Source organism: Methanoregula sp., assembly GCF_049686655.1.
Classification (GTDB): Archaea; Halobacteriota; Methanomicrobia; order Methanomicrobiales; family Methanospirillaceae; genus Methanoregula.
The window spans coordinates 57,203-113,570 of the sequence record NZ_JBAVIG010000045.1 but is presented as its reverse complement, the minus strand read 5'-3'; the positions used below and the strand labels follow the sequence as shown (position 1 = coordinate 113,570).

General features: G+C 55.7%; 56 protein-coding genes and 3 tRNA genes (2 of these 59 cut by a window edge). 30 read left to right on the top strand and 29 right to left on the bottom strand.

The window, feature by feature from the left end; genetic code table 11:
* Nucleotides 1-124: the 3' portion of a hypothetical protein gene (locus WBL42_RS05500; RefSeq protein ID WP_424720262.1), read on the top strand. It extends 5 nt beyond the left edge of the window; only the last 124 of its 129 coding nucleotides appear in the window; its start codon lies off the left edge, out of view; it ends in the stop codon at nucleotides 122-124.
* Nucleotides 125-604: 480 nt separating this feature from the next.
* Here the strand turns inward: WBL42_RS05500 and WBL42_RS05495 are convergent, their stop codons facing one another.
* The 4 genes from WBL42_RS05495 to WBL42_RS05480 form a co-directional block, all read right to left on the bottom strand.
* Nucleotides 605-979: a hypothetical protein gene (locus tag WBL42_RS05495; protein WP_424720261.1), complete on the bottom strand. Its 375-nt coding sequence runs from the start codon at nucleotides 977-979 to the stop codon at nucleotides 605-607.
* Nucleotides 980-1,712: 733 nt separating this feature from the next.
* Complete coding sequence (locus WBL42_RS05490; RefSeq protein WP_424720260.1) at nucleotides 1,713-2,765, bottom strand: radical SAM/SPASM domain-containing protein; 1,053 nt, start codon at nucleotides 2,763-2,765, stop codon at nucleotides 1,713-1,715.
* Nucleotides 2,766-2,808: 43 nt separating this feature from the next.
* Nucleotides 2,809-3,057, bottom strand: coding sequence for a hypothetical protein (locus WBL42_RS05485; RefSeq protein ID WP_424720259.1), 249 nt, complete (start codon nucleotides 3,055-3,057; stop codon nucleotides 2,809-2,811).
* Between the two features lie 201 nt (nucleotides 3,058-3,258).
* Entirely contained in the window at nucleotides 3,259-4,443 is a 1,185-nt protein-coding gene (locus tag WBL42_RS05480) for a bifunctional 5,6,7,8-tetrahydromethanopterin hydro-lyase/3-hexulose-6-phosphate synthase (RefSeq protein WP_424720258.1), read from the bottom strand.
* Nucleotides 4,444-4,890: 447 nt separating this feature from the next.
* Between WBL42_RS05480 and WBL42_RS05475 the strand changes: the two genes are divergently transcribed.
* Nucleotides 4,891-5,223 (top strand): carboxymuconolactone decarboxylase family protein, encoded by a 333-nt coding sequence (locus WBL42_RS05475; RefSeq protein ID WP_424720257.1) that lies wholly within the window; start codon nucleotides 4,891-4,893, stop codon nucleotides 5,221-5,223.
* Nucleotides 5,224-5,226: 3 nt separating this feature from the next.
* Here WBL42_RS05475 and WBL42_RS05470 read toward each other — a convergent pair whose 3' ends face one another.
* The 3 genes from WBL42_RS05470 to WBL42_RS05460 all read right to left on the bottom strand — a co-directional run bounded on the left by WBL42_RS05470 (nucleotide 5,227) and on the right by WBL42_RS05460 (nucleotide 6,980).
* Complete coding sequence (locus WBL42_RS05470) at nucleotides 5,227-5,661, bottom strand: carboxymuconolactone decarboxylase family protein (protein ID WP_424720256.1); 435 nt, start codon at nucleotides 5,659-5,661, stop codon at nucleotides 5,227-5,229.
* Nucleotides 5,662-5,702: 41 nt separating this feature from the next.
* On the bottom strand, nucleotides 5,703-6,494 hold the full coding sequence (locus WBL42_RS05465) for a PhzF family phenazine biosynthesis protein (RefSeq protein WP_424720255.1): 792 nt from the start codon (nucleotides 6,492-6,494) through the stop codon (nucleotides 5,703-5,705).
* 316 nt (nucleotides 6,495-6,810) lie between these two features.
* Nucleotides 6,811-6,980 (bottom strand) — tRNA-Trp (locus tag WBL42_RS05460).
* A gap of 156 nt (nucleotides 6,981-7,136) precedes the next feature.
* On the opposite strand from WBL42_RS05460, the gene WBL42_RS05455 reads away from it, so the two are divergent.
* Nucleotides 7,137-8,837 carry an AMP-binding protein gene (locus WBL42_RS05455; protein WP_424720254.1) on the top strand — a complete coding sequence of 567 codons (1,701 nt, stop codon included), beginning with the start codon at nucleotides 7,137-7,139 and terminating at the stop codon, nucleotides 8,835-8,837.
* Nucleotides 8,838-8,930: 93 nt separating this feature from the next.
* On the opposite strand, the gene WBL42_RS05450 is transcribed toward WBL42_RS05455, so the two are convergent.
* The 7 genes from WBL42_RS05450 to WBL42_RS05420 form a co-directional block, all read right to left on the bottom strand.
* Nucleotides 8,931-9,632, bottom strand: a complete 702-nt coding sequence (locus WBL42_RS05450; protein WP_424720253.1) for a DUF1003 domain-containing protein — start codon at nucleotides 9,630-9,632, stop codon at nucleotides 8,931-8,933.
* A 252-nt stretch (nucleotides 9,633-9,884) separates the two neighbouring features.
* Nucleotides 9,885-10,646 carry an ABC transporter permease gene (locus WBL42_RS05445; RefSeq protein ID WP_424720252.1) on the bottom strand — a complete coding sequence of 254 codons (762 nt, stop codon included), beginning with the start codon at nucleotides 10,644-10,646 and terminating at the stop codon, nucleotides 9,885-9,887.
* Nucleotides 10,639-11,595: an ATP-binding cassette domain-containing protein gene (locus WBL42_RS05440; RefSeq protein WP_424720251.1), complete on the bottom strand. Its 957-nt coding sequence runs from the start codon at nucleotides 11,593-11,595 to the stop codon at nucleotides 10,639-10,641. The genes WBL42_RS05445 and WBL42_RS05440 overlap by 8 nt, the downstream gene beginning before the upstream one ends.
* 122 nt (nucleotides 11,596-11,717) lie before the next feature.
* On the bottom strand, nucleotides 11,718-11,924 hold the full coding sequence (locus WBL42_RS05435) for a hypothetical protein (RefSeq protein WP_424720250.1): 207 nt from the start codon (nucleotides 11,922-11,924) through the stop codon (nucleotides 11,718-11,720).
* Between the two features lie 101 nt (nucleotides 11,925-12,025).
* Nucleotides 12,026-13,366 carry an ATP-binding protein gene (locus WBL42_RS05430; protein WP_424720249.1) on the bottom strand — a complete coding sequence of 447 codons (1,341 nt, stop codon included), beginning with the start codon at nucleotides 13,364-13,366 and terminating at the stop codon, nucleotides 12,026-12,028.
* 251 nt (nucleotides 13,367-13,617) lie between these two features.
* Complete coding sequence (locus WBL42_RS05425; RefSeq protein ID WP_424720248.1) at nucleotides 13,618-14,943, bottom strand: amidohydrolase; 1,326 nt, start codon at nucleotides 14,941-14,943, stop codon at nucleotides 13,618-13,620.
* Nucleotides 14,944-14,956: 13 nt separating this feature from the next.
* Complete coding sequence (locus WBL42_RS05420) at nucleotides 14,957-15,631, bottom strand: MTAP family purine nucleoside phosphorylase (RefSeq protein ID WP_424720247.1); 675 nt, start codon at nucleotides 15,629-15,631, stop codon at nucleotides 14,957-14,959.
* A gap of 271 nt (nucleotides 15,632-15,902) precedes the next feature.
* Between WBL42_RS05420 and WBL42_RS05415 the strand changes: the two genes are divergently transcribed.
* Nucleotides 15,903-15,974 (top strand) — tRNA-Ala (locus WBL42_RS05415).
* A gap of 330 nt (nucleotides 15,975-16,304) precedes the next feature.
* On the opposite strand, the gene WBL42_RS05410 is transcribed toward WBL42_RS05415, so the two are convergent.
* Nucleotides 16,305-17,285 carry an amidohydrolase family protein gene (locus WBL42_RS05410; protein ID WP_424720246.1) on the bottom strand — a complete coding sequence of 327 codons (981 nt, stop codon included), beginning with the start codon at nucleotides 17,283-17,285 and terminating at the stop codon, nucleotides 16,305-16,307.
* 271 nt (nucleotides 17,286-17,556) lie between these two features.
* Here WBL42_RS05410 and WBL42_RS05405 point away from each other — a divergent pair, with 271 nt between their 5' ends.
* The 4 genes from WBL42_RS05405 to WBL42_RS05390 all read left to right on the top strand — a co-directional run bounded on the left by WBL42_RS05405 (nucleotide 17,557) and on the right by WBL42_RS05390 (nucleotide 21,389).
* Nucleotides 17,557-18,186 (top strand): DUF47 domain-containing protein, encoded by a 630-nt coding sequence (locus WBL42_RS05405; protein ID WP_424720245.1) that lies wholly within the window; start codon nucleotides 17,557-17,559, stop codon nucleotides 18,184-18,186.
* Nucleotides 18,187-18,330: 144 nt separating this feature from the next.
* Nucleotides 18,331-18,960, top strand: coding sequence for a DUF47 domain-containing protein (locus WBL42_RS05400; RefSeq protein WP_424720244.1), 630 nt, complete (start codon nucleotides 18,331-18,333; stop codon nucleotides 18,958-18,960).
* A gap of 30 nt (nucleotides 18,961-18,990) precedes the next feature.
* Entirely contained in the window at nucleotides 18,991-20,022 is a 1,032-nt protein-coding gene (locus tag WBL42_RS05395) for an anion permease (RefSeq protein WP_424720243.1), read from the top strand.
* Between the two features lie 176 nt (nucleotides 20,023-20,198).
* The gene (locus WBL42_RS05390) at nucleotides 20,199-21,389 is read left to right on the top strand and encodes an anion permease (RefSeq protein ID WP_424720242.1); all 1,191 of its coding nucleotides are present in this window, start codon (nucleotides 20,199-20,201) and stop codon (nucleotides 21,387-21,389) included.
* A gap of 690 nt (nucleotides 21,390-22,079) precedes the next feature.
* On the opposite strand, the gene WBL42_RS05385 is transcribed toward WBL42_RS05390, so the two are convergent.
* The 3 genes from WBL42_RS05385 to pyrH form a co-directional block, all read right to left on the bottom strand.
* Nucleotides 22,080-22,727, bottom strand: a complete 648-nt coding sequence (locus tag WBL42_RS05385) for an endonuclease III domain-containing protein (RefSeq protein WP_424720241.1) — start codon at nucleotides 22,725-22,727, stop codon at nucleotides 22,080-22,082.
* A gap of 7 nt (nucleotides 22,728-22,734) precedes the next feature.
* Nucleotides 22,735-22,809, bottom strand: a tRNA-Pro gene (locus WBL42_RS05380).
* 72 nt (nucleotides 22,810-22,881) lie between these two features.
* The gene (gene pyrH, locus WBL42_RS05375; RefSeq protein WP_424720240.1) at nucleotides 22,882-23,586 is read right to left on the bottom strand and encodes a UMP kinase; all 705 of its coding nucleotides are present in this window, start codon (nucleotides 23,584-23,586) and stop codon (nucleotides 22,882-22,884) included.
* A gap of 43 nt (nucleotides 23,587-23,629) precedes the next feature.
* Between pyrH and WBL42_RS05370 the strand changes: the two genes are divergently transcribed.
* From WBL42_RS05370 to WBL42_RS05360, 3 genes are read left to right on the top strand one after another with little or no spacing between them, the layout of a single operon-like run.
* Nucleotides 23,630-23,788 (top strand): hypothetical protein, encoded by a 159-nt coding sequence (locus tag WBL42_RS05370; RefSeq protein ID WP_424720239.1) that lies wholly within the window; start codon nucleotides 23,630-23,632, stop codon nucleotides 23,786-23,788.
* A 33-nt stretch (nucleotides 23,789-23,821) separates the two neighbouring features.
* Nucleotides 23,822-24,835 carry an AmmeMemoRadiSam system radical SAM enzyme gene (amrS, locus tag WBL42_RS05365; protein WP_424720238.1) on the top strand — a complete coding sequence of 338 codons (1,014 nt, stop codon included), beginning with the start codon at nucleotides 23,822-23,824 and terminating at the stop codon, nucleotides 24,833-24,835.
* A complete protein-coding gene (locus tag WBL42_RS05360) occupies nucleotides 24,825-25,337 on the top strand; it encodes a Mut7-C RNAse domain-containing protein (protein WP_424720237.1) in 513 nt (170 codons plus the stop codon). Before amrS ends, WBL42_RS05360 begins: the two co-directional genes overlap by 11 nt.
* A gap of 19 nt (nucleotides 25,338-25,356) precedes the next feature.
* Here the strand turns inward: WBL42_RS05360 and WBL42_RS05355 are convergent, their stop codons facing one another.
* Both WBL42_RS05355 and WBL42_RS05350 read right to left on the bottom strand, forming a co-directional pair.
* The gene (locus WBL42_RS05355; protein ID WP_424720236.1) at nucleotides 25,357-25,758 is read right to left on the bottom strand and encodes a PIN domain-containing protein; all 402 of its coding nucleotides are present in this window, start codon (nucleotides 25,756-25,758) and stop codon (nucleotides 25,357-25,359) included.
* Complete coding sequence (locus WBL42_RS05350) at nucleotides 25,730-25,972, bottom strand: AbrB/MazE/SpoVT family DNA-binding domain-containing protein (RefSeq protein ID WP_424720235.1); 243 nt, start codon at nucleotides 25,970-25,972, stop codon at nucleotides 25,730-25,732. The genes WBL42_RS05355 and WBL42_RS05350 overlap by 29 nt, the downstream gene beginning before the upstream one ends.
* Nucleotides 25,973-26,293: 321 nt before the next feature.
* Between WBL42_RS05350 and WBL42_RS05345 the strand changes: the two genes are divergently transcribed.
* The 13 genes from WBL42_RS05345 to WBL42_RS05285 all read left to right on the top strand — a co-directional run bounded on the left by WBL42_RS05345 (nucleotide 26,294) and on the right by WBL42_RS05285 (nucleotide 41,956).
* Nucleotides 26,294-26,857, top strand: a complete 564-nt coding sequence (locus WBL42_RS05345; RefSeq protein ID WP_424720233.1) for a cytochrome b561 domain-containing protein — start codon at nucleotides 26,294-26,296, stop codon at nucleotides 26,855-26,857.
* Between the two features lie 803 nt (nucleotides 26,858-27,660).
* Entirely contained in the window at nucleotides 27,661-29,001 is a 1,341-nt protein-coding gene (gene purB, locus WBL42_RS05340; protein ID WP_424720232.1) for an adenylosuccinate lyase, read from the top strand.
* A 113-nt stretch (nucleotides 29,002-29,114) separates the two neighbouring features.
* The gene (locus WBL42_RS05335) at nucleotides 29,115-30,908 is read left to right on the top strand and encodes a PAS domain S-box protein (RefSeq protein ID WP_424720231.1); all 1,794 of its coding nucleotides are present in this window, start codon (nucleotides 29,115-29,117) and stop codon (nucleotides 30,906-30,908) included.
* Nucleotides 30,905-31,279, top strand: a complete 375-nt coding sequence (locus tag WBL42_RS05330) for a response regulator (protein WP_424720230.1) — start codon at nucleotides 30,905-30,907, stop codon at nucleotides 31,277-31,279. Before WBL42_RS05335 ends, WBL42_RS05330 begins: the two co-directional genes overlap by 4 nt.
* A gap of 96 nt (nucleotides 31,280-31,375) precedes the next feature.
* Nucleotides 31,376-35,929: a PAS domain S-box protein gene (locus tag WBL42_RS05325; protein ID WP_424720229.1), complete on the top strand. Its 4,554-nt coding sequence runs from the start codon at nucleotides 31,376-31,378 to the stop codon at nucleotides 35,927-35,929.
* A gap of 93 nt (nucleotides 35,930-36,022) precedes the next feature.
* Nucleotides 36,023-37,057, top strand: coding sequence for a response regulator (locus WBL42_RS05320; RefSeq protein WP_424720228.1), 1,035 nt, complete (start codon nucleotides 36,023-36,025; stop codon nucleotides 37,055-37,057).
* Between the two features lie 284 nt (nucleotides 37,058-37,341).
* Entirely contained in the window at nucleotides 37,342-37,779 is a 438-nt protein-coding gene (locus WBL42_RS05315) for an ester cyclase (RefSeq protein ID WP_424720227.1), read from the top strand.
* 75 nt (nucleotides 37,780-37,854) lie between these two features.
* The gene (locus tag WBL42_RS05310; protein ID WP_424720226.1) at nucleotides 37,855-38,247 is read left to right on the top strand and encodes a Rieske (2Fe-2S) protein; all 393 of its coding nucleotides are present in this window, start codon (nucleotides 37,855-37,857) and stop codon (nucleotides 38,245-38,247) included.
* A gap of 576 nt (nucleotides 38,248-38,823) precedes the next feature.
* Nucleotides 38,824-39,048, top strand: a complete 225-nt coding sequence (locus tag WBL42_RS05305; RefSeq protein ID WP_424720225.1) for a KTSC domain-containing protein — start codon at nucleotides 38,824-38,826, stop codon at nucleotides 39,046-39,048.
* 422 nt (nucleotides 39,049-39,470) lie between these two features.
* On the top strand, nucleotides 39,471-40,025 hold the full coding sequence (locus tag WBL42_RS05300) for a TATA-box-binding protein (protein ID WP_424720224.1): 555 nt from the start codon (nucleotides 39,471-39,473) through the stop codon (nucleotides 40,023-40,025).
* Nucleotides 40,026-40,356: 331 nt separating this feature from the next.
* On the top strand, nucleotides 40,357-40,806 hold the full coding sequence (locus WBL42_RS05295; RefSeq protein WP_424720223.1) for an Hsp20 family protein: 450 nt from the start codon (nucleotides 40,357-40,359) through the stop codon (nucleotides 40,804-40,806).
* A gap of 105 nt (nucleotides 40,807-40,911) precedes the next feature.
* A complete protein-coding gene (locus WBL42_RS05290; RefSeq protein ID WP_424720222.1) occupies nucleotides 40,912-41,253 on the top strand; it encodes a hypothetical protein in 342 nt (113 codons plus the stop codon).
* Between the two features lie 127 nt (nucleotides 41,254-41,380).
* On the top strand, nucleotides 41,381-41,956 hold the full coding sequence (locus WBL42_RS05285; RefSeq protein WP_424720221.1) for a hypothetical protein: 576 nt from the start codon (nucleotides 41,381-41,383) through the stop codon (nucleotides 41,954-41,956).
* 433 nt (nucleotides 41,957-42,389) lie between these two features.
* Here the strand turns inward: WBL42_RS05285 and WBL42_RS05280 are convergent, their stop codons facing one another.
* Entirely contained in the window at nucleotides 42,390-44,561 is a 2,172-nt protein-coding gene (locus WBL42_RS05280; protein WP_424720220.1) for a PAS domain S-box protein, read from the bottom strand.
* Between the two features lie 608 nt (nucleotides 44,562-45,169).
* Nucleotides 45,170-45,337: a hypothetical protein gene (locus WBL42_RS05275; protein WP_424720219.1), complete on the bottom strand. Its 168-nt coding sequence runs from the start codon at nucleotides 45,335-45,337 to the stop codon at nucleotides 45,170-45,172.
* 267 nt (nucleotides 45,338-45,604) lie between these two features.
* On the opposite strand from WBL42_RS05275, the gene WBL42_RS05270 reads away from it, so the two are divergent.
* Together WBL42_RS05270 and WBL42_RS05265 are read left to right on the top strand one after the other, a co-directional pair.
* Nucleotides 45,605-45,904 carry a hypothetical protein gene (locus WBL42_RS05270; RefSeq protein WP_424720218.1) on the top strand — a complete coding sequence of 100 codons (300 nt, stop codon included), beginning with the start codon at nucleotides 45,605-45,607 and terminating at the stop codon, nucleotides 45,902-45,904.
* 103 nt (nucleotides 45,905-46,007) lie between these two features.
* Entirely contained in the window at nucleotides 46,008-46,172 is a 165-nt protein-coding gene (locus WBL42_RS05265; RefSeq protein WP_424720217.1) for a hypothetical protein, read from the top strand.
* A gap of 209 nt (nucleotides 46,173-46,381) precedes the next feature.
* Here WBL42_RS05265 and WBL42_RS05260 read toward each other — a convergent pair whose 3' ends face one another.
* Complete coding sequence (locus tag WBL42_RS05260) at nucleotides 46,382-47,464, bottom strand: response regulator (protein WP_424720216.1); 1,083 nt, start codon at nucleotides 47,462-47,464, stop codon at nucleotides 46,382-46,384.
* Between the two features lie 413 nt (nucleotides 47,465-47,877).
* Here WBL42_RS05260 and WBL42_RS05255 point away from each other — a divergent pair, with 413 nt between their 5' ends.
* Entirely contained in the window at nucleotides 47,878-48,027 is a 150-nt protein-coding gene (locus WBL42_RS05255) for a heavy metal-binding domain-containing protein (protein WP_424720215.1), read from the top strand.
* 15 nt (nucleotides 48,028-48,042) lie between these two features.
* Here WBL42_RS05255 and WBL42_RS05250 read toward each other — a convergent pair whose 3' ends face one another.
* The gene (locus WBL42_RS05250) at nucleotides 48,043-48,333 is read right to left on the bottom strand and encodes a hypothetical protein (RefSeq protein WP_424720214.1); all 291 of its coding nucleotides are present in this window, start codon (nucleotides 48,331-48,333) and stop codon (nucleotides 48,043-48,045) included.
* A 46-nt stretch (nucleotides 48,334-48,379) separates the two neighbouring features.
* Nucleotides 48,380-50,023, bottom strand: coding sequence for a thermosome subunit alpha (gene thsA, locus WBL42_RS05245; protein WP_424720213.1), 1,644 nt, complete (start codon nucleotides 50,021-50,023; stop codon nucleotides 48,380-48,382).
* 504 nt (nucleotides 50,024-50,527) lie between these two features.
* Between thsA and eif1A the strand changes: the two genes are divergently transcribed.
* Nucleotides 50,528-50,869 (top strand): translation initiation factor eIF-1A, encoded by a 342-nt coding sequence (gene eif1A, locus WBL42_RS05240; protein ID WP_424720212.1) that lies wholly within the window; start codon nucleotides 50,528-50,530, stop codon nucleotides 50,867-50,869.
* 10 nt (nucleotides 50,870-50,879) lie between these two features.
* On the opposite strand, the gene WBL42_RS05235 is transcribed toward eif1A, so the two are convergent.
* Complete coding sequence (locus WBL42_RS05235) at nucleotides 50,880-51,101, bottom strand: hypothetical protein (protein WP_424720211.1); 222 nt, start codon at nucleotides 51,099-51,101, stop codon at nucleotides 50,880-50,882.
* Between the two features lie 246 nt (nucleotides 51,102-51,347).
* Between WBL42_RS05235 and WBL42_RS05230 the strand changes: the two genes are divergently transcribed.
* Nucleotides 51,348-52,049, top strand: a complete 702-nt coding sequence (locus WBL42_RS05230) for a DUF1003 domain-containing protein (protein ID WP_424720210.1) — start codon at nucleotides 51,348-51,350, stop codon at nucleotides 52,047-52,049.
* 177 nt (nucleotides 52,050-52,226) lie between these two features.
* On the opposite strand, the gene dnaJ is transcribed toward WBL42_RS05230, so the two are convergent.
* From dnaJ to WBL42_RS05215, 3 genes are read right to left on the bottom strand one after another with little or no spacing between them, the layout of a single operon-like run.
* Complete coding sequence (gene dnaJ / locus WBL42_RS05225; RefSeq protein WP_424720209.1) at nucleotides 52,227-53,291, bottom strand: molecular chaperone DnaJ; 1,065 nt, start codon at nucleotides 53,289-53,291, stop codon at nucleotides 52,227-52,229.
* Between the two features lie 18 nt (nucleotides 53,292-53,309).
* A complete protein-coding gene (gene dnaK, locus WBL42_RS05220; protein WP_424720208.1) occupies nucleotides 53,310-55,181 on the bottom strand; it encodes a molecular chaperone DnaK in 1,872 nt (623 codons plus the stop codon).
* The gene (locus tag WBL42_RS05215) at nucleotides 55,174-55,701 is read right to left on the bottom strand and encodes a nucleotide exchange factor GrpE (RefSeq protein WP_424720207.1); all 528 of its coding nucleotides are present in this window, start codon (nucleotides 55,699-55,701) and stop codon (nucleotides 55,174-55,176) included. The genes dnaK and WBL42_RS05215 overlap by 8 nt, the downstream gene beginning before the upstream one ends.
* Nucleotides 55,702-55,947: 246 nt before the next feature.
* On the opposite strand from WBL42_RS05215, the gene WBL42_RS05210 reads away from it, so the two are divergent.
* Nucleotides 55,948-56,368, top strand: the beginning of a protein-coding gene (locus tag WBL42_RS05210) for a hypothetical protein (RefSeq protein WP_424720206.1). 440 nt of this gene lie beyond the right edge of the window; 421 of the gene's 861 nt are visible here — the first part of the coding sequence; the start codon lies at nucleotides 55,948-55,950; its stop codon lies beyond the right edge, outside the window.

Genomic DNA, 56,368 nt, shown 5'->3' with positions numbered 1-56,368 from the left:
GACGAACATACAGTCGGTATCGACCGGGCTCCTGGCAAGCATGAACATTATCACGAACCGGTTTACCGGCCCGGGACGGATTGCGATCCAGTCGATGTATTTGCATTTCCCTGACGGGGTTTAGGGGGAGGTGCCGGGGAGATGGTATTTCAGCATACGGCCTGGTATTCCCGCTGGAAAGGGCCGGCAAAAACCATACCCCCCAACCCGGATATCCTCCGGAACCGGACCGGGAACACCAGAATGGGCAATTCCCAGTATATCCAGGGAAAAACCGGTTTTTTTAATTCCCGACGGGAACCCCTTTATTTTTCGCCGATATCGGCCTTCCGGCAGCCTCTCCATGACCGGGCAGCCTGTGGATCATCCATTTTTTTGCGTATTTTCAACGCCCGCTAAAGTGCACGGTTTTTTCTGCGTTAAAACAGGTATTTTCAGGAAATGCCGGTTTTGAAAAGGATTTTTGCCGGGCGTTGGCACCATTTCCACTGCCGAATTTTTTTTGGATTCCGGCCGTAAAATTCTCCGTCGAAGAAGGGATCATGAGGACTTACAGTCCAGGACCCACGGATTAAGGAGGTGAACCCCGCCACAGTATGGCACTTCACCGGGCATACGGGTTCGTGTAATCGTCCGGTCCCCACCACCCGATCTCGCCGACCGAGAGCTCATGGATGAGGAGCCGGCGCCAGGCCCGCTCGTGCTGGGTGCGGAGCCAGATCTCGCGGGGGATCCAGTCCGGGAACGGAAGCCCCCGGACCTCGCGGAGATCGTCCGGTATGAGATTTTCATAGATTGTATCCGGGTTGATCCGGTACCGGGTCAGCCTGACTTTTATAATCCGGAGGGACCCGGGCTTGAAGATGATAAGGTCGTACTCAAGGTCCGGGTTCGTATTCTCCTGCCACCAGTAGCCCATCCGCTCTGCGAATTTTTTTGCTTCTTCGATTGCGGCGACCGGTTTTTTTCCGCGGGTCATTATTATATTTCTGGAATTTGGGGGTTATGGGGATTGTGGTCGGGAGGATCGAAAAAATCCGGAATCCCAGGAGTGGGGGGTTGCACATTCACTCGCCCGACACCTTCCGGGATGCAACCTCCCGGGAGTGGTTTTTCGACATGGCCTCAACAAAAGCCATTTTCGCCTCCGATTCCCTCCTTCGGGGACCCGGACAGCGGTGTTTCGGCAAAAAACAGCGGAGTAGTTTTCGGATCCGTCCGTTTCAGCCTCATATTGACCTGAAGATGCCTTTCCCATTGGCTAAAATCACGGGTGGTAGCGCTATTCCAGCGGGCGATCGGCAGGTAAAACGTGCTGAAGATAGGGTGTGGGGGAGGCGAAAAAGGGCGCGGCGATCCGGGAATTAAGCCGGGATCTACCCAATGGATATTTTTGAGAGCCCGCCTCGGGAAAGCGAGACCTTACGCGCAAAACGCCTCGTCGGGTTTTGCGCTACGCATGAGAATGTCGGGGTGCCGGATGGATAGTAAAGGGGACTGATAGGAAGGAGGCTGGCCAAATATTCTCCTGAATGTCTGGGAGCTCAGGAAAAAATTCTGCTGAGGGGTGAGGGGGCTTAGCACATTATTTACCTGAGAGGTCGTGTGGTTACGAAAGGTTTCGCCGGGGGACCGGGCGGGGGATATCGCGGTGAAACAACACAAGGAAAACTTCCGCCAAAGTGCCGGTCCGGCCGTGTGAAACCGGGATCTTAATACCTGCCGACTTCCAGCATGCCGGTCTCTTCCAGGTGGAACAGCCGGCCATACGCCACTTTCCGCCGGAACTCCGTATCCTGTTCCAGGGTATGCAGCCATTCCCGGACCGCGGGATCCGAGAGCATGGCATGGCAGGTCTGGCAGATGTCACCGGATACGAACGCGGTGGGCAGGTGATCGCCCACGCCGGCCTCACGCAGCCAGGAAAGGACCCGGGCCGGCCCCCAGAGCCTGAGCGCGTGCAGGATGGGATTCGTTTCCGCTGCGTCGAATATCTCCGCTACCGGATGCTCCTTCAGGCTCCCCAGGTACAGCGGCTGGTGTTCGTGCAGATCGATCAGCGGGCCGATACAGCCGTAGACCCGGCCATCGGGGAAGATACAGGGCGAACTCGATGCCTGGCAGACTTCCGGGCACGGCTCGCTGCACAGGCTGTAGTTCATGTCGCCCCTCATCTCGGCGGCCCGCCCGACCGGGAAGATGATCCCCGTGCGGATCTGTTCCGGGTCCTCGACGAGCTCCATGATTTCCTGGTACACACGCTGGTAGTCAGGATCCTCCTTGTTGTCGGTGACGAGGGAGACGTAAAAGGGAATGCCGCATTCCCGGGCCGCCCGGATCGCATTTTTCACGCGATCGAACGGGATGAATTTCTGGTGGTACAGGTCGGTGCTGATCGAGATGAAGCAGATCCCGGGCAGGCTTTGCAGGAGTCGTTTTGCCTTCCCCTGGCTGGTAGCCCAGAACCCGTTCGTTACCACCGAGATCAACAGCTTGTTCTCGGCGGCGATCTTCATCACGGCCCGGAGCAGTTTCAGGTTCGAGAAAGGTTCGCCGCCCGTGAGGGACAGGACATAGATGTAGCCGTCCCGGTACGCAGCGATCTGTTCGATCCAGTCGCGGGCATCCTCGAGGCTCACTTCTTCGTGCCGGTCCGGCCCGGCATGGATGATGCAGTGGGCGCAGGACGCCTGGCAGTGATAGGTCAGCAGGAGTCCTACGTTCCGCATGAACGGCGGATCTTTAACGCTCTGCCCGGGATCCATCGGGAAAAATGATCGGGTGTTCTCCATTCTGCCGGGCTTTTAGTTACTGCTGCATGATGACGAGTTCGCCACCGGCCCTGCCCAGGGCTTCGAGCTGCGTCGCCATAGTCTTTCGCTCGTCGATGTTGCTGCTGCGCAGGGCGGCGATCAGCATGGCCCGGTCGAACATGATGTAGCCCCGGGTCCCGGGATTTACCGGAAGGAACCGGATGTCGGTCTTGAATGATCTCAGCAGGTCAGCGGGTATGGCAAGCTCTTTTGGAGCCCGCGTTACAGTCTTTTTCGTTGGCATCGTTCATCTCCAAAATGAGAGTTACGGAAAGTAACCCTAAATGTACAATAATAATTTTACCTGTATAAATAATATCTGATGCCGGTTTCACGCATACCGGCAGGATGCCGTGACGTACCAGGATACGTGAAACAGGAGCGGGACACTCCCGAAGACCTGAAAGGATATTCGAATCGGTTAAAAAAGATATAAGATGTGGTATTAAAAGTCAGTCATGACCCTGAACTGGTCGATCTCTTCCCGGTTGAGCTGGTCGAGGAACTCGTCCGCTGCATGCCCGATGTCCTTCGATGCGGTGATCGCACGGCCGACTACGAGGATATCGGCGCCTGCCTTCAGGGCGTCCTTCACTACGTCAACACGGATGCCGCCGGCGGTGGCAACGAGCAGCTTCTGGGGGGCAGCTGCCTTCTTGATTGCCGGGATGTCTCCCCAGGCATGGGCGCTCTCTTCTACATCGATCGCACGGTGGAGTTCTACGATGTCGGGCTTGACCTTGAGGCTGGCGATCAATTTCGCGGGGCTCTGCACGTTCAGCATGTCCACGATGGAGTAGATACCCACCTTGCGGGCTTCCGAGATTGCCTTCTCGATGGTCGAGGTCGGGGCAAGGCCGGAGACGACGACCGCATCGGCAGTTGCATCGGCTGCCATGCGGGCCTCGAGGTTGCCGGTGTCGAGGATCTTCATGTCCGCGATGATGAACGCGTTCGGGCGCAGCTTGCGGATTTCGCCGATGACGGACAGACCGAACTTCTTGATCAGCGGGGTGCCTGCCTCGATGATCACGTGGTCGTTGTCAGGCACGCAGTTTAAGACCTGGGCGACCTTGTTCATGTCCACGAGGTCCATGGCGACCTGGAGGTAGGGCGCGTCCCAGAGGCGCTGCACCTTGAAGCCCATGATGCCGTGGGCCGCACGGTCTTTCTCATATATGAGCGTCTTCGTGTCCGGGAACTTTTCGAGCGCACGGTGGAGGGCAAGCTTTGTCGCGCCGTAGTTGTACCGGTAGATCCGGTTGTAGTCCTTTGCATCCGGGTGGACGAATGCGGACACGAGGATCACGCATGACTCGACATCGATCCCGGCAAACGCGTTCTCTTCCAGGCAGTCTGCAACGGCCTTTGCAACCGCGGCCTGCACGGGGCCGAACATCTCGTTGACCTGGGACATATCCTTCAGGGTCACCTTCGGGATAACGACCGTCACCGGCTTTGTCAGCAGGTTCGGGCGTACCACGGCAAGGAGGGGGGTATGTCCCTGCGACAGCTGCGAAACGGCATTTGCAAACGCTGCACCGACGGGACCTTCCTTATCTCCCATCAGCAGGTCGATATGCGCCAGTTCCGCGCCATCGCCAATAAGTGCTTCTCCGACTAAATACATGGAACTCTCCGTATTGTGATATTATGTGCCCGCATTGTATGATAAAGTTATCAAGTGCCGGCCGGGGCGGGCGGATATATCAAAAATGACCCGGAACCGGTGCGGTGCAACTCCCGGCCTCTTGAATTTTTTGTGGGTCTCATTTTTTTGTGATTCTCATCGTTTGCGATCCACAGTCAGTTCTTACGGACTCCCCTGCAACAAAGGGGTGCCTGCCTGTGGCGGCACCCCGACATGTGGGGGTTGGGGAGTCGGACTCGTTCCGGATTATCGGGTAACTGAATATCATTGGCGGGGGGACAGGCAGCTGCCAGCCTACCGGACGGATGTAATGCACCTCGTTGAAAATCTGACCGGAGTTTTATTATTTTATTACCAGGTTTCCCAGAAGCAAATTTTTAAAATGCGGGGAATCATCCACTAACTACAGGAGTTGCGAAAAACACCATGGAAAAGAACCCCTTCGAACTGTTCCAGCAGGAGTGCCCTGAGCTTGCCGCACGGTTCAACAGCCTGGTCGAAGTGCAGAAGTCCCTGGCCGGCCTCGATCCCAAGACAAAGCAGCTGATCAATATCGCAATACAAACTGCAACCCGGAACCCTCGCGGGGTCAGGTTGCATGCAATCATGGCCCATACGCTCGGTGCCACGCGGGATGAGATCATCGGCGCGGTTGTGATGAACCTGCACATCACGGGGCTCGTCACCGTACTCGAAAGCCTCCCGGCCGCCCTTGAGGGGCTCGAAGAGGCAAAACACACACAAAAGAACAGGGACTAAACATCAGGACTGCCCCTTCCGGTCCCGCTCGGCAAAGACCTCTTTTGCCGCAGCCATGCCGTTGAGTGCTGCCGGGAACCCGGCATAAACGGCCATCATGATGATAATCTCCACTACTTCCCTGCGGGTGACCCCGACGTTGAGGGCCCCGTGGATATGCACCTTCAGCTGGGGAGCGGCATTCCCAAGCGCCGTCAGCGCTGAGACCACCGCAATCTCGCGAGACCGCAGGTCGAGACCGGGCCTGCTGTAGATGTCGCCGAACGGGAACTCAATCGTGTACTGCCCGAGGTCCGGGGCGATATCCTTTAAGCTCTCGATCACCTTTTCTCCGGCTTCGCCGTCAACTTCCTTTAGTTTCTCCCAGCCCCGTTTGTAGCGTTCGCTCGTCATGGTTCTCCAGACCTGTGGTACGCTCCGGGAGATGAAAAACTTCACGAAACGAGGGATGCACCAGCGTTTGCACCTGCGGGTGCCCCTCATACCAGCAGACTGCCGGAGAATATGTGGATGGCATGACCCCCGAGGAGGACCCGGTCGCCAAGCAGGGTGACCCGCACGGTCCCGCCCCGCGCCGAGCACTGGAACCCGTACAGCTCGATCTTCCTGAGTTTCTCTCCCCAGTACGGCCCGAGGCAGCAGTGGGCCGAGCCGGTGACCGGGTCTTCCGGTACGCCAACGGCAGGCGCGAAGAACCGGGATACGAAATCGAAATGCGGGAGATCGGAGGCCGCGGTGACAATGATCCCCCTCGCCGGGATCGCGGCAAGTGCAGCCATATCAGGTTCCAAGGTACAGACGTCTGCAGCTGTCGGGAGTTCGGCAAGAAGATCGAACCGGTTCCGGCCCGTAAAGAGCGGGGTGACACCCAGCGCCCGGTCAAGCCCGGGGACTGATGCTGTGGACGTGACCGGCTCTGCAGGGAAATTCAGGGTAATCAAGTCCCCGTCCTTATTGGCAGTCAGCGTCCCCGATTTCGTCTCGAACGCGATCGCAGATCCCGGTTTCGCGTGGCCGGCGATCCACAGGACGAAAGCAGCGGCAAGCGTTGCATGGCCGCAGAGGTCCACCTCGCTTTCCGGCGTAAACCAGCGCAGGTTCCATCCGTCCTTACCGGGATGCAGGAACGCTGTCTCGGAGTGCTTCATCTCGGCGGCCACCTGCTGCATCCATGCAGGCTCGGCCGGCCCGTCCGTGATGCAGACTGCGGCAACGTTCCCGCGGAACGGGGCACCGGTAAAGGCATCAACCAGGTGCATCTCATGACTCATGAAAGGAAGATTGCCGGCAGGAAGCATAAAAGATCGGGCGGGAGCAGTCGTCAGGAACAATTCAGTACGGTAATATGATCGTCTCCCTTGCGCCAACCCTGCCCCCCTGGGGGCGGGGGGGGCTTACGATGCCCCGGTATTACCTGTTCAGAAAATTTTTCACTGGTGCGTACGGGTAATACGGCACCATTGCAACCAGGGGATGCCCATGCGGCGGGGGCAAAGCCCAAAAGAGCGTCAGAACAGACATTTTCTCTAAAATTTCCCGGCGCAAAAACCTGCACGGTCTAAGCGGAAAAGTTATTGGGAGAAAACGTGGGGTTGGTGAGATTTGAACTCACGATCGACGGGTCTCTCCGACATGCATCAGTGCTCCAACGGGTCATCATCCAATTTAGTCAGTAGACCCATTGTTCATCATCTGCGAGCACAAAGAACGCAAAGACCGCTGGAGCCCGTCGCCATACCGGGCTAGGCCACAACCCCGTGCTGCCAACCGGGACGATCTCCCGGGCTGACTTTAGTAAAATCGCAGTGCGTAAACTTAAGAGTTTTGTCCGGTTATCCTGTATAGGGAACAGGTGCACCACTCCGGGTGCAAATCATCATGAATATAATATTTCCTGACACATTGGTTGTGTAATGGTTGAGGGCAGCTACACGTGCGGGACATCAGCAGTACCCCTGCTGGGAATGACTATCAGCGAGATGGTCGACAGTATCGCGACAAAATACCCGGACACCGAGGCCATCGTGTCCGTGCACCAGGATATCCGGTGGACGTACCGGGAATTCGCCGGGAAGGTGAACCTGGTAGCCCGCGCCCTGATGGGCCTTGGCGTAGAGAAGGGCGACCGGGTCGGCATCTGGGCCATGAACCATGCCGAATGGGTGGTCGTCCAGTTCGCGACCTCAAAGATCGGCGCAATCATGGTGAACATCAACCCGGCGTACCGCACGTACGAGCTCGAGTACGTACTCAAGCAGGCCGAGATCTCGACCCTGATCGTGCAGGGCCGGTTCAAGACTTCGGACTACGTTGGGATGTTCTACGAGGCCTGCCCCGAGGCCTACGAGGCCAAGCCCGGCAGGATATCGTGCGAGAAGTTCCCGTTCCTCAAGAATGCAGTCTTCCTTGGGGACATCCCGTACAACGGCATGTACACGTGGGGGGAGTTCCTGGAAAAGGCAGACGATATCACGATGGACGAAGTCATCGAGCGGGGCGAAGGGCTCTCGTTCGACGACCCGATCAATATACAGTACACGAGCGGCACTACGGGGTTCCCCAAGGGGGTTGTCCTGACCCACCACAGCGTCCTCAACAACGGCTACATCATTGGCGAGGGCATGGGATTTACGGAGAAGGACCGGCTCTGCATTCCCGTCCCGTTCTACCACTGCTTCGGCATGGTCCTCAGTAACCTTGCCTGCGTCACCCACGGTTCGACCATGGTGCTGCCAGCCCCGACCTTCGATGCCGGGGAAGTACTGAAAACTGTCGAAAAAGAGCGCTGCACGGCACTCCACGGCGTCCCGACCATGTTCATTGCCGAGCTCACGCACCCGGACTTCGCGAAGTACGACCTGCGGACCCTCCGCACGGGGATCATGGCCGGTTCCCCCTGCCCAATCGAGGTCATGAAGGAAGTCAATACCCGGATGCACATGAGCGAGATCGTGATCGTCTACGGCCAGACCGAGACGAGCCCCGGCGTCACGATGACGACAACCAGAGACCCGCTCGAGCGCCGGGTCACCACGGTCGGCCGGGCCTTCCCGCACACCGAGCTCAAGCTTGTCGATTCCAAGACCGGCAAAATCGTCCCGTTTGGCGAGATCGGCGAGATCTGCGCCCGCGGCTACTGCGTCATGAAATGCTATTACAACAATCCCTCGGCCACCCATGCCACCCTCGACAAGGACCGCTGGAACCACACGGGGGACCTCGGCACCATGGACGAGGAGGGCTACTTCAAGATCGTAGGCCGGCTCAAGGACATGGTGATCCGTGGCGGGGAGAACATCTACCCACGCGAGATCGAGGAGTTCCTCCACCACCATGAGAAGATCTCGGATGTCTATGTTGTCGGGGTTCCGGATGTGAAGTACGGCGAGGAACTCTGCGCATGGGTGAAGATGAAGCCCGGCCAGACTATGACCGAGCAGGACACAAAAGACTTCTGCAAAGGGAAGATCGCCCACTTCAAGATCCCGCGGTATGTCATGTTCGTGAACGACTTCCCGATCAACATCTCCGGCAAGATCATGAAGTTCAAGATGCGGGAAGAGTCGATAAAAGTGCTCGGGCTCCAGGAAGCCGATAAGATCCAGACCGCGTAACCTTTTTTAAACCTCCTCTGCCAGAAAATGACGCCGTTGGAGCGCACCGGCTGCCGCGGCCTGCTGCCCCCATGAGAAGTGAGGGGAGCCTGCCTACGGTATTTTACGAGCGAGCTCTTCCATCAGTTCAAGCTGTATATTCTGGATTTCCAGGAGTTTCTGTCCCTGGTTTGTCATGAGATGATCAATTTTGCTGTGGAGCCGGTGAATTTCGCGGTCCGTATGGATGCTCACCTGGTAATCGCGGTCTGCATGGAGCCGGTCTCTCATCTCCTGCCGGTTCTGGCTCATGATGATCACGGGGGCCTGGACTGCGGCAAGTATTGAAAGGGCAAGATTGAGCAGGATATACGGATACGGATCGAACGGCCTTGACAACAGGATGAAAGTATTCAGCGCGACCCACAGGATAATTATACCGGCAAACACCCCGAGGAATGTCCAGCTGCCGGCAAAACCGGCTATGGCGTCCGCAAGATGTTCGCCAAAGTTCAGTTCATTCTCGTATTCGATATTGTCATTTCTGGGGAGATGGTCTTCCACGTTCATGCTGTCGCTGACGGTTCCTTCGAGCGAGGCACACTCATCTCTCTCCTTCTCCTCTTCATCCCGGAAATACCGTATCCTGAACCGGTTGAGATCCTCCGGGCAGATGTACCCTTCGGGTGACCACGCCGGATACTCCTTTGTAATGAGATCAACGATCGGCGCATGAACCAATTCAGCCTGTACGAGCCCGGTTTTTCTCTGGTGTTTCCCGCAGATCTGGCAGGGGTATGTTTCCTGATCAGCCATTCCTGTTTCCTCTTCCGGTTCTATGATCTACGATCGCTATATAGGATATCGGAACAGGAGGGAACGGAGACCGGAGTTGTATATCGATACGGACGTACCTCCTGTCGTTCGTCACGTCCGGCAATGGTTATCTTACCGGGTTATCGGGCGATACAAAAACAACGGGACGATACCAGGCCAGAAAAAGAGGAATTGCCGGGTTGTTTTCCCGGAGATTACACCGAGGCATACGGATCGAACCCTGTTCATCTCTCATTCATTGAATTTCCTGTAGAGCAGGTTTGCCGCGAACTGGAAGACCAGGATGAAGATGAGGAGCATCGCGATATCGACAAGCGGGCTGAAGCTGGTCGTGCCTGCATAAGCGGCCTGGATCAGGTCGTTGCCGTATGTAAGGGGGGAGAGATAGGTGATGAACCTGCCGACGGCGGGGATCTGGTTGAGCGGGATGAACACCCCGGAGACAAAGATCAGGGGCAGGCGCACGAGGTTCAGCATCGACATGATGTCCCCCGGGCTCTCGGTCGGGTACGCGGCAAAGAGGGTCCCCATTGTCGCAAAGCAAAACGAAGTGAGGATGAGACCGAGCACAAGAGGTGCAATGTGAAGGATCGGCGTCCCGAACAGGACTATACCGGCGATCAGCGGGACAAACGCAATGCCAAGACTGTAGAGGAACCCGCTCATGCTCTCGCCAAAGACCACGGCATGCAGCGAGATCGGGGCCGAGATGAGCCGGTCAAAGGTCTTCATCCTGCGTTCGATTGGTATGGAGACGGGTTCGATCGACGAGGCGGAGAAGAGGATCGTAATGGCGATGAGCCCGGGGATCATCACTGACGGCGCTTCCGGCCGTCCCACCGCGAACGCCAGGAACATGAAAAGCGGGAAGAGTGCCCCCGAGACAATGATGTTGGGCTTGAGGTAATAGATGAGGATGTCCTTTTTTGCGATCGCCCACGCGGCGCTCAGTTCCACCGGGATCTGTCGAAGAGTTTCGGCAAGGTCAGTCAACGGTCTTCACCCCTTTGGTCCGTATGTCAAGACCGGTGAGCCGGATGAACACGTCCTCGAGGCTCGGGCCGAGCGTGGTGATACTGATCACCCGTGCCCTGCGGGCAGCAGCAAATGCCATGACCCCGTCGATCACCGTGGGGGGGTCCTCGGTGATCAGCCGGAACTTGTCGCCCTGCTTGATCACCTCGCTTACGGTGGGGATCTGTTCCAGCTCCTCCACCAGCACCGGCTGCGGGGCATCGAATGCCACTTCCACCGACTGGACGCTCTGGATCGTCTTTTTCAGCCGCTCGGGGGAATCGATCGCGGCGATCCTGCCACGGTTAATGATGGCGACCCGGTCGCAGGCAAGGTTCGCTTCCTCAATATTGTGGGTGGTGAGGAAGACGGTCACGCCGTTATCATTGAGGTCCCGGATCACGTCCCGTATGATCAGGTTGCTCTGCACATCAAGCCCTGAGGTCGGTTCATCGAGAAAGAGGAGACGTGGGTTGTTGATGAGGCCCATAGCAAGGGTGAGCCTGCGTTTCATCCCCTTCGAGAACCCTTTCGTATGGTCGTCCCGCCTTTCTGAAAGGCCGAACAGCTCGAGAAGTTCCGTGCCCCGCTTCTCGCGCTCCGCTTTGCCGACATGGTAGAGTTCCGCTGTGAACATCAGGTTCTGCCAGGCAGTCAGGTCTGTATAAATATTGGAGGTCTCGTGCACGATCCCTATCTGCTTCCGTGCCGCGATCGTCTCCCGCACGATGTCCTTCCCGAAGATCCGGGCAGTCCCTTCCGTGGGTGTGGTGATCCCGGTCAGGATCCGGATTGTGGTCGTCTTTCCTGCCCCGTTCGGGCCGAGGAACCCGAAGGTCTCCCCTTCGGATACGGTAAAATCCACATGTGAGAGGGCCTGGAGATGGCCAAACTGTTTCGAGAGGGAGAGGGCTTCAATGGCAAACATACGGTTCCATCCATACTGCTTTTGGAGATGTGGCGATGTGCACAAGGAGTATCCCGCAGGGCTCAGGAGACCCCGTCAGGCACATCCGTGCGATTCCGATATCTCATCCCGGGGGAGTACGATCAGAATACGCCGAACCACGCTACGTAGGAGATCGCTACCATCACGACGACCAGGACGATGAGGATCTTGTACCCGCATTTCTCGCAGATCCCGAAACGGGAGGGGTGCTGTTCGTGCGAATAAGAAGAGGTACAGACCCTGCAGGTTTTCGATCCTTCCGGGTGTTCATGGAGTTCGTGGTGTTCGGTTACCTCGTTGTCGGACATGGTATTCAAATCTCATCGGCTGCGAGGAAAAACATATCGGAACATGACGTGCTGCCGGGTCAGATTCAGCACCAGGCGACTGAGCTGCCGGGAGGTGCCGGCTATACCCGGGGCAGGATGAACCGGATCGCCGCACCCAGGGTGGGATCGCCCGGGACACGGTCTTCTGCCCGTATACTGCCGCCATACCGCTCGATCAGGGTCCGGCAGATGAACAGTCCCAGCCCCCGGCCGCTTACCGTAGTATCTCCCCTCTGGAACCGTTCGAATATAAGGGGCTTGAGCGGGTCGGGAATGCCATGCCCATAATCCTCAATCGAGACCACCACGTCCCTGTCCCGCGTGGTAACCCTGATGGAAATACGCGGATCCGGACCCCCGTACTTGATGCCGTTCCCGATAAGGTTGGAAAAGACGGAGGAGAGCATATCATCTGCTATAACAACAGCATCCCCGCCATCGTATTCGATCCGGGCATCAGGGTATCCTGAAACTTCCTTCCGGATGATATCGGCGAGGTGGAACCGCGTTTGTTTCACCGGGGATTCCCGCATTTTCCGAAGCGTCGAGACATTGCGGATGATCTCATCGCTTTTTTCGAGGCTATGGATCAGGTTACGGGAGATTTTTTCTGTCTCTTCACCAGGTCTTTCCCGGAGAAGCCGGCCGTAATTAAGGCTGGCGGTATTGATGTTGTTGATATCGTGCGTGAGGATATCCAGGTAGAGGTTCGCATCGTCATTATGCTCTTGGAGCTGGTGCTCCATCTGCCGCCGTTCTGTGATATCGATGAACGTCAGGACTGCAAGATCTGCTGCAATTTTCCGTGCGGCAACCACCGCAACCCATTCCGAACCGTTACTCAGCCGCATTATGATCTCCACAGCCGGGGTGCTGCAGTGCGAGTTCAGGTGGGCAATAAGCTGTATCAGTGGTGCCGGGTCCGCGATAAACTTCTCCAGTTCACGGCCTTCAGCCTCCCTGCCGGTGAGAGCCAAGGCAATGGCAAACCGCTGGTTCATCTCCACGATGCGGTGATCCGTGAGATTGATGAGCAGCACGCCGTTTTCCGTGTTGTCAAAGATCGCATGGTATTTCCGCTTCTCCCGGATCAGGTAGGCCGTCAGGTAGGAGACGATCAGGGCGATGGCAATGAGCAGCGCAGAACTGATGACAGCAGAAAACAAGCCATTGCCCGACGGATACCGGAACAGGATGACTGCTCCAAGGAAGAACATGGAGAGGAGGTAGACGAGCAGGACACCTTTGCGCCGGTAAAAATACGCAAAGAGGATCGCAGGAATGATGTAGAGGGAACCCAGTGTATCCGGCCGGGCGCCAGCCCTCAGGGAGACGACGGTCACACCCAACAGCAGGACGGTAAAAAGGATCAGTACTGCCTTCCAGTAACTCTCGCGGATGCCAAATGGTACTTCCGGCACGGAAATACCATTCCTGTAGTGTTCCCGCATCGGCAGATCAGGGTAAGAACCGGTCTCCTTCAAAACGCTCTATGAGTTTATGCTGGCAATGAGATGAAAAATGTTGTGTGAACCGGGAAAACGGGTGTTATGCCGTCCTGATGGACCGGGGATGCCGGTACACCCGGCAGCCGCGATATCTGAACGGACGACGATGCAGGCAATGGCACCTGCCCGGAATACGGGGATGGACGCAGGCGATCCGGTCCCGGTTATGCCGTTTGTGCCCGTTTCACCAGATCGCTGGCTGCCGCTGCCGCGCCGGCCAGCACGGCATCTTCCCCCGGGATCTCGCGGTTGAGCATCAGCACGCGCCCGTTGCAGATAGTGGTCTCGACAGCACCGCCGCTGCAGGAGTAGATGAGGTTCGAAGTGATATTGTGCAGCGGTGTATTGCAGGCCGTGCGGGTTGCAACGAGCACGAGATCGGCCGGAGCTCCCACGGCGAGCGTGCCGGTCGGGAGTCCCAGTGCCTTTGCACCGCTGGACGTAGCCATGCGGAATGCTTCGGGAGCCGGGAGCTGGACGGGATTGTTCCAGAAGAACTTCTGGAGGAGGGCAGCAGTCCTGGCCTCTTCGAACATGTCGAGGTTGTTGTTCGAGGCACAGCCGTCCGTGCCGAGGGAGATGTTTGCCCCTGCCGCGGAGAGCCAGTGGTACGGCATCGCCCGATTGGTGGCAAGCTTCATGTTGCTCGCCGGGTTGTGGGAGGCTGTGGTACCCCGCTCTGCGAGGAGCCTGCACTCCGCCTCGTCGAGCCAGCAGTTGTGGGCTGCGACTGTGCGGGGCGTGAGGATGCCGCAGGCATCGAGGTGGGCGGCCGGGCGTTTCCCATGCCGGGCAATGCAGTCGGTCACTTCCTTCTCGGTCTCGGAAAGGTGGATGTGGATACCGATCTTCTGCTCCCGGGCAAACTCTGCACACCACTTCAGTCCTTCAGGAGAGACTGTATAGATCGCATGGGGACCGACAGCACTGGTGATCCGGGGGTTGCCAAGCGAGCGGACATGGGCCGTGAGTTTCTCGGTGGCCCGGCACTCGTTCTCGCGCTTCCCGGAATCGTTGAGGTCGATGAACCCGTACGAGAGCACGGCCCGGATACCCGCCTCGTCCACGGCACGGGCAGCCTCGTCCATGAAGAAGTACATATCGTTGAATGCCGTGGTGCCGGTCCGGATCATCTCGAGGCAGGCCAGGCGTGTCCCCCAGTACACGTCGCTCGCGGTCAGGTGGGCCTCGAGCGGCCAGATCTTCTGCGAGAGCCAGTCCTGCAGGGCCATGTCATCGGCATAGCCCCGCAGCAGCGACATCGCCGCGTGGGTGTGGGTGTTCACGAGCCCGGGAAGGGCGATCGCGCCGTCCCCGTCGATGATGAAATCCGCCTCGCCCGGGTGGTTCTTCCTCTCGTCCTGGCCGATCCCCCGTAAGACCCCTTTCTCATCTACGAAGATATCCACGCTCCGGCCGTCCGCAACAACGTTCGTGATCAACAGGGAATGGTGCTTCTCAAAAATTTCCTGCATTTCATGTTCTGCCATGATCTCCCTCGTTTCATCCCATATTGGTAATAATAGTATTCACGATCTCTTCCGTGCGGTGCCGGTGCTCCCGCGATACGTTGACGATGTGCTCGTAGGTCAACACTTCGTCCCCGAGCCCGTTTGCATAGTTCTCGATGGTGCAGAGCGCGGCAAACTGAAGCCCGAGTTCGCAGGCAAGGGTCGCTTCCGAGGCAACAGTCATACCCACCACGTCCGCAATCCATGCGAGCGACTTCACTTCCGCAATGGTCTCGATCCGCGGGCCCCGGGTCTGGACATACACCCCGCCGAACCGGGCTGAAGGTACCAGCTGTGCGAGTTTTTTTGCAAGCTCCTCGGAGAGTTCCGGCCGGACATGCTCGATCGCGTGGTCGTGGATGGAGGGGATGTCCGACAGGCTGATGTAATCGGTGGGAATAAGGAGGGTGCCCGGTGCGATCTTCGGCTTGAGCGAGCCGGATGATCCGAATGCCACGATATCCGTCACACCGGCAATCGCCATCGCCGCAAGGTTCGCCCGGTAGTTGATCCGGTGCGGGGGGAGGAAGTTCTGGTGCCGCATCAGCATGACCAGGCTCTTCCCGCAGAGCAGCTCTGCGCTGCCAAACGGGGTGGCGACCCGGCGTTTTTCCAGTGCCGGCAGGGTGGAGAAAAGGAGGCTCGTACCGCCGATGATCCCAAGCATCACGACCACCCGGTACGAGTAGAAGTGATCGTTCCGGATCCGGGTTCAGGGGGTATCATGATATCGTCCAATAGTATCGCTTCGCTTGAGAATGGTTGGCGGGAGAACACTAATAATTAGCGCAATCCGTGCAACAGCGATCATGCTGAAATGACCGGGGCCGGCGAACGAAACACCGCGAAGCGGTGCACGTGTGTCAAAGGCCAGGACCCTGTTTTGGAGGAAAAGACGAACAATTCTTTTAACCTATGGCATCCTACTAGATAGGAGCGGGCCGGTAGATCAGTGGTAGATCGCTTCCTTGGCATGGAAGAGGCCGCGGGTTCAATTCCCGCCCGGTCCATCCCGTTTTCCTGATCATTTCCCGGTTCCCTTATATTCCTGGTCGTGCCGGCTTCCTGAATATTTCCAGAAATTGGCCGCCCCGCCAGGCATATCATTTCATGTCCCGGCCGGCTTTGCACCTGCCATCCACGGATGATCCCGGTACACTACCGCGAGATGCAGCGTCCGGGGTTTTCGTCGGCACTACCTGTCTCGTGATCCTGCCTCCATGAGAGCACCCTGTCGTGAAGGTAACGTGAACCGGGAGGCAATGGCACCGGGCCAGGCCTTCCGCACCCCGTGGTTCACGTGGTCAACGTATATTCCGGGTACCACGTGCATTCCGTTATCAGAGTCCCAGGAGGCGTTCAGCGTTTCCGTGTGCTATCTTATTCCTGTCCGCAGTGCTCACCGGGAGTTGATCCAGGAAGTCACGTGCTTCCGCCATTGAACTATAGGGATAATCAGCAGAGAACATGATCCGGTCGGCCCCGACCTGAAGATACAGGTTGAGAAAGGCCGGGGTAAAGTTGAAACCGCTGAACGTGTAGAAGACATTCTCCTGGAGGTAGTCTGCGACAGGATGATCAAGCTTCGTCACGTTCGTAGACAACCCCTTGTCGAGCCTGGGCATCATAAAGGGAAGAGCCTCCCCCAGGTGGCCGATCACGATCTGCAGATCCGGAAACTGGTCGAAAGCCCCGCTGAGGATGAGGCGGAGGACGTGGACCGCGGTCTCGATATGCCAGCCCCATCCGTGGCGGGACAACCCGGTTGTCACCTCTGGTGAAAAACCTGCATAGTACGCTTTGATCACCGGCTCCGGTGGGGGTGTCGGATGAATGCAGAGGGGAACTTTGAGCGCTTCGGCACGCTCCAGGATTGGCCAGAAGAACCGGTCATCCAGGTAACGTCCCTGTGTGTGGCCGTTGATCCATCCTCCTTTGAAGCCATGTTCATGAACCATGCGCTCCAGCTCCCCGGCAGCGATCTCGGGAGCAGCAGTGGGCAGGGTGGCGAACCCGGCGAAACGTTTCGGATAACGCCGCACCGCATCCGCGAGATAGTCGTTAGCTTCGCGAGCCAGAGTAACTGCCCCGGTTGCTTCGAGTTGCTGCACGGAGGGGTCGGTCAGCGACAATACCTGCACGTCGATACCCGCGGCATCCATTTCTGCGATTCGCTTATCGCCGAGATCGGACAAATCTCTGGCAAGATCCCCACGACCGGAGCGCCCTGCCATCCCGGCCTGTTCCCTGAGCATTCGTCCCGGGCCATCCAGGAATGCCGGGCTTGCATAGTGCTCCTCAAGGGTGATCGTCCGCATCATTCCGCGATTACCGGGCTGAGACAATTTTCCGGGGGCCTTGTTTCTCATAATCATTATTCCCGGCACCGTTCTGAAATAAATTCCCGTTGGGGACTTAACTATAAGCCTGACAAATAATTTTTTTTAACCTGCCAACCCGATCATGAGTGATTTGCCCTGGGTGGGATCACCAGAGCCTCCTGCAGAAAACCCGGTGAGTCGCCAATCCCGCACATTTCATGGTCGGACTCAACTTTTTTATACTCAGGGAATAAGGGTAACTTTGAATATCATGCGTATCCGCGACCTGATCCTGCCCGAAGACAAGGTTTTTTTCACGCTGTTCCTCGAGATGGCGGAAAAAATCGGGGAGTCCGCAACGACCCTCAACGAGATCACCCATGAACTCCCAGGAGGCACGGAGAAGGCCCACAAGGTGCGCCAGATCGAGCACCAGGGGGACGAGATCACCCGGAAGATCTTCGAACAGCTGGACGAATCGCTCATCACGCCCCTTGAACCGGAAGAGATCGCCCGCCTTGCCCCGGTCCTCGACGACGTGCTCGACCGGCTCGACTGGGTCACCCACCAGCTCTGTAACTACGAAATCCCGGAGACCAACGATGTGCTCAAGGAATACTCGTACCTGATCACGCTGGCGGGCATCGAGATCAGCCACGCGCTGAAGAGCCTTTCGGCCCTGCAAGATCCCGAGGAGGTCAGGACCCATGTGCAGGAGATCAGCCGGCTCTACAACCTCTCGACCGAATTGTTGTCACGGGCCATCCTCGATCTCTTCAAGACCAAGGACCTGCTCCTGATCATCAAGCTCAAGGATATCTACGAGGGACTGGCAAGGGTGATGGAGAAGTGCAACGACGTGGGCCATGCAGTCAGCGACATTGCCAAGGCACATTCGTGATCGGCGCTGATCATCGCCATCCTGCCTGCCGGTCGCCATCGCCCGGCCCGGGTTCTTCGGCCCGGTCCCGCCCTGAAGACCTATAGGGCTGACAATATTTCGCTATATTTTTAAGATCTACCGTCTAAACCCACTGGGTTTGTTATGGGTCTCCGTGAATTGCTGATACCGCAGGATAAGATCTTTTTTGATTTGTTCGAACAGCAGGCAGGGATTGTCAAGGAAGCTGCCTGGCAGCTCGTCGCCCTGACCGAGGATTTCACGAATGTCAAGGAGAAGCGCCATGCCATCTGGCTGCTCGAGAGCAAGGGTGACCAGGTGACCCACGCGATCTACGACCAGCTGAACCACACCTTCATTACCCCGCTCGACCCGGAGGAGATCTCCCGGCTCGCCTCAACCATGGACGACGTGCTGGATTATATCGACGGGGCAACGGAGAAGATGTTCTATTACGGGATCGGATCTACTGACTCACACATGATCGAACTCGCGAAACTGATCCACATGTCGACTGTAGAGATCGAGAGCGCGGTCAAGGGGATCCGCTCAATCAAGGATCCCCGGTATATCGATGAGCGCTGCATCGAGGTGAACCGGCTGGAGAATATCGCCGATGACGTGCTTGCCCACGCGGTGACGGATCTCTTCAAGACGGATAATGCGATCGAGATCATCAAGCTCAAGGACATCTACGAGCACCTCGAGACCGCGACGGACTACTGCGAAGACGTGGCAAACGTGCTCTCAGACATCGCGATCAGGCACTCATGACCACGGAAACAGGATTCATGAGGGCATTGCATGATTGAAGCCACATGGGAACTCATCGCTGCCATCATCGGCATCGCGCTTGTATTCGACTTTACGAACGGGTTCCATGATTCAGCCAACTCCATATCGACCGTAGTCTCGACAAAAGTCCTCTCCCCCAGGAACGCGGTGGTATTTGCCGCCTTCTTCAATTTCGCTGCCGCCTTCGGATTCGGTGTCGCCGTGGCAAACACCATCAGCACAATCGTGGAACTCAACGTTGTCTCCCTGGCGGTCGTCCCGTATATCGTGCTCGGGGCACTGGTCGGGGCGATCGCATGGAACATCATCACCTGGTTTTTTGGCCTTCCCACGTCATCTTCCCACGCCCTGATCGGGGGACTGGTCGGTGCGGGAATCTCGGCCGCCGGTTTTGCCGCGATACGATGGAACACGGTCGGGACCGTGGCGCTCTTCATGGTCCTTTCTCCGATCATCGGCCTGATCTGCGGGTTCATGTTCATGGCCGCAATCCTGTGGCTGACCCGCAGGGCCAACAAACAGTCTGCGGAAAGCCACTTCAAGCGGCTCCAGCTCTGCTCGGCAGCGGCCTACAGTTTCAGCCATGGTACAAACGATGCCCAGAAGACCATCGGCATCATCCTGCCCCTGCTCTTTGTCGTCGGGTATGCAGGTGTCGGCACCAACCCGAACCATTTCCTGGTTCCTGCCTGGGTCATCATCGCTTCCTACACAACCATTGCACTCGGCACGCTGGCCGGGGGATGGCGTATTGTCAGGACCATGGGCTACAAGATCACCAAGCTCCGGCCCGTCCAGGGTTTCGCTGCGGAAACTGCCGGTGCTGTGACCATCCTCGGAGCATCGGCCGCAGGAATCCCCGTCAGCACGACCCACGTGATCTGCTCATCGATCATGGGGGTTGGTACGACAATGGGAACCAGCACCGTGAAGTGGGGGGTGGCCCGGAGCATTGTCATTGCATGGGTCCTTACGATCCCGATCAGCGCCATCATCGGGTTTGCCGCATTTGCCGTGATCCGGGTAGTCATTGGGTATTGATCCCTCGTGGCAGCACTGCCGGTATACCCCCGATATAAGGCATTTCCGGTCACGGGGCGTTTCATCCTATCTTTTTTTATCCTCACGCGTAAAGAGGAGAACTACACAACAGCTGCTCTCCCCCACTCCCGGGCGGAGGATGTTACCGGTACGTCAGCCGGGACCCCGTGACCACCATGGAACCACTCATCCTGTTTGGAATTATCCTGGCGCTCGGTCTTGCATTCGTGAACGGACTTAACGATGCCTCGCATTCCATTGCAACCGTTGTGGCAACCCGGGCCCTCTCCCCGGCAAAAGCGGTATTCCTCACCGCGGTCTGCAACATGCTGGGCCCGTTTATCTTCACGACGGCGGTTGCGGCCACGATCGGGACGACAATTGTCACAAAGAGTGCCCTCACCCCGCCATCGATTATCGTCGGCATGGCAGCCGCAATACTCCTGATCTTCGTTGCAACCCGGATCGGGATCCCGCTCTCCAGCAGCAACGCGATGATCGGCGGCCTGATGGGGGCCGGGGTTGCAGTCGCGGGGATCGGGGCGATCATCCTGCCCGCCACAACAACGGTACTCCACGTCATAATCTATGGACTCACCGGCTGCCTTGCCGGTACCCTGATCCTTGGCGGCCTGACGTACATGCTGGGGGCAGATATCCGGCTCGGCGCACTGCTCGGGGCGATCTGCGGGGGGACCCTGATCATACCGATCCTGATGGTGGCAGGTATATTCAAACTCTCCGGCCTGCTTGTCGTCGTGATGTTCATATTTATCTCGCCGATCCTTGGCATGGTCACGGCATTCCTCTTCGATATTGTCATAACCCACCTGTTCCGCCACTCCCGTCAGAACCGGATGCGGCGTATCTTCCAGCCGCTCCATATTTTTGCCTGCCTCCTCCAGGCAGCGGCTCACGGGGGGAACGACGGCCAGAACGCCGTGGGGCTGATCACGGCGCTGCTCGTGGCATCCGGCATCCTCGCAAGCTTTGCCGTGCCGCTCTGGGTCATCCTCGCTGCCGCAATCGCCATCGGCCTCGGTACCTGTTTTGGCGGCTGGCAGGTGGTGGAGAAGATGGCACGTGGGATCACGAAGATCCGTCCGTACCAGGGGTTCTGTGCCGCCACCGCCAGCAGCGGGACGCTCGTGATGGAGACGCTGTACGGTATTCCCGTCTCTTCAACGCATGCGATCAATGGGGCGATCATCGGAGTCGGGGCAACCCGGGGAAAGGACGCGGTGCAATGGCGTGTTGTCCGGGAGATGATGACAGCATGGATTATCACCATCCCGCTGGCGTTCGTATGCGCCTTTACCGGCTACCTGGCGTTCTCCGTGGTGCTGGACATACTCAGGGCCATTTGACGATCAATCCGGGGAAAATTAAGCGCAGTTAAATGATGAGCTCCTGAGAACATTTGTGAAGCTCCCGCGCATCAGGGCCTCTGCGAGGAGTCAATCGTCGCTTCAGCGAGGATTGACCGGAGAGGAATACGTAAGGATTCTTCGACGTGCTGAATCTCATGAGAGATGAGGCACGGAGGGGCAGGGAGGTTTTTTAAAATTGCTTCCGGTCAATTTACCCGCCGCGGGGGCGCCCCGACCTGGCAGCGGCGTCCATCGTAACCGGGAGTATAAGGGTTTTGACCCGCCACAATCCTGAAGAGTGCGATTTTCATGGGAAGTTCTCATATTAAAAATCTTTATCAGTATTTGAACCCGTGGGAATGGCATTACCTCACCGGAGAACCCGATAGATCTTGCCCTGCCAGTAACCCCTCAGAGAATAGTACTGTTTGTGATAATTTCTGCTCTGTAGAAATCATTTTTTTTCGAAGAGACGATGCCCCCCTCTTGCGCCACCAGTCCCCCGCGGGGGACGGGGCGCAGTGCGATGACCTGAGTCAAATGGCAGGGTAATACATCGTCATCGCAACTGGGGGATGCCATAGCGGCGGGGGCGAAGCCCCCAAGAGCGTCAGCGATTATGAGGTTTTCTACAGAGCAATAATCTCACTAAACAGAAAATTTAACGATTAAGGAACGGGACAACGGTTATTTCTTCAGGTCCCGGAAATACCGGCAGTATTCCGTGATCACGCACTGGTCACAGAGCGGCTTCTTCGCATCGCAGGTGGACCGGCCATGGGCAATGAAGACATCGGTGAGATCGCCCCACGCGTCCTGCGGGTAGAGAGCCATGAGATCGCGCTCGATCACCGCCACATTGTCGGTGTCCGAGAACCCGATCCGCTGTGCCAGCCTGCGGACATGGGTATCGACCGCGATCCCCGCGTTCCGCCCGTGGGCATGGTACATCACGATGTTCGCGGTCTTGCGCCCCACGCCCGGGATCGTCAGGAGTTCGTCCATCGTTTCCGGGACGTTGCCTCCAAAACCCGAGAGGAGTACCTGCGATGCCGCGATGATGTTCTTCGCCTTCGCATGATAGTAGCCAAGGCTGTGGATGATCGGTTCAACGTCGTCCACCTTCGCCTTCGCCAGTTTTGCGGGAGTCGGGTACTTCGAGAAGAGCGGTTTTTTTACCTTGAAGACGGCCTTATCGGTCGTCTGGGCGGAGAGGATCGTGAGGATGAGCACTTCGAATGGCGATCCCCGGGCAACAGTCTCAGGGGCTTCGCGGGCGTCCGGATACCGTTTTAGCAGAAGTGAATAAATCCGGGCTGCATCCTGGTTCTTCATGGTCCGATGGGGTAGGGCGGATTCGAACCGCCGTCAAAGCGTCCCAAACGCTCTAGGATGGACCAGGCTACCCTACTACCCCGCGCCATCATAGTTGCGCCGGCAAGATAAAAATACGTAATGGTATGCCGGGAAATGCCAGGCTGCAGACGCTTCAGAGCGGCAGCGGGTTCTTCTTCCCTTCCGAAACAACAGTGCCCCGGTACTTCCCCTTGAGGATCGCGTCCGAGAGGTTTTTCGGATCTCTCCCGTCAAGCACAACAAGCGGGATCCCGCTCCGCTCGACAACGCGGGCGGCAACGATATCGAGCACCGTGTTGGACCCGGCGCCGAGGCCTGAGCCCCCTACGACCTCCAGCAGTTTTTTGGGTGTCATCTCGTCAAACCGGGTTGCTTCCGGGTCCTTCCGCGGGTCGGCAGTATAAATTCCGTCGACCGAGGTCGCGTTGATGAAGACCGAAGCCCCGACCCGTTCTGCAAGGACTGCCGCCACGGCATCGGTTGTCTGGCCCGGCGTAATGCCGCCCATCACCACGATCTTGCCGGTCTCGGCAAACTTCTTTGCCTCTGCATGGCTCTCCGCCACTTTCGGGTACGCGTATTCGCCGAGCGCCGCGATCAGCATCGTTGCGTTGAGCCGGGTGATCAGGATCCCGACTTCATCGGAAGTGCCCTCGTCAATCCCGAGCTCGCGGGTGATATTGATGTACCTTCGGGCCTCACCGCCGCCCCCAACGACGACAAAGAGCCGGTGCTTCTTTGCGATCTTCCTGAGGACGGGGACGTATTCTTTTATGGTATGGTTTTCAAGGGACGGGATCAGGATCGAACCGCCCAGTGAGATTACAACCTTCTTCATTGCACTAGTTTTTGTACCGGGTGCTCATATAGAGTTGCTGACCATGTTCTACTGTCCGGTCTGCAAGAGTGCTGATATCTTCCCGGTAGCGGGGGGATACATGGGTCAGGTCTATGCCTGCAAGAAGTGCAAATACCGTGGGTCATTCGTGCTCGAGATAGATGAGGCGGATGCAGCCCCGGAGGCAGATGAACGGCAGTAACACGAATGGCACCATCCCAGGGAGGCAAGGTTTTTGCACGAGGCTCGCCAGTACACAAAGACGGAGAACGAGGCCGTCACCTGTTCCCTCTGCAACCACCGCTGTATCATCAAAGAGGGGAAGCACGGGATCTGCGGGGTCCGGATCAACGAAAAGGGCATCCTCTACGCAGGGACGTACGGGAAGATCAGTGCCGAAGCTGTTGACCCGATAGAGAAGAAGCCCCTCTTCCACTACCTGCCCGGCACAACATCGTATTCGCTCGGGAGCGTAGGCTGCAACTTCCACTGCCAGCACTGCCAGAACTGGCATATCTCGCGGACGATCCTGAACGACGCGATGCTCCGCGATCTCTCCCCGGAAGAGGGCGTGACCCGGGCCCTTGCCGGCGGGAGCCGGAGCATCTCGTGGACATACAACGAGCCCACGATCTGGCATGAGTACACTCTCGGAATGGGCACGCTTGCCCGGAAAAAGGGGCTCGGTACCATTTACGTCACGAACGGGTACATCACGGAGGAAGCCCTGCGGGAACTCGCTCCCATGCTCGGGGCGTACCGGGTGGACCTCAAAGCGTTCACGGACGATTTCTACAAGAAGATCTGCGGGGCACGGCTCCAGCCGGTACTCGACTCCGCGACACTTGCCCGGGAACTGGGCATGCATGTCGAGACCGTAACGCTCGTCATCCCCGGGCTCAACGACAGCATGGAGGAGCAGGAGCAGCTGATTCGCTGGGTGATCGAACATCTCGGGCCGGAGACGCCAATGCACTTCTCCGCGTTCCACCCGGACTACAAGATGACAGACCGTGGCGGGACACCCGTGGCAACGCTCGAAAAGATCTACCGGAAGGCAAAGGAACTCGGGCTCCGGTTCCCGTACCTCGGTAATGTGTATCACCACGAGTACGAGAACACGTACTGCCCTGCCTGCAACGCGGTCCTGATCGAACGGCAGGGGTTTGCCAGCCGGTTCCGGGAACTGGACGGGACGCAGTGCCGGAACTGCGGCGAGCAGATCGAGATCGTGAGAGATGTTACCTAAGCCCCTCCATTCAACACCTCCCTGTCCCGAGACCCGGTTCATTGCAGATCGGATGCTCGGCACCCTGACCCGCTACCTCCGGTTCATGGGCTATGACACAACGAGTGCAAACGGGCTTGCAGAAGGGAACCGCAAGGAGGATACGCTCCTCCTCATGCTGGCCGTGCAGGAGCACCGCGTCCTCCTGACCCGGGACGCCGAGCTGGCCCGGCGCGGGAGAGAATATGCCGTGCTCATTGTTCCGGATGAAGTGATGGACCAGGTGCAGCAGCTGATCGATATCGGGCTCGTTGAACGGCGGCTGGCGATGAGCCGGTGCTCTCTCTGCAACGCGCTCCTCCGGGAAGCACGGGAAGAGGAGATTGCCGGCACGGATTATGCCCCCCGAGAACGGGCCGGTTTTGTCTTCTGCTGGTGTGAGCACTGCAAAAAACTCTACTGGAACGGGTCGCACGGCAGGAATATCGGGGAGCGGATCGGCCGGGCGCTCCGGGGACGATAGCCGGGTACAGGCGAAAAGATCACGGATACCCGGTTGTTTCTACACCCATGCGGGAAAAATGAACATCATTCGTGACAACCGAAGCATCAACAGATCTGGCTGATGCGGCGATAATGGCATCCGCAACGGAAATCCCGGGAAGCTTTACGGTACCGGCATCCACGGCAACCTCCGCAGTCAGCGGGATAAGGTTCATTTTTGATTGCTGGATCTGGAGTACCCGGAGTCTGGCCAAAGCCGGGTCGGCTTTTCTGGTATAGATGTACGCAAGTTCAGTCAGGGTGATCGTTGCAACAAATCCTTCTGCATCCCCGTCCTGGATCTGGTCCATAAAATGTTTGATGGTCTCCGATCCTTTCTCGTGGTTGAAAAATGCCAGGAAAGCGTGGGTATCAAAGAGCAGCTTTCTTGTCGAGCTCATGGTCCCACTCCTCCCGTATTTCGCGGAGAGTTATGCCTGTGTTCTTCAGCTTGTCAACACCCCAGAGTTCTGGAAGGTTGACGAGTGGCCTGAGGCAGATGGCATCGTCTTCCTCCATAATCACCAGCGAGTCACCTTCTTTGAGGGAGAATTTTTTCCGGACTTTTGAGGGGATAACGATCTGGCCTTTTGAGGACAGGGTAACAATGTCCATGGTATGAAATTAATTAGATTGTAAGTCAATAAAGATTATGGCTTACCATTAAGGCAGAATTAAAAATGTAAGATATATGCGACAGCCGTACCCGAGCCGTACCCGTGTACCGCATTATAAGGAAAGATCTCCTCCCGGTGAGCGGATGAGTAAACAATTCTGATAGACAGGCTCCTGAAAATTCAACTCATGATCAGGAACGGTTGTATTTACCAAACAGATGGTGAAACATGCGTTTTTCCAAAAGGATAAATATCGGTATATTGTATAGTGCACTCCTGAGGCCGGGTCACTGATGAACACGGCCCTACCGGGAAACGTATGAATTTACTTCCAGACAACCGCCTGACACACGCAGTGGGAAGAGGAATTTTCTTCGGGATACTCGTTGCCATAGTTTTTACCATCGTCTGCGCTCCTGCCCTCGCCCTTCCCGCCCCGGTACCAGGTGGAGGGCCCGGACATTTTGACCAGGGTATACCGGTATACTGGCCGTATCATGCGATCCTCATGTCAATGGGATTTATCCTCCTCGTTGCCGGTCTTATCGTCGCGAGGTACCACAAAACCGGGAACTGGTACAAATCACATGTAATCCTTCAGGCAACCGGAGCTGCCTGTATAATCATCGGACTGTTCATCGGTATATACATGGTCGCACTTTCAGGCTTTCCACACCTTCGCAATATCCACGAGATCCTTGGCGTGACCCTCGGCGCCCTGGTAGTTATTACGCTTCTTATCGGCTGGTCCATCAGACGCGTAAACACCGCAAAAACCGGCATCCGTACGGGCCATCGCTGGCTGGGAAAGATCGTTATCGGCCTTATGATCATCAATATCCTCTTGGGTCTCCTCTTCCTGTCCATAATCCTGAAACGGTAGATCCCCGGGGTTTCTGGAAAAAATTCAGATTTATTTTCGGAACAAGCCGGAATTTTTATTTTGAAAATAAAAATCATTCGGCGTTGTGAGGCTCCCCCGCCTCAGGGCCTCTCCGAGGCACGGCGGGGTAATGAGATTTCAATTGCGCTGCTGGTCGTTGATCCGCTGCCGTGGGCGCCCCGCGGGGGGGCGGCGGGGGCATCGCAAATTTTTGAAAACGTAAAAAAAGTTTAAGGTTTATGATTCAAGAATGTCCATCGCTATGATAGAAACTTGAACATTCTCGGTCGGAATTAGGACAATCTAGGGAGAGGTTTCACGAATATTATAACTAAATTTGAAATTGAGTATAAATTATGGTTGACTATTTAATATCGGATTATTCTGTTGCATTTATCATCATATATATTCTTTTTACTGCAATGTGTTGTATTGGGGTTTTTATTAACAAAAAAACCCAAATTAAATCTACAAAAAGGGTCTTTAATTTGTGGAATTATTTTGGCTATTTGGGCCTACATTTCAAAATTACTAAATTTTTATTCAGATGAATTAATTTACGGAGTTTTGGGAATTGCGATTGCATTTTTAATTTTAGCATATAGTATAAAAGATACAAATTACATGAAAAATAGACTAGACTCGATCGAAAAAAATGCTGCGGAGATGAATGAAGAAATAAATTTCAGGCATCGGTAATTACAATTTTATAAGATCAAAGTGTGAGAACATAAGAAATCCTGTATCCTATAACTGCCATTTTTCCCTCACCCCTTATATCCCTGCAAAACCCATTTCTACCCATGGCAGTCCACCCCATCGAGGAGCGCTATGGCACAAAAGAGATGCGTGCCATCTGGAGCGAGACGAACCGGTTCTCCGCAATAGTCAGCGCTGAAGTCGCGCTGGCAAAAGCCGAAGCCCATCATGGCATGATCCCGGCAGCAGCAGCGATCGAGATCGATACGAATGCACACAATGCCTCGCTCGACCGGGCAAAGGCGATCGAGCTCGAGATCAGTCACGACATGATGGCGATCGTGAAAGCGATCTCGGAAGTCTGCGGGGAGTCGGGCCGGTGGGTCCATTACGGTGCGACCAGCAACGATATCCTCGACACAGCAACCGGACTCCAGCTCGGCCAGACGCTCGATCTGATCGACACAAAACTCCGGAAACTGCTCGCTGTGCTCCTGAAGCGATCCGAGGAGACCAGGCACCTCGTCTGCATAGGCAGGACCCACGGGCAGCAGGGCGTCCCGACTACTTACGGGCTCCGGTTCGCGATATGGGCAAGCGAAGTTGCACGGCATATCGAGCGCCTCGAACAGATGCGCCCCCGGGTTGTAGTGGGGCAGATGACCGGAGCGGTCGGGACACAGGCAGCGCTCGGGCCGATGGCGATGGAAGTGCAGGTCACGATGATGGCAAACCTTGGTATCAATGCGGTGGACGTGTCGAACCAGGTGATCTCACGGGACCGGTACGCGGAGTACTTCATGTTCTGCGCCGGCGTAGCGACAACCCTCGATAAGATCGGCATCGAAGTCCGCTCACTCCAGCGGACCGAGATCGGCGAAGTCGAGGAGGCGTTCGGGGCAAAACAGGTGGGCTCCTCCACCATGCCCCACAAGCGGAACCCGATCAAGAGCGAACAGATCTGCGGGCTTGCCCGGATCATCCGTTCGGCTGTAGAACCCTCGCTCCAGAACAACACGCTCTGGGACGAGCGGGACCTGACCAACTCCTCCTGCGAAAGGGTGCTCTTTCCCGAGGCTTCCATCCTCACCGACCACTGCCTCCGGCTGATGGCCGTGGTCATTGAAGGGCTCGTCATCAACCCGGCCGCAATCCGGCGGAACCTTGCCTTCCTCCACGGGATCAACATGGCCGAAGCCGTCATGATCGAGCTGACAAAGAAGGGCATGAACCGGCAGGACTCCCACGAGCGGATCCGGATGGCGAGCATGCAGGCCCTTGCCGAAGGCCGGCCGCTTGCCGAGATCCTTGGCACCGATCCCGAGGTGGTGCGGTACTGTTCCAAAGCCGACATCGCCGCTCTTCTCTCGCCGGATGCTTACATCGGAACATCAGTTAAACAGGTCGACCACCTGATCGCAAAACTCTCGCCGCTCTGTGTTTAAACGGCCCGGTCTCCTTTTTCTGCCTCAGGATAGGGGCAGATTCTTACAATAACGACGCCACGCATAAAAGATACTATATTTATAAACTTATACAGTAAACATCGAGGGTATCAATGGATCGGTTCGTCAGGTTTAAGGGGCATTCGGTCTCGCACACGGATATCGTGCGTATTGTTGTCATCCTCTCGCTCACGTTCTCCTGCATATTCATCACCTCGATCTCTCTCTCCCGGCATGTTGAGACCATCTATGCCCAGCTCTTTTACTTCCCGATCCTGTACGCCACCTACTTCTTCCCGAAACGCGGCTTATACCTCGCCGGGTTCTGTGCCATTGTCTATGAAGTCCTCGCGTATATCTACGTCTTCCCGGATACGGGCGGCCTGATCTTCACTACCGGCCAGGCTATCCTCTTTGTCTGTATTGCGGCTGTTGTCGCCTATTTCACCGAGAAGATCAACCGGAGTGAGGCCCGGTACCGCAGTATCTTCGAGACTTCGCTGCTGGGGATCATACTCTTTGACCAGAATAGTTTTGCGATCCGCATGACCAACTCGCACCTCGCGCAGATGCTCGGGTTTTCTGAAGAGGAAGTGGGGAAGATGACCTTCTCGCAGCTCTTCTCTGCAAAAGACGAGCAGCGGAGGTTCTTTGAATTCCTGGGTTCGAGCGAGGACGTAGTCAACTTCGAGACCATCTTTGTGGCAAAGGACAGGCGCCCGGTCTGGGTGAACCTGTCCTGGAGCAGGATCGATGACAACCTGGTCTCCTGTTCGGTCATCGACATCGACCAGCGCAAACAGGCCGAGCAGGCGGCCGAGGAGAACTACACGCAATATAAGCAGGTCACGGAGAATGCGCCGACCTGTATCATCATCCTGGCACACAACCGTATCGTATATGCAAACCCGACATTCCGGGCCTTCACCGGGTACGAACCCGGTGAGCTTATGGGAAACGATCTCCGGCCGATCATCCACCCCGAAGACCGTGAACGGCTCCCCTCTTTCCCCGACGCTCCCGATTCCCGACAGCCCCTGCCCGGTATGACGGAACTCCGGTTCCTGACAAAATCCGGCGATACACGACTCGGGACCCTCTTCTTCACCTGGATTCTCCAGAAAGGCAGCCATGCGGTGCTGATCAACCTCGTGGATATCACCGAACACGAGAAGCTCAAGGAGACGATCCAGCAGGACAACGAGCGGCGGCGGGGTATCATCAGCACAGTCGCCCACGAGCTCCGGACCCCCCTGCAGCCTATCATGGGATACCTGAACCTGCTCACGCAGGACCCCCAGACGTACGGGGTTACTGACGAGACACGGGCGATCCTTGACCGGTGTGCCAAGAGCGTGGACCGTGAACGGCAGATCATCAACCAGATGCTGGAACTCTCGGTCCTGGACTCGGGGAAGATCCCGCTGAAGTCTTCCCTCTTCACGGTCCAGGATCTGCTTAAAACGATCATCGATACCGGGGGCTATGCAACCAAGGCAGATATTACCATGGATGTCCCGCCCGGCCTCCGCTTCGATGCAGATGAGAACAAGATCTCGATTGTAATCGATTCGATGCTCTCGAACGCGGTGAATTACTCCAAGCCCCCGCGAAAGATCCGGATCGCTTATCTCTCTAATGCACAGGAAAAAATGCACCGTCTGGCCATCCAGGACAACGGAGTCGGCATCACCAACTCCCAGCTCGATGAGATCTTTGAACCCTTCCAGCTCCCCGACTCAGGGAACGTGAGCAGGAAATATGATCGCATCGGGCTCTCGCTCTCGATTGCAAAGAAATATATCCAGATGCACGGGGGTTTCATCAGTGTGGATTCCGTAGTGAATATCGGCAGTACGTTTACGATCCATATACCAAAACAGCGGCAGCAGGAAGAGATAAAATGAAACAGAGGATTTTTGTGGTGGAGGATGACGAGCCCATCCTTGACCTGATGGATATTGTGCTCAGGAAACTCGGGCATGAACCGGTTCTTGTCGCAAACGGGCTTCTGGCACTGGAGATGATACAACGGGAGCCACCGGCCCTCATTCTCCTCGATATCATGATGACGCCAATCGATGGGTGGGAGTTCCTCGCGAAACTCCGGGGAGAATACGGGAGGACTGAGATCCCTGTGATCATCTTCTCTGCATCCCCGGCAGTGGAAGAGCGGATGGCACAGATCCATGATCCCCTGCTCGGCGTCCTCTATAAGCCGGTCTCGTTCTCCGAGCTCCGCGAAGGGATAGAACGTTACCTCGGGAAGAACCAATAAACGACCGGTTCCATTCCCTGCCGCACTCATAACTAGCCTTATCTATAAAAAACGAGAGATTAGGTATCAGGCAGACTGGCACACCCGGGGAATTCCATGATCACGATCCTCTACGTGGATGACGAGACGACTCTTCTTGAAGTCACCAAACTCTACATGGAACGGACCGGGGAGTTCACGGTCGAAACCTGTACCTCAGCACAGGCCGCCATAGAAAAACTGGACGCGCACTTTTACGACGCTGTAGTATCCGATTACCAGATGCCGGAGATGGACGGTCTTGAATTTCTCAAGTATCTCCGCCCCCGCTATACTACGCTGCCATTCATTCTCTTTACAGGCAAGGGGCGCGAGGAAGTAGCAATCGATGCGCTCAATTCCGGCGCGGATTTTTATCTCCAGAAAGGGGGCGAGCCCAGAAGCCAGTTCGCTCAACTCCAGAACAAGATCCGTCAGGCAGTCAAGCGGCGGCAGGCAGAGGCAGCACTCCAGGAATCCGAGGAGAAATACCGGGACCTCGTGGAGAACATCAACGACATCCTCTATATCGTGGACATCGATGGGAAGATCAGCTACATCAGCCCCATGGTCAGCCAGTTCGGGTTTACACCTGATGCGGTGATCGGAAAACCCCTGATGGATTTTGTCGTCCCTGACGATTCGGACCGTGTCCGGCAAAGGTTTGTGGAGATCAGGCAGGGCATCATAAGACCCTATGAATTCCGGATCCTGGATGCCACCGGGAAGCTGCGCTGGATCCGCAGCTCCAGCCGCCCGGTTTTCGACGGGGAGCAGTTCCTCGGCCTGCAGGGCATCCTTACAGACATCACCGGGCAGATGGAGATGCAGGACGCACTCCGGATCAGCGAAGAGCATTACCGGGGAATATTCAACAATGCACCGATCGGTATTTTCCATTCAACCATGGACGGGATGATCATCGACATAAACCCGGTCTGCTCACGTATGTTCGGGTACGACTCGCCGGAAGAGATGATCGGCATCATTAACCGGGCCGGTGGTGCCGTGCACCTCTATGCCGATCCCTCCAGACGACAGGATCCTGTCAGGAAGGTCAGTGAATCGCATGACTGGAACGTCTCTGAAAATATTTACCTGAAAAAAGACGGCAGCACACTGGTCGGCCTCCTCTCCTTCAGGTCCTTCGTGAACCCTGATTCCGGCAACGAAGAGCTGGAGGGTTTCGTCCTCGATATTTCTGACAACAGGAACGCGGAGGCCCGGATCCGTGCAGTCGAACGGCGGTACCATAACGTCTTCAATGCGGCCGGTGACGCGATGCTTGTGCTGGACCACGACACCGGGGCAATCCTCGATGCAAACCCGGCGGCGATCCGTATGTACGGCTATACCCGCGAAGAACTGAAGGCCCGGCGGCACACGGACCTGTTTGCAGGACAGGACACAACGGGAGTCCCGGAGAACTGCAAGGTTTCATTCGATCCGCTGGTATATTACCGGAAGAAAGACGGTACGGTCTTTCCTGCCGAGACCACGGCAAGTCAGTACCCCCAGACGAAGCGCACGATCTGCATCGTGAGCATCCGTGATATCACTGACAGGAAAAAAGCCGAAGAACGGATGATCGCCGCCAAGCGGCTCTACGCGGTCCTCTCGCAGATCAACCAGTCGATCGTCCGGGTACGGGACCTGGAAACACTCCTCGCGGACATTTGCCGGATTTCCGTGGAATACGGGAAGTTCACGATGGTGTGGGTAGGGCTCCTCGACCACGAGACACGGACTATCCGCCCGGTGGCACACGATGGGTTCGAAGACGGGTATCTTTCGGCAATCCATATCACGACAGCAGATGATGGAACGGAATCAGGCCCGACCAGTCGTGCAATCCTGCTTGGGACGTATGATATCTGCAACGATATCGGCACCGATCCCCGGATGATGCCCTGGCGCAACGAAGCACTGGCGAGAGGATACCGCTCTTCCGCTGCGTTCCCCATCCGCCTCCACGGCGCGGTCGTCGGAGCAATCAGCATCTATGCAGGGGAAACCGGTTTCTTCAACGAAACCGAGATACAACTGCTCGATGAAATTGCAATGGACGTCTCCTTCGCTCTCGATCAGCTCGATGAGCAGGCCCGGCGTACGCGTGCGGAGAAGGCGCTTGCCGGCAGTGAGGAGCGGGCGAAATTCCTGGCAGGGGTGCTGGAGATATCCTCGCAGCCGTTCGGCGTCGGTTACCCGGATGGCAGGTTCGGTATCGTCAACCCGGCCCTCTGCGAGCTCCTCGGATATTCGGATGCCGAACTGCGTTCTCTGACGTGGACCGGGATCACGCCTCCCGAGTACCATGAACAGGAAGTCGAATCACTCCGTGGCCTCTCACAGACCGGGCTTCCCCTGCGCTACGAGAAAGAGTACATCCGGAAAGACGGGACACGCGTCCCTGTCGAGATGTTTGTCCACCGGGCCGTGGATTCCGGGGGCAACCTCCAGTACTTCTATGCATTTATTACGGACATCTCCGGGCGCCGGAAGGCAGAAGAGGCGCTGAGATCGGAATGCAGCAAGGCCCAGCAGTACCTGGACATTGCCGGGGTTATGCTGGCGGTGATAGACCGGGCAGGGAAGGTCACCCTGATCAACAGGAAGGGCTGTGAGATCCTCGGATATGCTGAGGACGAGATCCTCGGCAGTAACTGGGTCGATGAATTTGTGCCGGAAGAATCCCGCGATGAAGTCAGGAAGGTACTTGAGCAGATCACGACCGGCAGGATCTCTTCGCCGGGATACCGTGAGAGTGTGGTGCTGACAAAGGCAAAGGAAAAACGTATTATCGCGTTCCAGAATACCATCGTTACCGGCCCTGAAGGCACCGACGGCATCCTGTTCTCCGGCCAGGATATTACGGTACAGAAAAAGATGGAGGATGCCCTCCGTGAAAGCGAGGAACGGTTCAGGAACCTGATCCAGAATGCTTCCGATATGATCCGCATCATCGACCGCGGCGGGCGCATCACGTACAGTTCCCCTTCCACCCTGCGTATAACCGGTTTTGATCCCTCAGGAATAATTGGCAAAGACCCGCTCGATTACGTGCATCCTGACGACCGGGAGCTCGTGAAGGAGGCACTCGCGGGGGTTGTGAACGGGACAAACACCGGGATCCCGACAGAGTACAGGATCCGGCATGCGGACGGGCACTTTGTTGATGTGGAGGCTGTCGCCACCAACCTGCTGGATGTCCCGGGGATCGATGGGATCGTCACGACCACCCGGTCGGTCACCGAACGCAGAAAAGTGGAGGAGGCCCTGCGGGAGAGCGAGGGGCGGTACCGGGGTATCTTCGAGGCTTCGGCGGACGCAATATTCGTTATCGGCAATGTGATCCTGGACTGCAACCCGGAGGCAGAGCAGCTGCTGGGATACCGCCGCGATGAGATTCTCGGGCACATCCCGGCAGACTTCTCACCGGAGACGCAGCCCGACGGCCTGCAGTCCCGGGATGAGGCGACCGGACATATCGACGCGGCATTTGCCGGCAGGGCACAGGTCTTTCCCTGGGTACACCGGAGAAAAGACGGGGCCCTGGTCGATACGGAGGTCTCATTACGGGCTGTGCCGTCCGGAGGAAAACGCAGGATCATCGCGATTGTCCGCGACATGACCGGCCTGAACCGGGTGGAACGGCAGGTGCGCAGGCTGGCCTCGTTCCCGGACCTGAATCCCGACCCGGTCATTGAGATCGACCTCCAGAAGGAGATCACGTATGAAAATCCTGCCACGAACAGCGCCCTCCGCCTGCTCGGTATGCCAGAGGATCCCGCTGCATTCCTCCCCGTGGATACCGAGGGGATAATCGAGGCGATCCGCCAGGGAAATTACGGTAGATTCTACCGGGAAGTAGCCGTAGGGGGCGGGCTGTTTGGCGAGACCATCGCCTATTCCCCGGAGTTCTCCGCGATCCGTATCTATGCGCACGATATCACGAACCGGGTACTGATCACCAGTGCACTTGAGCAGGCGAACCGTAAACTCAACCTCCTCTCCAGTATCACGCGGCATGATATCAAGAACAAACTGACCGGGGTGCTCGGATACCTGGAGCTCTCCCTTGGGTCGACAGAGGATCCGGCACTGCTGGATTTTTTGCACAGGGCCGAGGCCTCAGCGAATGCGATCCGGCACCAGATCGAGTTTACCAAGGAGTACGAGAACCTGGGGGTCAGATCTCCTGCGTGGCATGAACTCTCTCCTATAATCGAAGAGGTAAAAAAGCAGATTGAGACAGGTGAGATCACGATCGTTGACGAGACCGGGGGTTTCAGTATCTACGCAGATCCGATGATCACAAAAGTGATCTACAATCTCATCGACAACACTACCCGGCACGGACAGACCGTAAGCTGGATACGGTTCTCCACAAGGATGTCAGCAGAAGGGGGTGTCCTCATCTACGAAGATAACGGAGTCGGGATCCCTGCCGAAAATAAGGAGTCGATATTCAACCGCATGACACGGACCAATGCCGGGATCGGGCTCTTCCTTGTACGGGAGATCCTGGGAATTACCGGTATCGCGATCACGGAAACCGGGGAACCGGGACATGGTGCAAGGTTTGAAATTTCCATTCCAAATGGAAAATTTTATCTGAAACCAACAGAATGAACTTTTTTAAAAATCGCAAGTGTTAAATATAAAAAAATGAAACTGATAGAGTAACACACCGGTGTCAGACGGCGCCAGTGCCTGTGATCCCTCATGATTTCCGTTCTCTTAATCGATGACGAACCGGATCATCTGGCCACTGCCAAGAGACACCTGGAGGGAACCGGCACGTTTACAGTGGACATCTGCCCCTCGGCACACGAGGCCATCTTCCAGCTCTCGCAGAAAAAATACGATGCCGTAGTCTCGGATTACGATATGCCGGTGATGACCGGGCTTGATCTCCTGAAAAAACTGAAGGCGGAAGGGGATCCGACACCCTTTATCATGCTGACCGGCAGCGGACCCGAACACATCGTTATCGAAGCGTTCAATGAGGGCGCTTCGTTCTATCTCAAGAAACACGATGACAAGGAGCGGCAGTTTGCCGAGCTCTCCCACAAGATCCAGCTGGCGGTGCGGAGGCACCACGAGCAGCGGAACCTGGATCTCTTCGTAGATGTCACGCGCCATGACCTGCTCAACAAGGTGGCGGCACTCTCCGGATACGTCGAGCTTGTCAAGGCCCATACCCAGGATCCAAAGATTCTCGGGTACCTGGCAAAACAACAGCTGCTCCTGACCTCAATCCGGGAGCAGATCAACTTCACCCGGGATTACCAAAGCCTCGGTTCCCAGAAACCCCGCTGGCAGGATCTCGGAGAGACCATCCGGCATGCGGTTGCGATGCTGCCTCCCGATGTTACGCCTCCCGCCTGTACGGCGTGTGGAGGTGCCGAGATATTTGCTGATTCCCTGCTGGTCAAGGTCTTCTACAACCTCATGGACAATTCCCTCCGGCACGGGCGGCATGTCACCTCCATGCGTTTTTCGAGCCACGAACAGGCGGGCGGGCTTGCCATCATCTATGAAGACGACGGGATCGGCATAACTGACCGGGAGAAGGAGTCCATCTTCCAGAAAGGGAAAGGGAAGAATACAGGCCTTGGCCTGTTCCTGATCCGGGAGATCCTCACTCTTACCGGCATCACCATCAGTGAGACCGGCTGCCGGGGAACGGGCGTGAGGTTCGAGCTGCTGGTGCCTGCCGACGGGTACCGGACAGTCTCTGTTGAAAAAACGCACTGATAATGGTGTTGCAGTGCGGGCTGCTGTGCCGCCCCCCGCTTCCCATTTCAGTGGATCTGCGGATAATGCCCATTCCTGGGTAATTGGGTAAGGATTTATCAGCTGCCGATCCTAATGCGGGCAGCATATGATTTTACACTGTACTGCATCAACCCGGGCGTCAGCAAAGTACAAGGATCCTGGAATCGATCATCCGCAGGATAATAATCCTTCATTTTTTATAAAGTTACAAAATCCTTATCACTTGACCTCCCATAACGTTTCAACCGCCAGGAGGACCATAAATGTCAACCGTAGAAGAGAACATGCGTCTCATGCAGACACTGGATGATGCCTGGAACACACAGGACTGGGCAGTATTCGAGAAACGCCATGCAAAAGAAGTCGATGTATTCTGGCCGGGCCAGCCGGCGCCAACCCATGGCCGGCCGTCCCACAAAGAAGAGGCGATCGCATTCTTCAAAGCATTCCCCGATAACAAGGTCGGGAACCGGCCGTACAGGATCTTCTTTGGCCAGGGCGACTATACCTGCTCGGTCGCCGACTTTACCGGAACATTCAGGGGTACGATGACCGGCCCGGACGGGAAGATTATCCCGCCAACGGGGAAGAAGTTCAAAGTCGAGTTCTGCACGGTCGCCCATTGGAAGAACGGTGAGATCATCGAGGAGAAGCTCTTCTACGACAAACTCTCCCTGATGCAGCAGGTCGGGCTGATGTAAGGATCAGATTAAACTTTTTTTTGCCCGTTATAAAGTCGAAGAGATGAAACACAAGACAGGAGAAGTGCGTGAGTTATGAATTTTGTTGAAGTAGCATCCACAGATGATGTACCGGTCGGAAAGACCAGGTATATTGAGGCAAAAGGTACCGAGATCGTCCTTGCAAACGTCAAGGGGAAGATCTATGCTGTGAGCGAACGGTGTGGCCACCAGAACGCCCCGCTCTCGAAGGGAACACTGAATGAAAACGTCATTACCTGCCCGCTCCACCATGCGCAGTTCGATGTCACCACGGGAAAGATGATCTCCGGCATGGTCGAGCTCTCGCTGCCCGGGATGGATAAACTGCCAAAAGAGTTCCAGGACGCAATGCAGGCGATTGGCGAAATGACGTCGCATATCAAAACCCATGACCTCCAGTCGTTCCCGGTGAAAGTTACGGGAAAACGCATCTTTGTGATGGTGTGACAGGTCACCCATTTTTGAATATACGGGAACCCGGTAGTTCACTAATTTCAGAATGGATCAATAACGCCAAATTTTCCTGCACACCCCCAATCCGATTCTGGTCCATAATGGCCTACGGGTGCCCGATCGGGTACCAGACGATACAAAGTCCGACCAAAAAACGCCCCTTACAGAACACCGCTAAACGGAAAATATAACGCCCCGCAATTTGACCGGTTTTTGAGTTTTCGCCACAAATCGCGGGGATGATTTCCGTGGTGGACAACATGGTTCTATTTTTGTGTTCACCACCGGACCCTGAGGGGAAAATACGCCCGTTTCGGCCCCGGATTGGGGGGCGAGACCGTATGTATGAAGGCAGTGCGGTTTTGTCTCATAAATGATGGGATAATTTAGAGAAGTACTGGAACCCGGTAACCAAATCTCCCCAACAGGTGCGAACCTGTAGTGCGCCGGCTATTGCCAAACGCCCGCGTCCCCGGCTGCACTGCCACGGGAAATACAAAGATGGTGCAGCGCCAGGCAACAAACCTTTTATAAAAACCATTAACCATTCAGCGCACTTGTAAGAGAGTAGTGATACTCGTGGAAAGACAGCCCGTTAAATCCCGTATTCTGCGCTCTGTGGGTTATGACGAAAATACAAAAATTCTGGAGATAGGATTTCAATCGGGACTTGTTTACCAGTATTCGGGAGTCCCACAAAAAGTCTATACGGATCTCATGCGTTCAAGCGAGATTGGAAAATACTTTTCCGACAAGGTCCGGACACAGTTCCAGACAAAACAGGTTATCACGTAGATCCTATCCCCGGGTTCCTGCACGATGACACCGGTTCCCGATGAAAAAAATTATGCGATCTTTGCCGGAAAATTTCCCATAAAAAATTTTTAAAAATTATTTTTATCATATCGTGTTCCCCATTGAAATTATCTTCCGGCTCACGCGGGCTCTACAAAATTTTTGATCAACCCCCGTCAGGAAATCGCAGGATTCCCGGCCGGCATCCCCCGCAAGCCTTGAGCCCCCCCTCCGCGCACTCCGGCAAAACGCCATGCGATTACCGACCCACGGCTGTATTATTGCCGCGACCAGCCAGTCCCCCGGACAGGAAACCTGTAATTTTGATGTACCTCCATGCCCCTCAAAACAGTAAATGAAAGACCTCTCATAAAGGTTGTCCATTAGTCTTATGGTTCGGGGAACGTCATAGAGTAGACAAGATGGCTGATAAAAAGTATGAATCCTTGAAGATTGAAAACATCGTTGCATCCGGTGTCATCGCAGAGTCCATTGATCTTGTTGAATTTTCAAATAAGGTCGAGAACTGCGAACTCAACAAGAAACGATTTCCCGGTGCGGTATATCGTATCGCGGATCCCAAGATTGCGTGCCTGATCTTTTCGTCGGGCAAGATCGTGATCACCGGTGTCCGTAACGATAAGGCGCTTGCAGACGGACTTGCTATCGTCATCAAATCGTTAAAACATGCGGGCATTGAATCCCTCAAAGAGCCCCGGGTTGCGATCACCAATATGGTCTGTTCGTACAATCTCGACAGATACATCAATCTCAACAAGCTGGCCGTCACGCTCAATGTCGAAAATGTCGAGTACGAACCCGAACAGTTCCCCGGGCTTGTATACCGGATCGGAGATCCGAAGATCGTGGTTCTTATCTTCTCGTCAGGAAAGATCATTCTCACGGGGGGGAAGACCCTTGAAGATGTCAAGAAAGGTCTTGACGTCCTGGAAAATAAGCTTGAAAGCCTCAGGTAAAAACGGAAGATTCCCGTCTGTTCACCGGTGCAGCCGGACGCATTGCATGAACTACGGTTCCGGAATCCCGCCGTTGCTCCTTAATCGTGTGGTCCGGAGGACGTGTTCATCGAATAAATTACCGGTACAGGGGAACGTTCCCTGAATGGGACCAGAGCTCCTCTCCACCGGCCCTGATCCCGCATTCCCCTATCCGGCCCACGGCTGCACTCCCCCACTCGTAACCGGCCCTCCCCGGAGTTCTTTACCAAAACCTCTATTGCCGCAGACAACACCCGTCCATGTATCCTGGTGGAGTGCACCTGGGCAACAAAAAAAGGAGGTTTGACAAATGGTACGACGATTTCACCGATCGATCTATGACGAACTCGACGAACTCAGGGCATCCATGGACTACCTGTACCAGCTTGCTCTTGAACCAACTGACAACCCGCTGTTGCCTGGAGAAGAAGAACCCGCTATCGTGTGCCAGTGCCTGCACACCCTCAACGCGGAAGTCACCGGGCATGAAGATGAAGTGATGGTGACTGTGGATACGGTCACGGGGACCGGAAATGCAAAAATATCCGTTGAGCTCATCCGCGGACAAACCCTGAAGATCACCATCGAGAGCGAGGAGGAAGATACTGGTGATAGTGACGGGAATACCTCACGGGAACAGAGAATTTTCTGCCTGCACCATGTGATCCCGCTCCCCGGCCAGGTGACCACGCAGGGTGCGAAAATGAGTCTGAGAAATGGCGTGCTCGACATCCATCTGAAAAAAGCACAGCCGGTATGAACAAAAACCCCGGCACCTGTCTTTTTTAACACTCCTCGTTCCTTTCCGTCATTCAATTCATGCATTATTTAAGTGATGACCTGCATTTTCTTAAATGAGCAATACATGAGAAAAACTTCCGATCTGGTAGATGAGATGCGTGCAGAAGCGAAAAACGCCTGGCTTGTCGCAATTGCTGTCGGGTTCGAAACGGAGACGAAATTTGTCTTCAGTTCACGCAGGCACCCGCTTGAAGAACTTGACCAGCTGGTGCTCAATGGCGGTTCTCCCATAGGGTTGTTACGGTTCGATAAGGAAACGTCCGCAGTACAGGGGTCATACCGCCCGTTCGTTGAATACGAGAAGGAAGACTGGGCAAAAAAATATCTGGCCGGCCTTCTGGATAAGACCGCTGAGATCGTTGAATTGAGCCAGCAGCAGACACACAGTTTTCCAAAGGCATATTGAGTAGTATCCCCCTTCTTCATACGATTTTCCGGGAACATTTTTGCCCCCGGATCCCAGGACTACCCGCAACCGGTTTCAAGCCTGCAGACAAAAGAATCATGACAAACGGCAGCACTACTCTCTTCTGATGAGAACTCCGGGGCTGCTCACCGGCTTTCTGCCGCTTATCGTGTATGGGATCCTCTCGGGAGCGATGCCCGGAAATGTGCAGATCGCTCTCCTTGCCGCCTGCATTGTCTCGCTGCTGGCGGGTTTCCGGCTGCTGCTGCGGGGATTCATACTTGAATGGGCAAACTTTCTGATGTTTACTGCCGCCCTGTTCTGCGTGTCAGTGGTGCATATCAGGACGGTCGGGGAGTACATGAGCGTCCTGATCTACCTTGTCCTTGCGCTCGTGGCATCCGGCTCGCTCCTTGCCGGCATTCCGTTTACTATCCAGTATGCGAGGGATATGGTCGACAGATCCCTCTGGGACCACCCGGTCTTCCGATCGGTGAACGCGTTCATGACCGGCGTCTGGGGAGCCCTGTTTGTTGTCAACCTTGTGCTGGTCTTGTATGCAATGACCGTCACGGGACCTGCTGCCGGGGTCGCTGCCATCACGACCTATGCAGTCCTCGTCATTGGCGTTGTCTTCACGGTGCGCTACCCGGCGTATATCCGGAAAAAACAGCACGCAAGTCCGGTTCCGGAACTACCGTGATGATGCAGCGAGCCTGCGGCGGGGCAGGAGACTACGGAAAACTACATTCGGTTCAGTACCATAAGACCCGGGCTTTGAGAAAAAAAATGCTCTGGTGAAATCCTTGTATTGGAACAACTAGTATTGGATTATATTTTGAGAGGAAGGGACAGTGCCTTTCCCCGCGGACCGCCCCTGCGCATTGCGATGCTGCAGGAATTACCAGTTAAGCGGTTGCCACAGCAGCTGAGGTAAAACCCCTGATAGCGTTCCTCTTTGTAATAATTCTACAGAGCAGAAAAATTGTATCGTTTTCCGGTCCATTGCCTGCTTTACGGCCAGCGGGCGGTACCCGTATCCGGTGAGGTCCCGTCTCCGGGAGCGCTGCCGCCCTTCTCCCCGGGACGGCCGTCATGATGGAAATTGCCCGGACCCGGGTCACCTGCGTCAGCCGTTAACCGTCCATGACCGTTGAGTACCGGTAACCGCCTTTTGGAACCCGGATCTCGAACCGTGCACCCCGCCCCGGCTCCCCGGTCTCGCCGATGGTAATTCCGGTCATGGAAAGAATTTCCCTGGTCAGGAAGAGGCCAAGGCCGGTATTTTTGCCGTATCCCTGCCTGAATATCTTCTCTTTCTCCTCTGCCGGAATACCCGGCCCGTCATCTTCCCAGAAGATGTTCAGGCCGTTTTGGGATTCCCGGGCGGAAACACGGATTATCGTCGCATGTTTCCCGTGCCGCAGCGTGTTGTCAAGGAGGTTCAGGAAGATTTTCTCAAGGATTGGATCTGCATACACAACCAGGCCGTCAATATCGGCCTGCAGGATCACTCCCCGGGGCATAATGGTATGGGGAAGTACCTGGGAAAGTTCCTGCCAGCGGGGCTCTGTAGAGCCAAGGTCCTGGTAAATCTTTGTAAATTCGATGTACTCGCCGATCGCCCGGGTATTGGAAACCAGTTTCTCAAGTACTTCTCCTGTCTCCGGACTAGGTTCTCTCTCTTTGAGAAGGTCCAGGTAACAGGACATGATCATGATCTTGTTGAGGATATCGTGTCGCGTGATGCTGTTGAGGAGATTGAGTTGCCGGTTTGCGGCCCGCAGCGCCTCCTCTATCCGCTTGCGCCCGGAAATATCGCGGCCTACGACCTGGAGGGCCGGTTTTCCCTGGAACACGGTACCGGTTGCGATCACTTCCACGTCGACTGTGGTACCGTCAAGGCAGCGAAACCGCTCCTCGATCAGGGGAACCGCAGTACCCGGGGACTCGGACATTATTTTGATCCGTTCGCGAACAACCCCGCAGAATGCCGGATCAACGAAATCAAGGGCCGCCCGCCCGATCATCTCCGCGGGGCCGTTTGCTTTGACCATCCTCGCCGCGGCATCGTTTGCCACAACGATCGTTCCCTCCTGGTGGATGATGAACGCGTCAAAAGACTGCGCGATGAGCCGGCGGTACCGCTCCTCGCTCTCCCGGAGACGTTCCTCCATCTCGTGCCGGCAGGTTACATCCCGGATAGAGATGATATTGGCCGGCTCTCCCTTGTACGTGATCCTGTTCCCGAGGGTCTCTATGTACAACTTCCTTCCCCGTGCCGTAATCGCGGAGTATGTCCGTGTTGTGCCTTTTCGTTCCGGGCTCATGGCAAAAAAATCGTGTCTGGCAGCATCCAGTGAATCCGGTGCAACCGTGTCAAATACGGTCAACGGGAGGCGACCGGAAGTACCGTCGACTTCGTACATGGCGAGGCACGCATGATTTGCGGTGAGGATCCGGCCTTCGAGATCGGTGACGAGAATACCGTCCAGCGACGATTCTGCAAGGAGCTGGTATCTCTCTTCGCTCTCCCGCAGTGCATCTTCGGCCAGTTTTCGCCGGGTAATATCGCGGGCGAAGGCAAAACTGAAATCCCTGCCCTCTTTTGAAACATAATTGGTCATTATTTCTACATCGACAATCGTTCCGTCCTTGTGCCGGTGCCGGGTCGTGAAAATATTCGTTTTTCTCTCTTTGAGGATCCTCTTGGACCTGTCCCACATTCCTCGGGTGAAATCCGGGTCAAGGTCGAAGACCGTCATCGCCAGGAACTCTTCCCGCGAGTATCCGGTGTTCCTGCAGGCCGACTCGTTTGCGTACAGGATCTTCCCTTCAAAATCAAGCCAGTACACATCGTCGGATGCCCAGTCCACCGAAACCTTGAGGAGCCTGAGCTGGGATTCGTTTTCCCTCAGATCTTCTATCGCCTTCCTCCGCTCGACTGCCTTCCGGATCTTATGGGCAAGTTCGGCGAACTGCGAGTCGGGAGCACCGCCTTTCTGGATATAGAAGTCGGCCCCGTTGTTAATCGCATCGATCACGATCTCTTCGCGCCCCTTTCCGGTGAAAAGAATGAAAGGGATGTCCCCGGACTGCGATCGGATCTCTTTTAAGAATGTCAAGCCGTCTGTCTCCGGCATCTGGTAATCGGAGACGATCGCATCATACGCGGTGTCCTTTATTTTTTTAAGGGCAGCAGGCACCGAATCCGTTGTGTCAACTGTAAAGTCCCCGGTCTTCTCGAGATACGTCCGGCACAGATCCAGAAGCAGTTTTTCGTCATCTACATAAAGGACTGAATACATCGGGCACATCTCAGGTATATTTTGCTTCAGTAAGGTGGTAGGTAATAGCTGAATAACTATTCGCGAACAGCGATTGCCGCCCTTACCCGTCATCTCCCGGAACGCCCCCACGATACGTGGGGTGTTGTCCAGGTTCCGGAACTATGCATTCCAAAATACCGGGTACACCCTCAGTGATGCCCGGTCTTTTTCAATCCCGGCAAAACCGGACGAAAATGATCGCCGGTACTTCAGTCCGGACGGGATAGATGGGCCAGCCGCAGATCTCTCCCACTCATACCGTGGAAGGGACTAATGATTGAGTTTTCCAAGGACGAGGGCGGGGGCATGACCGGCTCCAGCCTTCATCCGGAATCCTGGACGAAAAAGCGGCTGAATTATTGCAGGATACACAATGTCCGGGGAACTCCCCCGGCGCAGGTGAACCCTCCCGCACATCAGGGAAGGGGAATACGCCTGCCATGATCCTCCCGCCTCAATACCTGAACATCAGAAGATCTTCCGCGTTCCTGTAAGGGTTGCAGGGTAACGGTACAATGGCACACCGGGCCCTGACGGATTGAAAAAGAAGTATGATATGAGTGCTGATGCCCGGGGGAACTCCCCGTCTAATACGAGCTCCGCCCTACCTGGCTTATATAGATTTTGTGCTCCTGCAGGTCGATCCTGAAGAGCTCGGGATTGCTGATGAGATCCTGTACCGGGATCCTCATGGATGTCAGTTCCGGAAACGAGAAGTGTTCGTTGTGTTTATGTTTTCCATCCATCCAGTCCATTGAGACACCGGTACCGGTCTGCACACTGTTGTATATTTTTTCCACGTTACTATAATGCGGTTTGTGATATGTTGAATCTACCCGACCGGATACAAGGTACAAACGCCTCATGGCACCGGCGGCAGGGTTCATGTGTCCCGGGTCCGTCCCGGAATACACAGGAATTCCGGCACGGATTTTCAGTTTTTTCCGGATTTTAGCAACAATACACAGCTATATCCCCAGAAGAACCAAATGGGCATGAGAAACACAAAAAAGGAGGTAAAAATGGGACATGTACGGACAGATGCGACGAGGAGATACCAGTGCGCACACTTTATCTGTGCCTATCTGCTCTCCCGCAAGATAAGCAGGGCGGTGGTAACTTCACGGGATATTGCCCTGTTCCATCACCTGTCGCGGAAATCCTCCCAGTCGATCAGCGCGATGCTGAACTTCCTGTATACCAACCGCATCCGCGAATCCCGTTTCGGGTTCTACATTATAGGAACCTCCCCTTTCCGGAAATGCGATTATCCCCACCATTATACGATAGAACTTATCGATGGGGCCCGGGGGCTGCTCTGATGCATATCCCGCCCGTCACCGGACCGGCAGGACATGCCGCTCACACCCCATGGTACCGGCAATTCCATTCCCCGCAGGGAACAACTTTCTGCAGGAACCGGATGTGACCCTGACCTGGATGGAGTGGCTTGACGGGAGGGACGAGGATCACTCGTGCTGGTGCGATTTCATGGATGCCCCCTCGTTCTGGCAGACCCGGTGGTTCTGGATCGGTGGTGCAGCTGCCGGTGTGTGCATCATCCTGGTTTTCCTGTCTGGTATAATGTAAGCGTGCCTGTGAACGATTGCAGGGAAATTACCGGGCTTACCCTGGAGTGAACTGGAAGCGGTGTATGATCCCGGGCATTGTTGCCACACACACGCTTTTACCGGGATGCCTGCGTGAAGTCCCTCTGCACTTGAGGATTCTCCTTTGGGTCATCACGTTCAACAAAAAGAATAGTCTTTTATCAGCCCTTTCGGGTACTCTCTTCGAGATCAACAATCCAGCTGGCAACGGCCCTGAGCACGGTTACTGTCTTCTCGGTTTTGTGAAGTTTTCCGCTCTGGGTAAACTCCGCTCTCCCCGTCAAGGATCAGGATCGCGTCCTGGGCCGTCTGGAACAGCCGCCGGTACCTGAGTTCTGAATTTTTCAGTTCACGTTCGACAGCGACTCTCTGCTCTTCATGGTCCAGGTTCTGGAAAGCATCCGAGATATCCCCGGACTGTTCATCGAGGAGCCTGATGATACGGTCATTAAAAAATCCCGGTTCTGTGGCATAGAATGTAATGACCCCGGCACTTCCGGTATCGCGTGCGAAGGGGAATGCGGCAAGGGAGCGGTAGCCCCGCCCGAGTGCCCCTTCGCGCCAGGATCCCATTGCCGGATCGCTTTCGATATCATTACAGACCGTGAATGTCCCTGTGCGGAATGCTGTCCCGGTCGGGCCCCGCATGGCAGGTATGTCGTCCGTAGATAGTGAGATCGTATCAAGGTAACCTTCCACGCGACCCGCCGCAGCAACGGGTTCAATGAGATGTTTTTCCCTGTTGGCAAGTCCCGCCCACGCCATAGTAAAGCCGCCGTTCGCGACAGCAATCCGGCATATCTCGTTCAGCAGTTCCTTTTTATCATGAATATGAATAATTGCCTTGTTGGTCGCAGAAATGACCGAATAAAGCCGGTTGAGGGTTGCGATCTGCGCCTCGTCCCTGACGTGGTCGACTGCGGTCCTGATCTTGTGGACAAGCTCGGTAAACTGCGACGTCGGGTCCCCGCCTTTCTGGAGATAAAAGTCCGCACCGTTCTCAAAGGCTTCGACAGCGATCTCTTCCCTGCCCCTCCCGGTAAACAAAATAAACGGGATGGTTTTATCTACAGCCCGTACCTGTTTTAAAAACGTAATGCCATCCATTCCCGTCATCTGGTAATCAGATACGATGGCCTGGATCCCGTCGGATTTTACCAGGTCCAGCGCAGCCGAAGCTGACACTGCGGTGGTTACAGAAAATTCTGTTGTCTGCTCAAGGTACCGTTTGCAGATATCAAGGATTGCAGACTCGTCGTCCACAAAGAGCACTGATATTATCGGGACCACCTTCAGGGATCTTGGTTTGATAAAGCACGTGTGCTACTTATAATAAATATTTAATAAATATTTCGCCTGAAAACAAAAAATGCAATCAATGACTGCCATGATATAATTCCGCGTGCCATTTTTGCCTGCGGGTAAGGCCATGAGGGCTGTTTTATTACCGTAAACCCGGATTATCGTTATGCTTATATGAATAGCATCTTTTAAAATCCGGTACACCCGTCGATATAACCGAACGATCCCTGGCATCCCCACGCGATCATAATCCTGTATGGTTTTCGGGTACACATTATGCCATCGTCCCTGTCGCAAGTGACCTCAGTACATGCCGGGAAAAGAGTGCACCGGGTGAAACACCCGGCTAAACTGTTATACGGTAGGGCGTACATCAGGATACTGTGAATTACTGTCCTGTCTGCAAACGGGAGTATAAGGAAGTGAAAGGGAAACAGACCGGGCGCTGTCCTGTCTGTGGCACCGATCTCGTCCAGATCTCCGAAAGCGAGATGGCTGTTGTGCGCCGGGAGAATATCCGGAAAAATGAATGAACCGGAGAAACCCGGCTATTTTGGTACTATGCGTGCTTCGGTATCGGTTATCTCGTAGATAACTTCCTTCTTTCCCTGTTTGAGCTGCTGGAGTTCCTGCAATATCGCCTGCAACTCATACTCCTTGTCCCTCCGTGCGATCATATACGGCGTGTTCGGCTGGGGATTTTCCGGGGTAGTGGCAAGCAGCTCGCAGGTATTCCGCTGGCGGGAGATCCTGATATCGGAAATTTTGTCGAGATCAAGGGATTTGAACTCCCCTGCATGGAACGAACCCGACTGTGCGAATCGTACGAGGACCGTCATGCGGATCCTCCGGCGAACCTGTTTTCAGATGGTACGACTACCATACCTAGTAGTCACCCATTCCCGGCGGCATTCCGCCCATTCCTCCCGGTGGCATTCCCCCGGCAGGACCGGATGCCCTGGACGATGCGATGACGTCGTCGATCCGCAGGATCATGACCGCAGCCTCGGCAGCGCTTGCAATTGCCTGCGTCTTCACCCGCAGGGGTTCAACTACGCCGGCCTTCAGCATATCGACCGGTTTGCCCTCGTAGACATCGAGACCGAATGTCTTCTTTCCCGCTTCGTGCTCTGCCCGGATCGCTACGATCATATCGATGGGGTCGAGGCCGGCATTTTCTGCAAGCGTTCGCGGAATGATCTCGAGCGCCTTTGCGAATGCCTCGATGGCCAGCTGGATCCGGCCCCCGAGGGTTGCGGCATACCGGTGGAGCTGAAGCGAGAGCTCGATCTCGGGAGCCCCGCCACCCGCAACGATCAACTTGTCCTGGACGACAACACTGACGACCATAAGGGCATCGTGGACTGCCCGTTCAAGTTCATCGACCACGTGTTCCGACCCGCCCCGGATGATCAGGGAGACCGCCTTGGGATTTTTGCATTTCGAGACAAAGATCATCTCTGCCCCGGAGAGTTTCTTCTCCTCGACATGGCCGGCAGCCCCGAGATCGGCCGGCGTGATTGCGTCGATGCTGCTGACAATCGCCGCGCCGGTAGCCCGCGAGAGGTTGTCCATGTCGCTCTTCTTGACACGGCGGACGGCAAGGATCCCGGCCTTTGCCAGGTAGTGCTGGGCCACGTCATCGATTCCCTTCTGGAAGAAGACTACGGTGGCGCCGGTTTTGATCACCTTGTCCGCCATGTCGTGCACCATCTGCCCGTCCTCATCGAGGAATGCCTGCACCTGCTCGGGCCGGGTGATGTTGATCTTTGCGTTGACCTCGGTCTTCTTGTATTCGAGTGCCGCGTTGAGGAGGAGAACTTTTGCGTCTTTGACTTCCTTTGGCATGGCCGGGTGCGCCCGTTCCTTGTCTATGACCATGCCCTCGATCATCACGGTATCCTCGATCGCGCCCCCGACTTTCTTCTGCACGTTCACGTGCTTGATATCGACGGTGCCATCAGGATCGGTGACCCGGGTGATGGCCTTCACGACGATGTCGCAGAGCAGGTCCTTGTACGCCTCTGCGCCCTTGCCGCTGATCGCCGTTTCGGCGACTTTTTTGAGCATCGCGTGATCGCCCGGTTTCACGGTAATTGCGATCCCGGTGAGTATCTCCATGGATTTTGCCGCAGCCTGCTGGTATCCCTCGGCAATAACCGTCGGGTGGATCCGCTGTTCAAGGAGGTTCTCCGCATTTTTCAGGAGTTCCCCGGCCAGCACAACGGCGGATGTCGTGCCGTCGCCGACTTCCTTGTCCTGGGTCTTTGCAATCTCGACCATCATCTTTGCGGCAGGGTGCTCGATGTCCATCTGCTGCAGGATGGTCGCGCCGTCGTTGGTGATGGTGATATCGCCCATGCCGTCAATGAGCATCTTGTCCATGCCTTTTGGCCCAAGTGTTGAACGGACCGCGGCTGCTACTGCCTTTGCGGCGGCGATGTTGCTGTTCTGGGCTTCCTGCCCACGGGTCCGCTGCGTTCCCTGCCTGAGAATGATGACCTGCTGGCCGCCAAGTTGTTGTGACATTTCCTACCTCTGTTTATCTGGTTTTTCCGGGAATGCTCTCCTGGTTACCAAAAAAGCCTTCCCTGTTTATACTGGGGTGTATTGCCGAATCGTCCGGGGTCCCGGTTACCGGTTCTTCTGCTTCATGCACGCTGATGATCCTCCAATCTCGCTCGTGAAAAACGGGACTCCGGAACAGATCCTCCCCACCGTACCAGGTTCCCTGGGATGTTGCGGCGCAACGATGTATGTGTATTACTGTATCACGCTGCTGTGATGCGTGACAATTGCTGCGTGGGTTCATAGATGTATCTGTCCGGAAGATCCCGGTTTGATTTCCGGGGGTCCGGCGGGTCCGCACCGGAGTGAGTCTTGCCCGGTAACAATGATAACCGTGTGATAACGGACCGGTTCATGCCAGCCGCAGCCGTGTTTCAGCGGTTTCATATCTCCGTTCCCCACCATTCCTGATATATACCTTCAACATGTCAGCCGCCAATAGTAGTACAATACGTAGTTGGTTGAATGAGTGGTTTTCATAAGAAAAATAACGAAGCAGCAGTGGATCCGAATGCAATGAATCCTGACGGTACTCCCGTAGCACGCGTGCGGCTGCCAAAGAAATGGGCCAAGGAGCAGTTTGCCCTTGCCGAGACTATGCTCGGGGCAAACCATATCCGCGTCCAGTGCATGGACGGGGTCACCCGGATGGGCAGGATCAAGGGGAAGATCAAGAAACGGGCCTGGATCCGGGAAGGGGACACCGTCATCGTCGTCCCCTGGAGTTTCCAGGACGAGAAATGCGATATCATCTACCGGTACCTCAAGCCGCAGACAGAATGGCTGCGGAAAAACCGTTACCTGTAACCGGAAAATTTTAAACTTTTCTTTCAGGCAGGGCCCGACAGCTTAGCCCGTCCTGCTGTTCAGGTACGCCCTGGCAGGTGTGGCCATCCCGAACTGGCTTCTCCCTCCGTGCCATTCTCGCGGAGGGTGATCCCGGTGGTGGAGAGGATTTCCCGGACCAGGAACCGGCCGAGGCGCCGGTATTCTTCCCAAATCCCCGCTGGAAGATCTTCTCCTTGTCCTCTGCAGCCATGCCGGGCCCGTTATCCCCGCAGACCCGCAGGAACCGGCCCGGTTCTTCGCCCGCAGAGAACCGTATCCCGGGCCGGGGGCGGCATACCGCACGGCATTTTCGAAGAGCTTGTAGAACACTCCCGGGCAGCGGGTCCCCATAGATCTCCCGGCCGCTGACTTCCCGCCCTGTCCCCCGGTCCGTTGCTTAAGGTTCCTTTCCCTATATATGATCGCAGATCCATTGATCGTTGATAGAGGAAATAGGATGGCGGATCAGGAAACGGTTCCCTGCCAGGTCTGCGGGGAACAGAGGAAACAGAACGAGGTCGTGCCAGCGGGATCGATCCATGCATCGATCACGGATGTAATCCGTAAGGAATGTCCCGGGTGGTCACGGGAAGGCTACATCTGCAGTGCCGACCTGAACCGGTTCAGGGCACAGTATGTGCGGGAGATCCTTGATACGGAGAAGGATGAGCTCTCCTCGCTGGAAGAGAATATCATGCAAAGCATGAAAGATCACGAAATGACGGCGAAAAATATCAATATCGAATTCGACCGGCAGCTGAGCTTCGGGGACCGTGTATCAGATCATCTCGCCGATTTTGCCGGGAGCTGGACATTCATCACCATCTTCACGGCAGTCTTTCTCGTATGGATCGGTATTAACACCATCGTCCTCGTGCTCAGGCCGTTCGATCCGTACCCGTTCATCCTGCTCAACCTCGTCCTCTCGGCCCTTGCGGCGATCCAGGCGCCTGTCATCATCATGAGCCAGAACCGGCAGGAGGACCGGGACCGTATGAATGCCGAGCACGATTACCAGGTGAACCTCAACGCCGAGATGGAAATCCACCAGCTGCATAGGAAGATCGATCACCTCCTCATCAACCAGGGGGAGCGGCTCCTCGAGATCCAGAAGATCCAGCTGGAGCTGATGGAAGATATGTCCAAAAAAACCCTGTGATGGCCGGTGGTTCTTCAACGGATACAGGTCAGGAGTATTATTCCCGTCCGCCCGATACTTCTCATCCGGCAGTGTCACATCAGCAATGTCCTTCAACGGGTGACAACGAAGTCAGTAACGACCTGTACACGGTTCAGGGATCTCCCCGTTTCCCTGGAAAAAACCTGGCATGCACTCTTATTTTTCACTGGCAAACGCTTCTTTTACCAGTTCTTCCTGTTTCTTTGACAATTTTTCCGGAATCTTCACGAGCGCCCTGACCAGCAGGTCCCCACGGCTGTCTGAATTCAGGAACGGCATTCCCTGCTCCCTGAGCCGGAAGATCGTGTGGCTCTGGGTTCCCGGGGGGATCTTCAGATGCGCCGTGCCCGTGATGGTGGGTACCTCCACCTCACCGCCAAGAAGAGCAGTGCCGATCCCGATCGTCACGGAGCTGTAGAGGTCTGCACCTTTGCGTTCGAACGTCCGGTCCGGCCGGATATGAATGACCGCATACAGGTCGCCGGGAGGTCCATGGTTCTCGCCCGGCTCCCCCTCACCGGGAATCCGCAGGAACTGGCCATCTTCCACGCCGCGGGGGACCGAGACTTCGATCCTCCGGGTCTTTTGTACCGTACCTTTCCCTTTGCATGCCGGGCAGGGCCTGTCGATCAATTTTCCCTGGCCCCTGCATGCCGGGCAGACCGCGATATTCACCATCTGGCGGTTGCCGCTCATCTGCACGCTGCGGATCTCGCCGGTCCCCTTGCATGCCGGGCAGTCCCGCACAGAACCCGGTTCTGCGCCCGTGCCATGGCAGGTCCCGCAGGCGAAATGATGCGGCACGCCGACCATGTTTTTCGTTCCTGAAAATGCATCTGCAAGGGAAATATCGATCTCGTACCGGAGATCCGCACCGCTGCGCTGCCGGGCGGCCCGTGGGGATACACCGGAAAATGCATCGAAAATATCCCCCAGGCCAAAGTCCCGGAAAAGGTCATCGTAACTGGGCGGTTTGTACCCGGCAGAGTCCCCGGGCCGGAATTCCGCGTGGCCGACCTGGTCGTACTGGGCTTTTTTCTGGGGATCGCCTAATACCTGGTAGGCCTCGTTGATCTCCTTGAATTTCTCCTCGGCTTCTTTGCTCCCTTTGTTGAGGTCCGGGTGATATTTCCGTGCAAGCTGGCGGAATGACTTCTTGATGTCATCCTGCGATGCTTCTTTTTTTACGCTGAGGATCTCGTAGTAGTTTTTCTCTGCCATGGTGTATTAAAAAAAGGACTATTTCTCATCCTTTACCTTGAAATCGGCATCCACGACTTTTTCCCCACCCGGGCCGGTCGATTCCTGGCGGGGGCCTTCATTTTCTGCAGGGCCGGCCTGTGCCTGTGCCTGCTGCCGGGAAGCTTCCTGGTACACGGCAGAACCAGCCTCTCCCAGCACGGTCCGGAGTTTTTCCATCTCCGCCTTGATCCTTGCAGTATCCTTTCCTTCCAGTGCTGCCTTTACTGCAACTATCGCTGCATTCACTTTATCGATGAGATCGGCACTGATCTTTCCGGCCAGGTCGGATTTGGTCTTCTCGGCCGTATAGACCGTGGAGTCTGCAGTATTGCGGACCTCGACCTCCTCTTTCCTTTGTTTATCCTGCTCTTCGTATTGTTTTGCCTCGTTCACCATCTTTTTGACATCGGATTCTGCCAGCTTTGTCGATGCGGTGATGGTCATCTTCTGCTCTTTACCGGTCCCGAGATCCTTTGCAGAGACATTCAGGATACCCGATGCATCGATATCGAACGAGACTTCAATCTGGGGGACACCCCGTGGCGCCGGGGGAACGCCGACGAGATTGAACTGCCCGAGGCTCACGTTGTCTGCTGCCATGGGGCGTTCCCCCTGGAGTACGTGGACAGTGACGGAGGTCTGGAAATCCGCTGCCGTGGAGAAGATCTGGCTCTTCTTCGTAGGGATCGTGGTGTTCCGATCAATCAGCGCTGTCCTCACCCCCCCGAGGGTCTCGAGGCCAAGAGTCAGGGGCGTAACATCCAGGAGCACCATGTCCGTGATCTCGCCGCCGAGGATCGCTCCCTGTATCGCGGCACCGGTGGCAACGCATTCCATGGGATCGATCCCCCGCTCTACCTTCCTGCCCACGTGGTCCTCGATGAATTTCTGGACTACGGGCATCCTGGTCGGCCCGCCGACAAGGATCACTTTCTGGATATCGTTCTTGGTCAGGTTTGCATCTTTCAATGCCTGTTCGAACGGCTGGATGCACCGCCGGGTGATCGGTTCGATCAGCTGTTCGAGTTTCGCCCGGGTCAGTTTCATGGAGAGGTGTTTTGGGCCTGCCTGCGTGGCGGAGACATAGGGCATATTGATCTCGGTCTCCAGCACGGTGGAGAGCTCGATTTTTGCTTTTTCCGCCGCTTCCTTTACCCGGTTGACCGCCATCTTGTCAGTCCGGAGATCGATCCCCTCGAGTTTCTTGAACTCGTCGGCAATCCATTCAAATATTGCATTGTCCATATCCGTGCCGCCCAGCTGGGTATCGCCGGAGGTGGCGAGGACCGTAAACGTTCCGCCGCCGAACTCCATGATGGTCACATCGAGCGTTCCGCCGCCAAGGTCAAAAACAAGGATCTTGTACTCCCCGCTGCGATCGAGGCCGTACGCCATCGATGCTGCCGTAGGCTCATTGACCAGCCGGACCACATCGAGCCCCGCAATCTTGCCTGCATCTTTTGTTGCTGTCCTCTGGTTGTCATTGAAGTAGGCGGGAACCGTGATCACGGCCTTGGTCACCGGTTCCCCAAGGAATGCTTCCGCATCCCGTTTTATCTTCTGCAGGAGGAATGCGGAGATCTGCTGGGGCGTGTATTCCTTACCATAAATCCGGTAGATATGATCCGATCCCATCCTGCGTTTTGCAGCAGTGACCGTACCTTCAGGATTGCTCACTGCCTGCCGCCGGGCCGGTTCTCCCACAAGGAGTTGTCCGTCCGGTGTGAATGCTACATACGAGGGAAACATCTTCCCGGCAACCGTTGCGCCTTCCGCAGACGGGATAATGGTCGGTTTGCCGCCGAGCATCACTGCACCTTCACTGTTCGAAGTCCCAAGATCGATTCCGATAATCTTCTCTTTACCCATGGTTCTCACCTTTGTCTTCTCCCGTGTTTTCTGCAATCACAACTTTCGATGGCCGGATGACCTTCGATTTCAGCTGGTAGCCTCGTCCGATCTCACTGAGAATCGTATCAGGTTCCCTGTCGCATTGCTCCCTGCAGAGCACCTCATGGAAATTCGGATCAAATTTTTTCCCATGGCAATCGATGGGCTGCAGTCCATAACCGGCCAGGATTTTTAAGAATTTTTTCTGTACCATAGAGATCCCTTCGATGTTTTTTTCCTGTTCGAGGGACGGCAGCGCCCGTTCGAAATCATCGAGGATAACAAGGAGGTCTTTGATCAGGTTCTCATTGGCGAGCGCGATTATCGCTGCTTTCTCTTTCTCTGACCATTTGCGGTAATTATCAAAATCTGACTGGAGGTATTTCAGCCGGTTAAGCCGCTCCTCTGCAAGAAGTGTTTTCTCATCGAGGTCTTTTTTCAACCGTTCAATTGCTTCCGTCAGCTGTTGTTCTTTCAGCTGGACATCACCGGTAACCATTTAAACGTGCAATTCTTCTTCCTGTTCTTTAAACTTTGCCTTACTTTCTATTTTTTGTATATATGTTAAGCCAGGACACGTTGCACGTTTGAGGAAACCGGCGTTCGTTTCATTCTGCCGGAACACCGGCCCTGCCGGGGCAGTGGATGATCTCGTCTTTTTAGCCTTCGCAACTACTTTCTCGCGGCCGGGTTTCATGCAATTCTTTATCAGATCTCCTCTTTCAAGAGATACTGAGGACCGTTCATGGCAGATACCGGTGTTTCAGTAGAATCCGTTGAAGTGACATTATTGTCTGAGATTGGAATGTCTTCTGCGATACTGATGAAGGACGCCTATCAGCCACTTCCCGGGAACCACGCGGGTTTTGGACCATCTGTTCCCCATTCTCAATCCCCCACCTCCCACGAGGAGGGTCTGTCCGGGCCAAATGCGATTGTCTATGTAACAAAAATAGCAACCCGTACTCCTGGTGAAGTGATTGAACACATTCTCCTGAAAAATCCCGACCGCAGGCCGGAGATGGCTGCCCACGATTTCCATACCGTGATACTCATGATGAGCATGCGCCTTGGCGATCCGTCAACCACCCGTTTTATCAACGGAACAATCGATGTTGCGTTTTCCCCCGGGATAACAATTCTCGATTATTCCCCAAAAGACAAGG

What these genes read in the sequence shown, in the direction of transcription:
- WBL42_RS05495 (WP_424720261.1), bottom strand. Translation starts at nt 979, where the DNA reads ATGACCCGCGGAAAAAAACCGGTCGCCGCAATCGAAGAAGCAAAAAAA.
- WBL42_RS05490 (WP_424720260.1), bottom strand. Translation starts at nt 2,765, where the DNA reads ATGGATCCCGGGCAGAGCGTTAAAGATCCGCCGTTCATGCGGAACGTA.
- WBL42_RS05485 (WP_424720259.1), bottom strand. Translation starts at nt 3,057, where the DNA reads ATGCCAACGAAAAAGACTGTAACGCGGGCTCCAAAAGAGCTTGCCATA.
- WBL42_RS05480 (WP_424720258.1), bottom strand. Translation starts at nt 4,443, where the DNA reads ATGTATTTAGTCGGAGAAGCACTTATTGGCGATGGCGCGGAACTGGCG.
- WBL42_RS05475 (WP_424720257.1), top strand. Translation starts at nt 4,891, where the DNA reads ATGGAAAAGAACCCCTTCGAACTGTTCCAGCAGGAGTGCCCTGAGCTT.
- WBL42_RS05465 (WP_424720255.1), bottom strand. Translation starts at nt 6,494, where the DNA reads ATGAGTCATGAGATGCACCTGGTTGATGCCTTTACCGGTGCCCCGTTC.
- WBL42_RS05455 (WP_424720254.1), top strand. Translation starts at nt 7,137, where the DNA reads ATGGTTGAGGGCAGCTACACGTGCGGGACATCAGCAGTACCCCTGCTG.
- WBL42_RS05450 (WP_424720253.1), bottom strand. Translation starts at nt 9,632, where the DNA reads ATGGCTGATCAGGAAACATACCCCTGCCAGATCTGCGGGAAACACCAG.
- WBL42_RS05440 (WP_424720251.1), bottom strand. Translation starts at nt 11,595, where the DNA reads ATGTTTGCCATTGAAGCCCTCTCCCTCTCGAAACAGTTTGGCCATCTC.
- WBL42_RS05435 (WP_424720250.1), bottom strand. Translation starts at nt 11,924, where the DNA reads ATGTCCGACAACGAGGTAACCGAACACCACGAACTCCATGAACACCCG.
- WBL42_RS05425 (WP_424720248.1), bottom strand. Translation starts at nt 14,943, where the DNA reads ATGGCAGAACATGAAATGCAGGAAATTTTTGAGAAGCACCATTCCCTG.
- WBL42_RS05420 (WP_424720247.1), bottom strand. Translation starts at nt 15,631, where the DNA reads ATGCTTGGGATCATCGGCGGTACGAGCCTCCTTTTCTCCACCCTGCCG.
- WBL42_RS05410 (WP_424720246.1), bottom strand. Translation starts at nt 17,285, where the DNA reads ATGATGCGGACGATCACCCTTGAGGAGCACTATGCAAGCCCGGCATTC.
- WBL42_RS05405 (WP_424720245.1), top strand. Translation starts at nt 17,557, where the DNA reads ATGCGTATCCGCGACCTGATCCTGCCCGAAGACAAGGTTTTTTTCACG.
- WBL42_RS05400 (WP_424720244.1), top strand. Translation starts at nt 18,331, where the DNA reads ATGGGTCTCCGTGAATTGCTGATACCGCAGGATAAGATCTTTTTTGAT.
- WBL42_RS05395 (WP_424720243.1), top strand. Translation starts at nt 18,991, where the DNA reads ATGATTGAAGCCACATGGGAACTCATCGCTGCCATCATCGGCATCGCG.
- WBL42_RS05390 (WP_424720242.1), top strand. Translation starts at nt 20,199, where the DNA reads ATGGAACCACTCATCCTGTTTGGAATTATCCTGGCGCTCGGTCTTGCA.
- WBL42_RS05385 (WP_424720241.1), bottom strand. Translation starts at nt 22,727, where the DNA reads ATGAAGAACCAGGATGCAGCCCGGATTTATTCACTTCTGCTAAAACGG.
- pyrH (WP_424720240.1), bottom strand. Translation starts at nt 23,586, where the DNA reads ATGAAGAAGGTTGTAATCTCACTGGGCGGTTCGATCCTGATCCCGTCC.
- WBL42_RS05370 (WP_424720239.1), top strand. Translation starts at nt 23,630, where the DNA reads ATGTTCTACTGTCCGGTCTGCAAGAGTGCTGATATCTTCCCGGTAGCG.
- WBL42_RS05360 (WP_424720237.1), top strand. Translation starts at nt 24,825, where the DNA reads ATGTTACCTAAGCCCCTCCATTCAACACCTCCCTGTCCCGAGACCCGG.
- WBL42_RS05355 (WP_424720236.1), bottom strand. Translation starts at nt 25,758, where the DNA reads ATGAGCTCGACAAGAAAGCTGCTCTTTGATACCCACGCTTTCCTGGCA.
- WBL42_RS05350 (WP_424720235.1), bottom strand. Translation starts at nt 25,972, where the DNA reads ATGGACATTGTTACCCTGTCCTCAAAAGGCCAGATCGTTATCCCCTCA.
- WBL42_RS05345 (WP_424720233.1), top strand. Translation starts at nt 26,294, where the DNA reads ATGAATTTACTTCCAGACAACCGCCTGACACACGCAGTGGGAAGAGGA.
- purB (WP_424720232.1), top strand. Translation starts at nt 27,661, where the DNA reads ATGGCAGTCCACCCCATCGAGGAGCGCTATGGCACAAAAGAGATGCGT.
- WBL42_RS05335 (WP_424720231.1), top strand. Translation starts at nt 29,115, where the DNA reads ATGGATCGGTTCGTCAGGTTTAAGGGGCATTCGGTCTCGCACACGGAT.
- WBL42_RS05330 (WP_424720230.1), top strand. Translation starts at nt 30,905, where the DNA reads ATGAAACAGAGGATTTTTGTGGTGGAGGATGACGAGCCCATCCTTGAC.
- WBL42_RS05325 (WP_424720229.1), top strand. Translation starts at nt 31,376, where the DNA reads ATGATCACGATCCTCTACGTGGATGACGAGACGACTCTTCTTGAAGTC.
- WBL42_RS05320 (WP_424720228.1), top strand. Translation starts at nt 36,023, where the DNA reads ATGATTTCCGTTCTCTTAATCGATGACGAACCGGATCATCTGGCCACT.
- WBL42_RS05315 (WP_424720227.1), top strand. Translation starts at nt 37,342, where the DNA reads ATGTCAACCGTAGAAGAGAACATGCGTCTCATGCAGACACTGGATGAT.
- WBL42_RS05310 (WP_424720226.1), top strand. Translation starts at nt 37,855, where the DNA reads ATGAATTTTGTTGAAGTAGCATCCACAGATGATGTACCGGTCGGAAAG.
- WBL42_RS05300 (WP_424720224.1), top strand. Translation starts at nt 39,471, where the DNA reads ATGGCTGATAAAAAGTATGAATCCTTGAAGATTGAAAACATCGTTGCA.
- WBL42_RS05295 (WP_424720223.1), top strand. Translation starts at nt 40,357, where the DNA reads ATGGTACGACGATTTCACCGATCGATCTATGACGAACTCGACGAACTC.
- WBL42_RS05290 (WP_424720222.1), top strand. Translation starts at nt 40,912, where the DNA reads ATGAGAAAAACTTCCGATCTGGTAGATGAGATGCGTGCAGAAGCGAAA.
- WBL42_RS05285 (WP_424720221.1), top strand. Translation starts at nt 41,381, where the DNA reads ATGAGAACTCCGGGGCTGCTCACCGGCTTTCTGCCGCTTATCGTGTAT.
- WBL42_RS05280 (WP_424720220.1), bottom strand. Translation starts at nt 44,561, where the DNA reads ATGTATTCAGTCCTTTATGTAGATGACGAAAAACTGCTTCTGGATCTG.
- WBL42_RS05275 (WP_424720219.1), bottom strand. Translation starts at nt 45,337, where the DNA reads ATGGACTGGATGGATGGAAAACATAAACACAACGAACACTTCTCGTTT.
- WBL42_RS05270 (WP_424720218.1), top strand. Translation starts at nt 45,605, where the DNA reads ATGGGACATGTACGGACAGATGCGACGAGGAGATACCAGTGCGCACAC.
- WBL42_RS05250 (WP_424720214.1), bottom strand. Translation starts at nt 48,333, where the DNA reads ATGACGGTCCTCGTACGATTCGCACAGTCGGGTTCGTTCCATGCAGGG.
- thsA (WP_424720213.1), bottom strand. Translation starts at nt 50,023, where the DNA reads ATGTCACAACAACTTGGCGGCCAGCAGGTCATCATTCTCAGGCAGGGA.
- eif1A (WP_424720212.1), top strand. Translation starts at nt 50,528, where the DNA reads ATGAGTGGTTTTCATAAGAAAAATAACGAAGCAGCAGTGGATCCGAAT.
- WBL42_RS05235 (WP_424720211.1), bottom strand. Translation starts at nt 51,101, where the DNA reads ATGGCTGCAGAGGACAAGGAGAAGATCTTCCAGCGGGGATTTGGGAAG.
- WBL42_RS05230 (WP_424720210.1), top strand. Translation starts at nt 51,348, where the DNA reads ATGGCGGATCAGGAAACGGTTCCCTGCCAGGTCTGCGGGGAACAGAGG.
- dnaJ (WP_424720209.1), bottom strand. Translation starts at nt 53,291, where the DNA reads ATGGCAGAGAAAAACTACTACGAGATCCTCAGCGTAAAAAAAGAAGCA.
- dnaK (WP_424720208.1), bottom strand. Translation starts at nt 55,181, where the DNA reads ATGGGTAAAGAGAAGATTATCGGAATCGATCTTGGGACTTCGAACAGT.
- WBL42_RS05215 (WP_424720207.1), bottom strand. Translation starts at nt 55,701, where the DNA reads ATGGTTACCGGTGATGTCCAGCTGAAAGAACAACAGCTGACGGAAGCA.